Below are 52840 nucleotides of genomic sequence, written 5' to 3'. Positions count from 1 at the left end.
CGAACCGCACCGTCGGCGTACGTGACAGAGGTCAGCCGGTTGGCCGTGTCGTAGGCGTACTGGATCAGCTGGCCGTCCGGCGCCATGATGGACTTCAGCAGCCCACTCGGCGCGTACACCAACGAGAGCGTGCGGCCGAACGGATTGACCACCTGCGTCAGCTGGCCGTTGGTGTACGCATAGCTGGTCACCCAGCCGTTCCGCTGCGTGACGCTCTTGGCATACGCTGTACCCGTCCCCGTGGGCTCGAACAGGTACACGTCATCGTTTCGGGAATCCTTGATCCGCCATTGCGTGCCAGAGATCGTCAGCGTGTCGGCAGAACCCGCCGCCGCCCAGGGCGAGCTCGTGTTGGCGCGGGTGAACGTGATGACATAGCCATCGCCCAGCGTGATCACCGCCCTCGTGCTGGTGGACGCGAGCACGTGCAGCAGGCCCAGTCGCCAGCCGATGCCCATGGGCACCACGGCATCGCGAACGTTGCTCAGGTAGGTGCGCACCACGTCGGGCCCGCGCCCCGCCGGATCAACGTAGTCGACTTGGACTTTCGACTTCGCTCCCGTGCCCGGCAGGATCGGCTTGCCCACCTCCGAGCCATCCTCGGCGGGGCAGGAGTTCTGTGGTCCGTACGCCGCGCCAGGGGGCAGCGGGGGCGCCTCGCAAGCGGTACCGTTGCGCGCCACTTGATAGCCCAACGCGCAACCACAAGTCTTCGACGCAGCGTCGTACGTTGCGTTGACCGGGCACTGCGGACCAGCGAAGCAAAGGTCTGAATCCAGGTCAAAAGCCGTGCCGCTCGGACATTTCGGCGACACCGGCAGGTTGGAGAAACCGACAGAGGGATCGTGGCCGTTGCCGGTACCCGTGCACAACCAACCACTAGTACTCTTGACCGCACCTGTGAAGGTGTAGCCGTGGTTCGCGATCAACTGGGCACATGCGCCGCTCGGCGTTGATCCTTGCCAATAGCCCCCGTAAGGATCGTGGACGGTTTCCCAATACGACGGCCCCACACCCGACGTACCGCCAAACGGAGAGAAAGCGCGCGACGTCTGTTTGACCTCGCAGCCGTTGTGAGCAGCGTTCTCGCGAAACTGCGCCTTACATGTGCAGCCAGAATCCTCCAGCGCGGCATTCGCCGGACACGCTGCAGGGATGCACTTGTCTGTGATTGGATTGAAACTGGAACCGGCAGCACACTGGTCGCTGACAGGCAAGTTCGAAAAACCGACAGATGGATCGTGACCATTCCCAGTACCAGTGCACAGCCACTGCGTCCCGCTCTTCACCGCCCCCGTGAACGTATAGCCATGATTGGCAATCAGCTTGGCGCACGCGGCACTCGGTGTCGGCCCTGTTCCTTGGCCTCCATAAGGATCCCGAACCGTGATCCACGATGGGGGGTCCACCGGTGTGGTGTCGGCAGCCGGGAACGAGGCATGGGCATGCATCGACAAGAACGTCGCCAGAACGGCTAAGACCCGTACGCTCGCCGAAAGAAGACCAGCCGCCGTGAAGCGCCTGCGCTCAATCCGAATGAACAGATTCCAGCAGCGCGGCGCAGCCGCGTCCGCAGATCGACCCCGGAGGGCCTCATTCCATGTTTTCATTGTTGTTCGACCCCTCCCGACCCACGACGCATACCGTCCACCGAAACGTCGGCGTGACGAGTGGGCCTGGAGTCCTCCCTAAGTTCCGCACAAGCGGGCTATCGATTGTTCGAGCGCATGCAGCACATCGCGGAGGCACTCTAGGTGTGCGCTCGCCTGGAGGTCAATCCTGTTCATTTCGTCAATGTGTCATCGCTGCCACGAAGTGGACGAGGTCATCTGGCGTCTAGAACCGAACCCATCTAAAGTCCCGCCCCACAAATCAGGGGGGGCTCTTTTGGAAAGCGCGACCGCCAGCGTCGATGAGGACTGGCGCATCCACACGTCGAGTTCTGCGCCAGCAATGGCTCGCGACCGACGATCACATCACTCCTCGGGCTTCACCCTCCTAGAGCTCCTCGTGGTGGTTGTCATCATCGGCCTGCTCGCTGGGCTGGTGGTGCCGCGCTACTTCGATACCGTCGGCAAGTCGAAGGCCAAGATCGCCCGCGCACAGATTGACGCGTTGGAGAAGGCTGTGGAGCAGTACCGACTCGATGTGGGACGACTGCCTACTGCAGATGCAGGATTGAGCGCATTGCTCACCGCTCCGCCCGGCACGCCGAAGTGGCAAGGGCCTTACCTGAAAAAGGGGGTGCCTCTGGATCCTTGGGGGAATGCATACGTGTACACGCTTTCGCCAGACGGTCGCGAAATGGATATCTTGTCCTACGGCTCCGACGGAAAGCCGGGCGGCGATGGGGACGCCAGCGACATCTCGCTGGCGACTGCGCCGCAATAGGGCTGGCGTCCATGGATCTGAAGCGATTCCGTGTGGTGGCGATCGACGTGCGCGGGTTGGTGTGCCGACACGAGGTTCAAGGCGAAAGCGTTGAATCGGCCTGCGCTGCACTGACCGAACAGGGGTTCACGATCGTCGAAGCGGCACACCAGGATGGCCTGATGCCGAAAGCGCGCTTCTCTTGGACCGGGCCGGCGTTTCACGCAGGCGTGTTCGCGGAAGACCTGGCGATGCTGCTCGGGGCGGGCATGACCATCACCGACGCGTTGAACGTGTTGTCCATGCGTGAGCAATCCAGCGCCGGCCAACGCCTACTGGCGCAAGTGATCGAATCTCTGCGCGGGGGACAGGCATTGTCGCAGGCGCTGGGCGAGCATGAAGAAGTATTCCCCGCCCTGCTCGTCTCCACCATAGCGGCCAGTGAACAAACGGGTGATCTGGTGTCTGCGCTGGAAAGGTATGCCGCCCACCAAAGAAGCTTCCGCGCACTGCGTGATCGCGCGGTGGGTGCATGCGTCTATCCGCTCCTCCTGCTCGCCCTGGGCACCGTGATTTTCCTGTTCCTGGTGTTTGCGGTCATCCCGCGGTTCTCGCGCCTTCTCGACGGCACGACCGGCGACTTGCCTTTCCTCTCGGCGATGCTGTTGTCTTGGGGCAGGCTGCTCGATGAGAACCCCACCGTCTACGGCCTGGCCATCGCCGCGCTGTTTGCGGCCGCTGGTGCGTGCTGGACGGCTCTGCGAAGCCGCGAGACGCGCGCCAGGCTCATTGCGGGGATTCCGATCATTTCGCGCCTGGTGCGCGAGTTTCGCCATCTGCAGATGTACCGCAGCCTGTGCCTGCTGACGGGGGGGGGCATCCCGCTCGTTCACGCACTCGCGTCCAGTCGCGTGCTGCTGGACCCGCACGATCAGATCCGCCTTGCGCACGGCATGAGGGCGATCTCGAACGGCGCTTCCATCAGCTCGGCGCTCGCGGAATGCGGCCTGGCCGATCCGGTGGCAACGGGCATGCTGGCCGCCGCGGACAAGACGGGCACGCTGCCCCAAATGCTGGACCGCATTGCCGGCTTCTACGAAGCCGCGCTCACGCGCAACATCGAAGTGGCCAGCCGGCTGATCGAGCCCCTGTTGATGATCGCGATCGGCACCGTCATCGGCGGGCTGGTGCTGCTGATGTATCTGCCGATCTTCGATCTGGCGTCGCGGATCGGGTGACCCAGTGAAGCTGCGAGAAGAAGGCGTTCTGATGCCTACCGCGGGCAGCACTGCGGCAATGACATCGCTTGGGCCTATGGTCGCGGCCGGACTGCCGCCATTGGCTTTTGACGATCTGGCCTCTTTCGAGATCGACCTGACACTCTGCTCGGTGGCCGAGTGCCGCAGCCGGTACGGAATGATCGGCCGCTTCCGCGGCGCCGATACGAATCACGCCCCGGAAGGTTTGTGCGCGATCTTCCTCGACTCGCTGGACCTGCAGCGCCAGCAATGGTTCGAATTCCGGCTGGAGGCCACGCCTTTCGTGGAAAGGTACGTCGTCGAGGAACCGGTGCTGGCGCGTTACCTGGATTCCGTCGAGGAGCGTGTGCGGGTCCTCGACAGTCTCCACGTGCCAGTATCTCCACCCGGGCAGGAAGCCCGTTCGCCAGGCGTGGAGCTCTCCTTGTCAGGCATCGAGGGCGAGACCAACTCGGTCGTGCGCCTGGTCAATTCGACCCTGTACGACGCGTTGCGCTCGGAAGCTTCGGACATCCATCTGGAGCAGCACCGGGAAGGCCTGCACGTGAAGTACCGCATCGACGGCGTGCTGCATCTCGCAAAGAGCATCGAGGGCGGCCAACTGATCGCCGAGCAAGCCATCTCGCGCATCAAGGTGCTGGCGGACCTGGACATCTCCGAGCGCCGCATTCCGCAGGACGGCCGCTTCAAGATTGTCCACGGCGGGCGGGATATCGACCTTCGCGTCTCCATCATGCCCAGCCTCTTCGGCGAAGACGCGGTGCTGCGTGTATTGGACCGCAAGCACATCGCGCGCGGCGAAGGCCGTCTCACGCTGGATGCATTGGGCTTCGACGAAGCAACCAAGAGGTTCGTCCGGCGTTCAGCCAAGCTTCCGTACGGCCTGCTGTTGGTGACGGGCCCCACCGGCAGCGGCAAGACAACCACGCTGTACGCGGCGCTGTCGGAGATCTACACCGGCGAAGACAAGATCATCACGATTGAGGACCCGATCGAGTACCAGCTGTCGGGCATCCTGCAGATTCCGGTCAACGAGAAAAAGGGCCTGACTTTCGCGCGCGGCCTGCGGTCCATCTTGCGGCACGATCCCGACAAGATCATGGTGGGTGAGATCCGCGACAGCGACACGGCGCACGTCGCCGTGCAGGCGGCGCTCACCGGCCACCAGGTGCTGACGACGGTGCACGCGAACAACGTGTTCGACGTGATTGGGCGCTTCGCCAACATGGGCGTGGACACCTACAGCTTCGTCTCGGCGTTGACGGGGGTAATGGCGCAGCGCCTGGTGCGCACGCTGTGCCCGAAATGCGCCAGGCCCGCGGCAGGTGGGCAGCGCCTGGCCGTGGGATGCGAGCACTGCCGAGGGTCGGGCTACAAGGGGCGGCGCGCGCTGGCCGAAGTCCTGCCAATGGACGACGAGCTGAGGGACCTGTTGGTCAACCGTGCGTCCATCACCAGGATCAAGCAGCAGGCGGTGCGCAACGGCTTTTCAGGGCTGCGGGCGTGTGCACTGCAGTTGGTGGCGGATGGCGCCACCACGCTGGAAGAAGCCGAGCGGATCGCACCGGAGGAACTGGCGTGAGCACGGCCCTCCACCTGGACATCGGGGCATCGACGGTTCACTCATGGCTACGGCAGGACGATGGCTACTCGCGCCGGCTGCTGCGGTTGCTCGGGCGCAAAACCAATGAGGCGCCGGCCCCTCAGCCTCACGTCGCCGCATATCACCCTGAACGAAACCCGGTGGACGCAGCGGAAGCCGCATGCGACGAAGCATTGAGTCTCGCTCAAGGTCCGAGCACGGCCGTTTCAGGGCTTCACGTACAGCTTGGTTTCCGTTTCTCGCGCGTCGGGCTCATCGAGACCGGCCAGATCGACTCACGGCATCGCGTACGCGATGCCGGCGAGGCGATCGGCGGGGCGTGGCTCAAGGCAGTGCTGGGCATGGACCCGCAAGGGTGGCTGCTAAGGTGCGAGCCTTGCGGCCCCACCGGGATGCTGCTCTCGTGCGTGAAGGCCGACATCGTCGAGCGGTTGCGCACCTTGGCGGCCAAGCATCGCGTCCCGCTGAAAAGCTGCCGGCCCGCAGCTTTGGAAGGCATGCGTTTGTCCGCTGCGCACGGCGCGGTGGAAGCCGTCACCCTGTGGCAGGAAGAAGAGCCGGAGGCTCACCCGGTTTCGCAGTTTTTCGGCACCCGGCAAGGCCAGCTCGTTTCCACCTGGCGTGGCCGCCTGCCGCGGTGCGACGATCCGCTGCATCCCGCTCTGCTCAGACTCAAGACCGGGGCCGGCATCTCCAGCAACGCAGGGGTAAACATCGTGCGCTGGCCCCGCAGCGCTGCGCCCGGGGCCGTGGACACCTGATGGATTTCGCCCACCCCCGCCGCGTCGCCCCCGCCTGGCAGTGGGGCGTGCTGATGCTGTCGGCTGCCCTGCTCGCCGGAGCGTGCATGTACCTGCAGGTACAGCAAGCCGAACTGCGGCACGCGCAGCAGACCCTGGCCAGCGAACGCACTGCCTTCGCCAGTCAGGCGCGCGCGTCCACCAACCACGCCAGCGCGACCGTCGATGCCACCGCCCTGAAACGCATCAAGGCTATCTACGCGACGCTCGATCTGTCTTGGACACCGATCTTTGAATCGCTGGAGAACGCGCGCACAGGCACCAACAATCGGGTGAGGATCGCCAGCATCTCGCACGTGCTGGACGACGGTGGCGAGTTCCGGTTCCATCTTTCGGGTAGTGCAGCCGACCAGACAGCGCTGCTCCAGTACGTTCGCACCTTGGGCGAACTGGGCACCTCGAAGGCGACGCTGCTCACCCAGAAGCCGGAGCCCGGCCAGCCAGGGCTGGCGTTCACCCTCGAAGTCGCGTGGAAGCAATCGGCCGCCGACAGCCGCCGCAACTGAGATGAGCGCGATCGACTTCTCCGTGCTTCGCGGCTTGCGCGATCGGGTTATGGGTGCAGCGCCCAGGCCCATGCTGCTGAGTGCCGTCGTCGCCCTCGCGGCCGTCGTCGTGGGCGTCACCGGATGGGACACGAGGAAAGAATCTCTGGCCGTGCAGGACAAACTCGCGAAGCTGAAGGAACGGCACGCGGCGGAAGTGCGCAAGCCGCAACCCGTGGAACCCTTGGCCGCATTGGCGCCTTTCGGGTCGCACCTGGATGACCTCGACAGCCTGTTCCAGCTCGTGGCGCGGCACCACCTCACCGGCGCCACCGCCACGTATTCCAAGGAGCAACTGCGCGAAGCGCGCATCGTGCTGCGGCGGGTGGAACTGCCGCTGGACGGCAGCTACGCCGACGTGAAGGCATTCGCCGCGGACGTCCTGCGCAAATCGCGCAATGCCTACATCAGCGCCTTTCGCGTCGACCCGCCGGCCGCGCAGTCTGCGTCACCCAGGTTCGTGCTGCAGTTGACTTACGTCTATCGCGACATGGAGGCCGGGGATCCGGTGCGCTGATGGCGATGTCTCGTCAGGCCTGGTTCGTCATCTGCGGCATCGCGCTGCTGGTCGGCGCGTGGATCGCCGCGTCGAAAGATCCGGCACCCAAGCTGAGCTCATCCGCAAAAGCTCCGGCCGCAAGAGGCTCGCCTCTGCCTCCACCTGTTGAAGCATCGGCAGACGCATTCAGGCTTTCCACCACGGAGCGCCTGTCCGATGCCATCAGCGCGGACCCGTTCGCACCGCTCGAATCTGTGGCCGGCGCCAAGCAAGCCGCGGCATCCAGCCCGGCTAAGGTCAAGGTGGCCAAGAAGCCGGTACCGGCACCCGTCATCGCTGCTGCGCCGCCCCCTGCCCCACCACCGCTTCCGGCGGTCAATGTCATCGGAAGCATCAGCGGCGCCGACGTGGGCGGCGGCAAGCCGGTCGCTTTCGTGCAGTACCAAGGCTCGATCTATCCCGTGTCGGAAGGCGACGTGCTGGCCGGCGCCTACAAGGTCACGGCGTTCTCGCAAGGCCGGCTCGAGCTCCTTCATCTTTCCACCCAGCAGAAGCAGGTCGTCAACCTGCCGCCACCATGACGCCGCACCCACATTCGCCACCTCTTCGTCTCGCCCTGCTCACCGCGGCCGTGCTTCTGGCCTTGGGCGGCTGCGCGTCAGTCGAGAACGCGAAAGGCCGGGTCCAGATGAAGACCGGGCATGTGGATGAGGGAATCGAATCGCTGGAGAACGCCACACGGATGGCGCCCACCGACGCGGAGTTCAAGCTCGACTACCTGCTCGCGCGCGAACGCACAGTCCAAGAAGTGCTTGCCATCTCCGACAAGCTGCGGGCGGAAGGCAAGCTGAACGAAGCCTTGGTGGGCTACGAGCGCGCCCAGAAGATGGATCGCGGCAATGCCCGCGCCATCACTGGCGCCGCGTCTATCCGCCAGGACATTCGCAACGACAAGGCCCTTGCCAGCGGCGAAGCCTTCTTGGCACAAGGCAAGCCAGAACTGGCCCTGGACCGCGCCAGCCAGGTGCTGGAAGAGCATCCGCAGAATCGTCGCGCTCGCACCCTGCGCGACGCCGCGATGGATGCCCAAGCCGCGTCCGAACAGGAGAGATCCAAGGCCGCAGCCGCAAGGGCGATCCTGGAAAAACCCGTTACGCTGCAATTCAACGACGCGCCTTTGCGGCAGGTGTTCGAGGCATTGTCCAAGTCAACGGGCCTGAACGTGCTGATGGACCGCGACGTGAAGCCGACTTCGCGCGCGACCATCTACGTCAAGGACATCGCTGTGGGCGATGCCATCGACTTCATCTTGCTGCAGAACCAGTTGGAGAAGCGGGTGATGAACGGCAACACCATCATCGTCTACCCATCGGTTGATGCAAAAAAAGCGGAATACGAAGACCTGACCATCCGCTCGTTCCAGGTCACGAATGCCGACATCCGCTACCTCAGCAACCTGCTCAAGACCATGCTCAAGCTGCGCGAGGTGGCAGCTGACGAGCGCAGCGGAATCCTGGTGGTGCGCGACACCCCGGAGCGCATCCGCGTCGCGGCCCGGCTCATCGCAATGCACGACGTCGCCGATCCGGAGATCATGCTTGAAGTGGAGGTCCTGGAGGTCACCAGCACGAGGCGCAGCAACCTTGGTGTGGTGCCGCCAGGCGGCATCTCGGTGAGCACGCCGACCTCGGTGACGACTTTGGGCCAGCTGAAAGCGCTGGGTACCAACGATCTTCTGGTTTCGCCGCTGTCCGCCACGATCAACTTCAAGCTGGAAGACAGCGACACCAAGCTCCTGGCCAGCCCGCGCATCCGTGCTCGCAACCGCGAAAAGGCAAAGATCATGATCGGTGACCGCGTGCCGACGATCACCAACACGGTCACCCCGATCAACACCGGCTCTTCGGTGGTGACGGGCAATGTCAGCTACCAAGATGTCGGCCTGAAGCTGGAGTTTGAGCCGAACGTCTATGCGAACAACGAAGTCGGCATCCGTGTAGCACTGGAAGTCTCGAGCATCGCTGCGGAGTTCACCGACCCTCAAGGCGGCCGTGCTTATCAGATCGGCACGCGCAACGCCACGACCAACTTGCGGCTGAAGGACGGCGAGACGCAGATCCTTGGCGGCCTCATCACCGACCAGGACCGCAACGTCGCCAGCAAGATACCGGGGCTGGGGCATCTGCCCGTCGTGGGCAGGATCTTCGGCAACAACGATGGCCGGGCGGACCGCAGCGAGATCATCCTGGCGATCACGCCGCGCATCGTGCGTAACCTGCCCGCGTCCGCTGCTGCCGATCGCGCCATCTACAGCGGCAGCCTCAACGCGATCCGGGACAGGCCGATCCTCGCTGAGCCGCTCAGCGGGCTGAAGTTGGCTTCTCCAGTGCTGGAAGGAGCTGCTGCACCGGTGAACGCCGCGGCGCAACCAGCGAGTGGCGGCGTGATCTTCAATTCGGCGCCAACCGGGTCTGCGACTAGCCCCGCAGCGCCCTCAGCACCGACGACGCAAGCCCCTAACGCGGCGCAGGGTCTTCCTGTACCGCCGCCCATGTTCGTTCGCCCCTCGCCCGCCACGAAATGAAACTGCGGCCGCCATGGCAGTCAGTCACGGCATCTGCGTGCCTGGGGTACACGTTCGTCGAACTGTTGATCGTTCTAGCACTTATCGCTTTGCTGCTTGGCATTGCGTTTCCCCGCTATACGTCGGCAGTGGACGGTGCCAAGGAGCGCGCCCGCGCCCAGAACCTGGACACGTTGCGTGACGCGCTGGACAAGTTCCGCGCCGACCAGGGCCGCTACCCTGCCGAGTTGGCCGAATTGGTTCAGAAACAGTATCTGCGGAAGATCCCGCTGGACCCGGTGACTGGCACCAGCCAGTGGCGACTTGTGCCAACAGCGCAGAAGGCGGATGGAGGTATGGTGGACATACTTCCACCGGAAGATTTGTTGCCGGCGTCACCGGTCCCAGCGGAAGCTCCCACGTGATCACCCGTAAGCGAAGTGTCGGGTTCACACTGGTGGAATTGCTGGTCACGCTGGCCATCATCGCAATCGCCGCCAGCGTGATCCTTCCGCTCGCTACCGTGGTGGCACAGCGGCAGAAGGAAGCGGAGCTGAGAACAGCGCTCATCGCCATCCGCACGGCGCTGGATCGCTATAAGGCAGCGGCCGACTCCGGGCAAATCGACAAGCCGACAGGCAGCTCCGGGTACCCGCCAAATCTCGAGGTGCTGGCCATCGGTGTGCCCCGCAGCGCGGCGGCCGGCATCAACGCCACCCCGCTTGTCTTTCTGCGCCGCGTGCCGCGGGACCCCTTTCATCCCGACCGCACCGTACCAGCGGCACAGACATGGAATGTCCGCAGCTACGGCTCGCCGCCGGACGATTTCCACCCAGGCGCGGACGTATTCGACGTCAGTTCGCAATCAGAGCAGCCGGCACTGGACGGCAGCAAATTGAAGGACTGGTAAGGTGGCCCACCGCCGCAACGCCCAATCCGGTGTCGCGCTCATGGGTGCGCTGGTCTTCCTCTTGCTGCTCACGCTCCTTGGCGGCTTGATTGTCGAGAGCGCACAAACGCAGAAGCGCCGCAGTGATGAAGAGCAATTGCTGTTCGCCGGCGATCAGATCCGGCGCGCGATCCTTTCGTACTACAACACTGTGCCGACAGGACGGGGAAGAAGTCTTCCGGATTCGCTTGACAGCTTGTTGGAAGACCGCCGGTTCCCAACACCCATGCGCCACCTCCGCCGGCTCTACCCGGACCCGATGACCGGCAACGCCGACTGGGAGTTCGTACGCGAAGGCGGCGGAATCGTGGGCGTCCACAGCCGCGCCTCACAGAAGCCGTTCAAGCAGGCGGAATTCTCAACGCCGTACGAGACTTTTTCGGGAGCGACTTCATATGAGAGCTGGGTGTTCCGAATCCAACGTTGATAGCACCTGATCGCGTTCAGTGGGGATGGTGCGCGCTTGAGTCGGGAGGGCGCGATTCCTGGCTTTCGACTTGCAACCAATGTCGAGGCGCCGAAAACGCGATGGGAGCGCGCGCACGATCAAATGAAAGCACGCTCGAAGCGCGTAGCCCTGAGAGCGCCAACCGTGCGAAACACCAAGACAAGATCGCAGTCCAGGAATACCGCATCGCTGTTCTCGCGCTCATTGGGCGACAGCGTGTAGACGTACGCATTACCCAAGGCCGGGGGCACTGCCTTTTTTGACGTGCCAAGCGGCGCGGTGAGCAGTGCGTCCAATCCTGCATCAGCAGTAGGTAACGCTATAGCGATCCCAACGGTCTGCAGCTCTGCTGACGCCGTGGGGGTCATGCCCGGGCTTACCCGGACAGCGGCCACGTGAACGAAGACGCCACTGCTGCGACGGTAATACCGCAGCCCGCGCAGCAGAGCTGGCCTAAGGGTTGAGTTCCGGTGCGCGTGCCATGCACTCATTCGTTTGCATGAGTTACCCCACAGTAGCCTGGTCCTAGATTGCCACCTGTGAGGTCTAGCTTAGTGATCAGTATTCAACACCTTCGGTGTTTACTTAATAAAGATGAATTCTCTTGGGAGGAATGTGAAGAATCTTAAGTGCAGCGCCAGCCTTCTGGTCATTCTTGCAGGGCTGGGTACGGTGCCTGCGAGAGCGGAGAAGCTTTTACTGTGGTCCACAGGCTATAACGGAGATATTCCAAAGGAAGAGCGGTATCCGCGATTGGACCCGGATGAAGCATGCGAGCTATCCTATCGCTATATATTTAAGGGGTCCATTTACTCCCATAGCTACGTTGTCTCCCCCCCTCGGTGGGAAGGGGACACATGGGGGCTCCAGTGCTTTGGTACCTGGGACGGTCGACCATTTGATGATTCTGGATCCGGCCAATGGTTCGATGTCGATATTGCGGACGTTGTTCCCCCACCGAAGGCATCGTGTTCAAGTCCGCTGGTGGGCAATCCGATCGAACCACTTACAGGCGCCAAACGAGAGGAGATTGGAACTGGGCTGTCACTAGCAGGTATTCCGCTCGTTCTCACCTACGACAGCACGACGAGGTCAGGTTTACGAGCATATGCAAGACCTGCAGCCGCAGCGAAACCGTTGGTCGTTGGAGAGCTGTGGTCAAGTTCGTTCCACCAGCGCCTGATTGTTGGGGCCCAAGGGAAGGTCCTCGTAGCAAGGCCCGACGGAACGGCTGTCAGCTTTTCGGCGGATGGCGCCGGGGGATATTTGCCAAACCCTGGCCACGCTGACCGGCTGCTGAAGCTCGGCACTGGCTTCCGGTACCTGGACATGGTCAGAAGGGCGGTGGAAACGTATAACGCCGCCGGGCTGCTGCAGGAGATAGCGTTTTCTGGCGGAAAGCGATTGGCATTCGTTTACTCCACGGCATCGACTTCTGCGGACATCGCTCCCGCACCGGGCTATCTCACCGAGGTGCGGGACCAATCGGGCAGGTCATTGACGTTTTCGTACCGCCTGCCTGCCGGTGCGGCGCCTGCAACCGGCGGTCTGCTGCGGCGTGCTGCGAACAGTCAAGGCGAGGCCATCTCGCTCACGTTCGATGGAGCCGGCAACCTTACTCAGCTCACGAATCAGGATGTCTCTGTCAAGACGTTCCTCTACGAGATCAGTGCATTGCCTTGGGCTCTAACCGGCATCCAGAACGAGCTGAACGTCCGCTTTGCCACGTTTTCCTATGACGCGGCCGGCAGAGCGATCTCGACGGAACACGCCGGTGGCGTGGAGAAATACTCGGTCAGCTATCAAGTAGCACCAGAGCCCAAGAATGAGGAGCAGTACGGCAGCGCGGGATCGCGCATGCAGATCGTTGTGCAGCACAAGTGGGTAACGCCTTCCGGCATACAGATCACCGACCCGGGTGGCACGGTGCGCACCATCGGCGCCGTCGATGTGAACGGTCGGCCTCAACTCGCATCCAACAGCCAACCTGCTGGCAGCGGATGCAGCGCTGCGACCTCGGCTCAGACCTATGACAGCGACGGCAATCTGGCGAGCCGCGACGACTTTGATGGCCACCGCAGCTGCTACGTCCAAGATCCCGCTCGAGTCCTGACGCTGACAAAGGTGGAGGGTCTTGCAAGCGATCAATCGTGCTCGCAGGTGCTCGCCAGCGGAGCGGCGTTGCCTGCCGGAAGTCGAAAGATCAGCACCCAGTGGCACCCGGACTGGCCGCTGGAGCGGCAGGTCGCCGAGCCGGGCAGGATTCGCACCTTTGTCTACAACGGACAACCCGACCCAACCAACAACAACGCGATCGCGTTTTGTGCCCCCAGATCGGCGACGCTGCCTGACGGAAGGCCGATCGCGGTGTTGTGCAAGGAAGTCCATCAAGCAACGAAGGACTCCAGCGGTGCACAGGGATTTGCTGCGGAGCTTGACCAAACCATTGAGCCGCACATCACTGAGTGGACGTACGACACCAGAGGAAGCGTCAACTCCATTGCAGAAGGCGGTATCCCGCGCGCGACGTACTTCTACTACCAAGACACTTGGTATGAGTCCCCCGCCCCGGACGCCAGGGGCCACGCTGTCGGCGATCTGAACTTTGAGATCAACGGAGTGGGCCATTTCACTCAGTTCTTGGCGTATGACCATGCCGGCCGCTTGGTGAAGAGCGTTGACCCCAAGTCCTCGACCACGGAGTACGAATACACGCCGCGCGGATACGTGTCCAGTGTTGCGGTTACCCCACCCGGGGGCGACCCGCGCACCACCCTGTACAGGTACGACGCCACCGGTGCGCTCTTTCAACTTAGAGCGCCGGATGGATCATCCCGTGGCTACAGCTACGACGCAGCTGGCCGCCTGGTGGGCAGCAGCAGCTCGCAAGGCACGCGCGTGGAGTACACGCTGGACAACTTTGGCAACAGGGTAATGGAGCAGCAGCTGGGTGCCGGCGGCGAAGTCATTCGAAAGATCACCCGAACTTTCGATGCGCTGAACCGAGTCGAGAGCGTGCAAGAGGAGGCGCAAAAATGAGCAAGGCAGTTTCACTGACATTGCGCGCAATGCGCTCCGGCCTTCGCCGTCGTGGTGGGAGAAGCTCGATCGCTCGAGGGGTGCCCGCACGACCGTCAGCCCGCGTCGCGGCGGCGCTCATGTTGCTCGCCTCAGGTGTTGCCTCGGCCGAGCCTGCGATCTGGCGATACGGCTACGACCCCCTCGATCGCCCCACGACGATCGTGAGCCCTATCGGGCAGACCACACACATTTACTACGACGCGCTGGGCCGCCCGCAGCAGATGCAACAGCCGGCCAACACTGGCGAGACCACTCCTACAGTCACGGACCTGGTCTACGACTTGGGAGGTGCGCTCAAGAGCGTCAAGGATTCGCGCGGCGTCACCACAAACTACGTACGCGACGGCTTGCGGCAAACGCGCACTCAGAACAGCCCGGACAGCGGCGACACAAGCGTGACCTACGATGCCCGAGGCCGTGTTCGCACGCGCACCGATGCACGCGGGCGTACAGCCACGCTCACCTACGATGCCTTGGACCGGATTGTCAAAATCGTAGCTGGCGCTGCAGCGCCCATTTCGTTTGAGTACGACGGGGGCGACGCTCCGTACTCGGGCGCGACTGGCCAGCTCACCAAGATGACAGATGCGTCTGGCCAGACCACTTTCGACTTCGACTCGGCTGGAAGGCTCATCCGCAAAACCTCGATCATTGCGGGAAAGGCCTTCACTGTGGCGTACAGCTGGGGAGAGAGTGGCCCGGAGCTGGACAAGCTGATTGGCATCACATACCCAAGCGGCAGCCGCGTGAACTACGGTTACTCCCGCAGCGGAGTGGTCGAAGTTTCCGTTACACCGGTAAGTGCCGATGGCGCAGGCCTCAGCGCATCCAGCTTGCCGCTCTTGAGTGAGGTAAGCCAAAGTGGTGAACAAATAACCGGGTGGTCCTGGTCAGACGGAACGCGCAGAACCATCGACTACGACGGGCGTGGGTTCGTGTCTGGCTACAACCTCGGAAACCCACTCGGAACTGGGGCCGCGGCAGGCATGCAGCGCACTTTGCAGCGGGACGCGGCAGGTCGCATTCTGGGCTTCACACACACCAGCAATGGTCAGCCCTTGGTCGCACTGGATCAGTCCTTCACCTATGATGATCTGGACCGCCTGGTATCGGCCGTGCAGGGCAGCACGGCCACTCAGTACAGCTACGACAGCACCGGAAATCGCACCGCACGCACCATCGCGGGCGTCAGGTACGACAACACCATCAGTGCGAACAGCAATCGTCTTGTGCAAGTGCGCGATACCATGGGGACTGCAACGATCGCGCACGACGCCATGGGAAACATCATCGGCGACGCAAGTTCGACCTATGTTTACAACGACATGGGCCGACTGAGTAGTGCATCAGGTGCCGCAGGCACAGTAGCGTACTCCTACAACGGCTTTGGGCAACGCGTTGCAAAGAACGGACCGACCAACCTGGTGCCCACTGGATCGGGCTTCTTTGTCTACGACGAAGGCGGTAGGCTCTTGGGCGAGTACGGTGCAGATGGCACACCGCTGTATGAAACCGTCTACTTGGAGCAGATTCCTGTCGGCGTCATGAAGCTCAACGGCACCGCCGCAGGCAACAACCTGTCTGTGAGCCTGTACAACGTGTACACCGACCACATCGCCGCCCCCCGGGTCATCACCCGTCAGGATCAAAGCATCGTCTGGAGGTGGGACACAGCCGAAGCCTTCGGCTTCAGCTCTCCTGACCAGAACCCCAATGGGCTGGGAGCCTTTGTCTACAACCAGCGCTTTCCTGGGCAGGTCTTCGATGCCGAAACCGGACTCTTTCAGAACTGGTACCGGGACTATGACCCTCGGCTCGGCCGATATCGGCAAAGCGATCCCATCGGGCTCAGTGGCGGCATAAACACCTACGCCTACGCATACGGAAACCCGCTGAGATACGCGGACCCGCTCGGACTATATACGGAAGTCGTCTTTTGGCGTGGCGTAGGTGGAGGTGAGTCGCAGTTCGGCCATATCTCGACCAATATCAACGGCGAAAATTATTCATGGGCACCGCCAGGGCAATGGGACACTAAGTATCCCTCTGCATCAGATTACAACGCGCGACAACAAATGTTCCGAGATGGCAGCGGAGTGATACTGAACTTGACACCCGAGCAGGAAAAGGCGCTTGCCGCCTGCATGAAAGCGGCGAGTGGCAGCTACAACGTGATCTCAAATAACTGCGGAACATCTGTTCAAGACTGCTTGCAGAAGGTCGGTGTTCAGTTTAACAAAGCTCTTCGGCCCGTATCAATCTACGAGAGCTTGCGCGACTCTCCTTCGGCTATCGGCAATACGATTTACCCGGGGCCGGAAAGAAACGGCGAGCCTCTCGACAATCCATCTGTTTGGGGCTTCTGATGATCTGGCGAAGCCTTGTTGTCGCCACTGCCGTGTTGTCAGCTTTCGTGGCGGTCATTGTGGGCGTCTTTGGTGGGCATAGGGTGATCTTGGTCGCAAAAGGCGAAGTTGCTATCGATAACTATCCTGTCCCGGGGCCCGTACCCATCATGCGGATGATCGCCGGTCAGCGCGCGAACGTTCTTGGTTGTGATGACCTGAAGTCATATCCGGCCATACATGTGCGTCTGACTGATGGAACTGAGGGCTATGTTATTGACGGCGCATACGAGTTGAATTCGGCGCCCATCTGGCATTTCAACGGCAGCCCGGTAACGTTCTTCTGTCCATAGCCCAACTTCTCGGGATGCGTGCGCCTCCCACCGAGGACGGGCAGGTCCGCATGGTCATGCCGGCTCTCCTCTCGCCGGAGCAGGCCGTCAAAGAAGCTTCCTAGTGGTGACGACCTCGAGGCATGGAATGTTCGCAGCTACGGCTCGCCTCCGGACGATTTCCACCCAGGCGCGGACGTGTTTGACGTCAGTTCGCAATCAGAGCAGCCAGCACTGGACGGCAGCAAATTGAAGGACTGATAGGGTGGCCCACCGCCGCAACGCCCAATCCGGTGTCGCGCTCATGGGGGCACTGGTCTTCCTCTTGCTGCTCACACGGCGGCTTGGGTTGTCGAGAGCGCACAAACTCAGAAGCGCCGCAGCGACGAAGAGCAATTGCTGTTCGCCGGCGACCAGATCCGGCGCGCGATCCTCTCGTACTACAACACCGTGCCGGCAGGACGTGGAAGAAGTCTTCCGGACTCGCTGGACAGCTTGTTGGAAGACCGCCGGTTCCCAACACCCATGCGCCACCTCCGCCGGCTCTATCGAGACCCGATGACCGGCAATGCCGACTGGGAGCTCGTCCGCGATGGGGCGGAATCGTTGGCGTCCACAGTCGGTCCTCCCAGAAGCCGCTCAAGCAGGCGGAATTCACAGTGCCGTACGAAGGCTTTTCGGGGGCGACTTCGTACGAGGGCTGGGTTTTCCGAATTCAACGCTGACTGGCGTCCTCCCATAAGGCGCTGGATCACGGTGGACGATGCTGGGCCTTAAAAGACAAAAGGCCTTGATTTCTCAAGGCCTTTACTTTCGAGGATTTCGTTGGACCCGTGTGGACGGGTCCTTGGCGGAGCAGGAGGGATTCGAACCCTCGATACGGGAGACCCGTATACCGGATTTCGAGTCCGGCGCATTCGACCACTCTGCCACCGCTCCTGAATTCGGTCATCGCGTGGTGCGAAGCCTTGGATTCTAGCGCAGCTCCGGCCCCCGCTCAGGCGCCTCAGGCACCCAACCGGGCCAGTCCACCCAGGTAGGGCCGCAGCACCTCGGGCACGGTCACCGTGCCGTCGGCGTTCTGGTAGTTCTCCAGCACCGCGACCAGCGTGCGGCCCACCGCCAGGCCCGACCCGTTGAGCGTGTGGACGAGTTCGTTCTTGCCTTGCGCGTTCTTGAACCGCGCCTGTAGGCGGCGGGCCTGGAAGGCTTCGCAGTTGGAGACCGAGCTGATCTCGCGGTAGGTGTTCTGCGCGGGCAGCCAGACTTCCAGGTCGTAGGTCTTGGCGGCGCCGAAACCCATGTCGCCGGAGCAAAGCAGCATCACGCGGTAGGGCAGCGCCAGCTTCTGCAGGATGGCTTCGGCGTGCGCGATCATCTGCTCCAGCGCTTCGTAGCTCTTGTCGGGGTGCACGACCTGCACCATCTCGACCTTGTCGAACTGGTGCTGGCGGATCATGCCGCGCGTGTCGCGGCCGGCACTGCCCGCTTCGGAACGGAAGCACGGCGTGTGCGCCGTCAGCTTGATGGGCAGCTGCGATTCGGCCAGCACTTCGTCGCGCACGAAGTTGGTCAGCGTCACTTCGCTGGTGGGAATGAGGTACAGCGCCTGCTTGTCCTCTTCCGTCAGGCCTTCCTGCCCGCCCTTGCTGACCGCGAACAGGTCGGCTTCGAACTTGGGCAGCTGGCCCGTGCCGCGCAGCGTGGCCTCGTTGACGATGTAGGGCGTGTAGCACTCGGTGTAGCCGTGCTCGCGCGTCTGCGTGTCCAGCATGAACTGCGCAAGGGCACGATGCAGCGCGGCGATCTGCCCGCGCATGACGGTGAAGCGCGAACCGCTGAGCTTGATGCCGGTGTCGAAGTCCAGGCCCAGGCCCTCGCCCACGTCGACGTGATCCTTCACCGGGAAGTCGAACGTGCGCGGCGTGCCCCACGAGCGCACCAGCTGGTTGCCATGCTCGTCCGCACCCACCGGCACGCTTTCGTGCGGCAGGTTGGGGATGGCCGCCAGCATGGCGTTGAGTTCGGGCTGGATCTGCTCCAGGCGCGCGGCCGAGCGGTCCAGCTCTTCCTTGATGCTCGCCACCTCGGCCATCACCGCATCGGCGGACTCGCCCTTGGCCTTCAGCTGGCCGATCTGCTTCGACAGCTGGTTGCGCTTGGCCTGCAACTCTTCGGTGCGGCTCTGGATGCTCTTGCGCTCGGCTTCCAGCGACTTGAAGGCCGCCACGTCCAGGTAGGGCTGCGGGTTCTTGCGCGCCTGCAGGCGTGCGACGACCGCATCCAGGTCTTTTCTGAGCAGGGTGATGTCGAGCATTCGGTCGATTCTATTCGGCGCTCCCCTTAGCATCGTGGACCCAACCAACTCCCTGGGAGCAACGCCATGCAGATCGAGGCCTACCTCACTTTCGGCGGCAACTGCGAGGAAGCGCTGAACTTCTACAAGCAGTGCCTGGGCGGCGAGATCACCGCGCTGATGCGCTACGAGGGCACACCCATGGACGGCGCGCAGCTGCCGCCCGAATGGAAACAGAAGGTGCTGCACTCGGTGTTCGACGCCAAGGGTGCGCGCTTCATGGCGTCCGACGCGCCGCCCGGGCAGCCCAAGCCCGCCTATTCGGGCATCACGATGTCGGTGTACGTGCCGGGCCCCGACCATCAGCCTGCAAGCCAGGCCTTCGACGCGCTGTCGCAAGGCGGCAAGGTCACCATGCCATTCGCGCCGCCGTTCTGGGGCGGCCACTTCGGCATGCTCGTCGACAAGTTCGGCGTGCCCTGGATGGTGACGTCCGAGCACTGAGCGGGCGGCGCGCGACGGCGCCGATGCGTTGATTCGCAACGCTCCTACGCGGCCGCGCGGCGGAATCGACGCGACGTTGAAGCGCCGGCGGCCCACACTGGCAAGGAGCCGGTGAGTGCATCCGGCCCGGGGAGCTCGTCATGAAGTACCGCTGGATCGCCGCCGCGCTGCTCTCGGGCATGGGGCTGGCCGCGTGCGCCCGCATCCCGATGGCGGACGACCGCGAAGTCTGGGGCTACACCGGTGGCGCCGCTGTCGCGCTGCACGTTCCCGGCGGCCTGCCAGGCACGCTGGACTGAAGCCGCCGCCCGGCTGTCATGCAGGCGATTGCCGCCGCGGCCGCCTGCCACTAGCCTCACACGGGTTCCATCCAAGGACCCCGGAGGCATCCCATGAACGACCTTTTCTCGCTGCAGGGCCGCGTGGCCCTGGTCACCGGCGGCTCGCGCGGCATCGGCAAGATGATCGCGGCCGGCTTCCTGCGCCAGGGTGCGCGCGTCTACATCACGGCCCGCAAGGCCGAAGCCTGCGATGCGACGGCGAAGGAACTGTCGGCGCTGGGTGATTGCATCTCGCTGCCCGCGGATGTTTCCAGCGTCGAAGCCTGCCGCGCGCTGGCCGCGGAGATCGGCCGCCGCGAACCCGCGCTGCACATCCTGGTGAACAACGCCGGCGCCGCGTGGGGCGAAGCGTTCGAGACCTTCCCCGAGAAGGGCTGGGACAAGGTGATGGACGTGAACGTGAAGACGCCGTTCTTCCTCACGCAGGCGCTCTACGACAAGCTGAAGGCCGCGGCCAGCGCCGAGCGGCCGGCCAAGGTGATCAACATCGCGTCCATCGACGGCATCTCGGTCAATCCGTGGGAGACGTATTCGTACGCGGCCAGCAAGGCGGGGCTGATCCATCTGACCCGGCGCATGGCGCTGCGGCTGGCGCAGGACCACGTGGTGATGAGCGGCATCGCGCCGGGACCGTTCGCTTCCGAGATGAACAAGCAGGCTCGCGACCACGGCGATGAAGTGGCCAGGCACGTGCCGGTGGGCCGCATCGGCAACGACGAGGACATGGCCGGCGCGGCGATCTTCCTGGCCGCGCGGTCGGGGGACTTTGTGGTGGGGGAGACGCTGGTCGTGGATGGGGGTGTGACGCACGCGCGGGGGTAGGCACTGCGATAGCCCTCACCCCACCTCTCTTCCAGAGAGAGAGAGGGAGGGAGGGAGGAAGACGGGGTCAGCCGTTCCAGGCCCAGTTCTGCGGGCCGCGGCTGGCGATCTTCAGCGCGCCGACGCAGTTGCCCAGTTCGGCGCATTTCGCCAGCGGCCAGCCCTGCTCCAGCCCGTGCAGCAGCGCGCCGCGCCAGGCGTCGCCGCAGCCGGTGGGGTCCACCACTTCGGCGGCCTTCACCGGCGGCACCAGCGTCTTCTCGCCGTGGGTCCACACCTCGCAGCCTTCGTGGCCCAGCGTCACCACCAGGCCTTGCACCCGCTTCGAGATGTCGGCCGAACTCCAGCCCGTGCGCTCGCTGAGCATCTTGCCTTCGTAGTCGTTCACCGTGACCCAGGTGGACTGCTCGATGAAGCCCGCGAGTTCCTTGCCGTCGAACATCGGCAGGCCCTGGCCCGGGTCGAACACGAAGGGGACGCCGGCGGCCTTGAACTGCTCGGCGTGCTGCAGCATCGCGTCGCGGCCGTCGGGCGAGATGATGCCCAGCTTGATGTCGGGCCGCGCGGCGATCTTCGTCACGTGCGCCTGCGTCATCGCGCCCGGGTGGAAGGCGGTAATCTGGTTGTTGTCCAGGTCCGTCATGATCATCGCCTGCGCGGTGTAGTGGCCTTCCAGCTGGCGCACGAATTCCGTGCTGATGCCCAGCTGCTTCAGGCGCTGCAGGTACGTGTCACCGTCGGTGCCCAGCGTGGCCATCGGCAGCGGCGTGCCGCCCAGCAGCTTGAGGCTGTACGCGATGTTGCCGGCGCAGCCGCCGAAGTCGCGGCGCAGGCTTGGCACCAGGAACGACACGTTCAGGATGTGCAGCTGGTCCGGCAGGATCTGCTGCGCGAAGCGGCCCTCGAAATTCATGATGGTGTCGAAGGCGAGGGACCCGCAGATGACGGCGGCCATGGTGTTGCTCTCGTTGGAAAAGGAAATCAGGGATAGAAGGCCAGCAGCTTGTAGCCGGCGATGCGGCCGCCGCCGGCCGCGGCGTTCACCGCGACGGCGATGCTGGTGGACCACTCGCCCGCGGCCGCCAGCGTCTCACTCGGCGCGCCCAGCTCGCGCGGCAGCAGCACGCGCTGCAGCACCGGCTGGTCCGACGTGTCGGTCAGCGTCAGTTGCAGCGCGGGCATGGCGACCGGCTGCGCAGCCTGGTTCTTCAGCGTGAAACTCAGGCGATAGGTGTCGCCCCGCAGGCGCGTGAAGCCGCTGTTGTCGATGAGGATGGCGTCGATGCGGTGCGGCGGGCCGATGCGGCAGCCCAGCGGCTTGCACAGCTGCTCCAGCAGCGGCTGCAGGCCTGGATTGGTCGCGGCCAGGCGGTCGCGCTCGTGCACCGCGTACTGCGCGGCCAGCAGGCCGGCCAGTACCAGCGCCAGCAGTACCAGCAACGCGCGCACCAGCGGCCGCCGCCAGAAGGCCTTGCGCCGCGCGGCACGCACGAACGACACGTCCTCCAGCCCGCCCTCGGCATGGAGGGCCGAGTCGGGCACTTCCGAATCGACTTCCTCCAGGCCCGACGGCAGCGGCATGCGCCCGCTCTCGCGCACGAACTCGTACGGCGGATAACCGGAGGATGAGTCGCTGTCGGGCGGCTGCACCGACGGCGGCGCGATCGACGACGGAAACTCGGAATACGGGCTCTCGATCTCGATCACCTCGACCTGCGAGGGGCCGAAATGGCCGTGGCCGTTCGTCGCCGGCGGCGGCGCGGGCGGCAACGGCTGGGGGACGGTGGGCGGCGAAAACTCCGCCGGTACCGTCGGCGGCACCGCGGCTTCTTCGCGCGCTGCCGGCGCCAGCCCGGCTTCCGGCGTCACAAACGGCGGATCGGCCGCCAGCACCGTGGGCGCAGGCACCGGTTCGGCGGGGCGCAGGTGCGCCGTGGCATCGAACACCTCCTGGCAGTGGCCGCAGCGCACCCAGCCGTCGGAGATCTTCAGCTGGTCAGGGACCACGCGGAACATGGTTCCGCAGTTGGGGCACCCCGTGATCAGGCTCATGGGGCGGGCATTGTAGAAGGCCCGCTCAGAGGCTGGCCGTCATCAGGATCCAGCCGTCCTCGCGATCGGACACCTGGAGCTTCGCGTGCGGCGCGTACGCCTGCACCAGTTCGGCTTCCTGGCGCTCGAGGATGCCGGCCAGCACGAGCGAGCCGCCCGCCGCGACGTGGCCGCACAGCAGCGGCGCCAGCACCTTCAACGGCGTGGCCAGGATGTTGGCCAGCACGACGTCGTAGCGGCCCTGCGCGGCATCGGGCAGGCCGACCTTTCGCAGCGCGACTTTGTTCGCCGTGGCGTTGTCGTTCGTGGCGCGCACCGCGGCTTCGTCGATGTCCACCGCGTCCACGGCCGAAGCGCCGAACTTCGCGGCGCCGATGGCCAGGATGCCGGAGCCGCAGCCATAGTCCAGCACCGTCCTTCCTTGCGGCGGATGGGCGGCGATCCAGCGCAGGCACATGCGCGTGGTCGGGTGCGTGCCGGTGCCGAAAGCCAGGCCGGGGTCCAGCCGGATCACCTGCTTCGCCTGCGCGGGCGGCTCGTGCCACGTCGGCACGATCCAGAACTCGGGCGTGATGTCCACCGGCGCGAACTGCGACTGCGTGAGGCGCACCCAGTCCTGGTCGGCGACGGGCTCGATGCCCAGCACCTGCGCGCCGGCGAAGAAGTCCTGCGCCTGCAGCAGGCGCGCGGCCTCTTCGGCGGCGGGACGTTCAGGGAAGAGAGCGAGCACCCGGGAGTGCTGCCACCCTTCGCGCGGCGGCGGCAGGCCCGGTTCGCCGAACAAGGCCTGCTCGGCTTCGGTCTGCGCGTCGGCGTCCTCGACGGACACGCTCAGCGCGTCCAGCGCCTCGAGCGCCTCGCTGACGCTCTCGACCTGGTCTTCGCCGCAGAGGAGGCGCAGCTCGAACATCGCGTCAGCCCGCGTTCAGCGCTTGTGCTGCGACAGCCACTGCTCGAGGTAGTGGATGTTGGTGCCGCCGTCGCAGAACTTGGCGTCCACCATCAGCTCGCGGTGCAGAGGGATGTTGGTGTTGATGCCTTCTACCACCGTCTCCAGCAGCGCGGTGCGCATGCGCGCCAGCGCCTGCTCGCGCGTGTCGCCGTGCACGATGATCTTGCCGATCATCGAGTCGTAGTTGGGCGGCACGAAGTAGTTGTTGTAGACGTGCGAGTCCACGCGCACGCCGGGCCCGCCCGGCGCGTGCCAGGTGGTGATGCGCCCGGGCGAGGGGGTGAACTTGTACGGGTCTTCGGCGTTCACGCGGCACTCGATGGCGTGGCCGTTGAGCACGATGTCGCGCTGCGTGAACGGCAGCTTCTCGCCGGCCGCCACCTGGATCTGCGTCTTGACGATGTCGATGCCGGTGACCAGTTCGGTCACGGGGTGCTCCACCTGCACCCGCGTGTTCATCTCGATGAAATAGAACTCGCCGTCCTCGTACAGGAACTCGAAGGTGCCCGCGCCGCGATAGCCGATCTTCTTGCAGGCGGCGGCGCAGCGGTCGCCGATCTTCTCGATCAGCTTGCGCGGGATGCCGGGGGCCGGCGCTTCCTCGATGATCTTCTGGTGGCGCCGCTGCATGGAGCAGTCGCGCTCGCCCAGGTACACCGCGTTGCGGTGCTTGTCGGCCAGCACCTGGATCTCGATGTGGCGCGGGTTCTGGAGGAACTTCTCCATGTACACCGCCGGATTGCCGAAAGCGGCGCCCGCTTCGGCCTTGGTCATCTGCACCGCGTTGACCAGCGCCGCTTCGGTGTGCACCACGCGCATGCCGCGCCCGCCGCCGCCGCCGGCGGCCTTGATGATCACCGGGTAGCCGATGCTCTTGGCGATGCGGCGGATGGTGGCGGGGTCGTCGGGCAGTTCGCCTTCGGAGCCGGGCACGCAGGGCACGCCCGCCTTGATCATGGCCTGCTTGGCCGAGACCTTGTCGCCCATGATCCGGATGGATTCGGGCGTGGGGCCGATGAACTGGAAGCCGCTCTTCTCCACCCGCTCGGCGAAGTCGGCGTTCTCGGACAGGAAGCCGTAGCCGGGGTGGATGGCTTCGGCGTCGGTGACTTCGGCGGCCGAGATGATGGCCGGCATGTTGAGGTAGCTTTGCGGCGAAGGCGCCGGGCCGATGCAGACGGCTTCCTCGGCCAGCTTCACGTACTTGGCTTCGCGGTCGGCCTCGGAATAGACCATCACCGCCTTGATGCCCAGCTCACGGCAGGCTCGTTGCACCCGCAGCGCGATCTCGCCGCGGTTCGCGACCAGGATTTTCTTGAACATGGGTCGGGTGCTTACCGCGTCACTCGATCACGAAAAGCGGCTGCCCGTATTCGACTGCCTGGCCGTTCTCGCACAGGATGCGGGTGACCGTGCCGGACTTGTCGGCCTCGATCTCGTTGAGGATCTTCATCGCCTCGATGATGCAGATGGTCTCGCCTTCCTTGACCTGGCTGCCCACTTCGACGAACGACTTGGCGCCGGGGCTGGGGGCCCGGTAGAAAGTGCCCACCATCGGCGACTTGACCGAGTGGCCGGCGGGCGCTTCGGCCGGCGCAGGACCGGCGGCTTGCGGGGCTGCGGCCGGCGTGGCAGCAATGGCGGGCGCGGCCATCGTGACCGACGAAGGAGCCATCACCTGCTGCATGGCGCCGCCGCCCTTGACGATCCGCACCTTGCCTTCGGCTTCGGTGATCTCCAGTTCGGAGACGTTGGACTCCGACACCAGGTCGATGAGCGTCTTGAGTTTTCTCAGGTCCATGAGCGGCGCGTTCTTTTGAAAAGGTTCGCGAATTTACAGCAAAACGCCGCGATTTTTACGTTTCTTCGCGTATTTTTCGTCTTCAGCACGCAGCTGAAGAGCGGAGCGAACGCTGTGGAACCTAGCCGGCCGAGGCCCAGGAGTCCAGGTCGGCGGCGGAAAGCTTGCCCATTCTACGCTGCCGTACCTGGCCGTCCGGGCCCAGTACGACGGTGAACGGCAGGCCGCCGGCCAGGTTGCCCAAAGCCTTGGCCAGCTCGGTTCCGCCCAGTCCGGCCATGCCGATCGGGTAGCGGACCGGCGTCCTGGCCAGGAACTGGCGCACGGCGCTGGGCTGGTCGATCGCCAGGCCGACCACCTGCCAGCGGTTGCCGGACTTCTGCTGGAACTGGTCCAGCAGCGGCATCTCTTCCACGCACGGCGGGCACCAGGTCGCCCAGAAATTGAGCAGCATGGTGCGGCCGCGCAGGCTGGCCAGCGCCAGTTCGCCGCCTTGCGGCATGTCGAACCTGGAGTCCCAGAAACCGGCCGGCGGCGCGGAACCCGGGCCAGGCGCGCCGCTCTCCAGCCACCAGGCCAGGCCGGCGCCACCCAGTGCGGCCGCGGCGCCGACACCGCCGATCACCAGGTTGCGGCGGCGGCTGGAGGCCGGCGCGGAAGAAGCAGCTTGGCTCATGCGCCCTCCTCCACCAGCGCCTTCACGGCATTGACGTCGCCGCGCGGGACCCGGCCGCGGGCGTCCGGCTTCAGCGCGCCGCGCAGGTCGTCGTGGTCATAGATCAGCAGGTGCACGCCGACGGGCTCGCCCAATCCCGGGCACAGGCTGGACAGGCTGAGCGCCTCGACCGATCCGCCCTGGAAGCCTGTGACCGTGCGCGCTTCGTAGTCGACACCGTGGTCGATGAGCGCGATCTCGGCCGACTTCGGGTCGTCGCAGAACAGCTGCAGGTAGATGTCCGAAAGCCGCGTGGCCGTGCCGGTCCACACGGCGCCGGCCAGGTGCGGGCGGAATTCCTGCAGCCTCTCCATCCAGGTAAACGCGTGCCGGCGCAGCGCCAGCAACTCTTCCGGCTGGGTGTCGCCGCAGAACACGGCGATGTACTCGCGCACCGCGTCTTCCACCGTGTCGTTGTCCGGCAATGCCGCGCGCTGCGGCAAGCCCAGCTGCTTGACCGCGCGGCGCTTGGCGGGGCCGTACTCCAGGCCTTCCTCGACCACCATGCGCGCTGCCGTGGCGGCGATCTCCGATTGAACGCTTTCCATCACGCAGGGATCGTACCCGCCGCTTCGCGCCCATCCGCGTGCAGGGCCATCGCGATAATCCGCACCCATGCACATCCACATCCTGGGCATCTGCGGCACGTTCATGGGCGGTGTCGCGGCCCTGGCCCGCGAAGCCGGGCACAAGGTCACGGGCTGCGACGCCGGCGTGTACCCGCCGATGAGCGACCAGCTGCGCGCCCTGGGCATCGACCTCATCGAAGGTTTTTCCGCCGACCAGATCGCCACCGCGCCCGACGTCTGGGTGATCGGCAACGTGGTCTCGCGCGCGCGCCTGCCCGACGGCACGCCCAAGTACCCGCTGATGGAAGCCATCCTGGAGAAAGGCGACCGCTACACCAGCGGCCCGCAGTGGCTGGCCGAAAACCTGCTGCAGGGCCGGCACGTGCTGGCGGTCGCGGGCACGCACGGCAAGACCACCACCACGTCCATGCTCACGTGGGTGCTGGACCAGGCCGGGCAGGACCCGGGCTTCCTCGTCGGTGGCGTGCCGGTGAACTTCGGCGTTTCCGCGCGCACGGGCTCGGGGCGGGGCTTCGTGATCGAAGCCGACGAGTACGACACCGCGTTCTTCGACAAGCGCAGCAAGTTCGTCCACTACCGCCCGCGCACGGCCATCCTGAACAACCTGGAGTTCGACCACGCGGACATCTTCGACGACCTCGCGGCCATCGAACGGCAGTTCCACCACCTCGTGCGCACCGTGCCCGGCTCGGGCCGCGTGGTGGTCAATGGCCTGGAGGAAAGCCTGGCGCGCGTGCTGCACCAGGGTTGCTGGAGCGAGGTGCGCAGCTTCGGCGCGGCAGTGAGCGACTTCACCGCGGAAGGCGAGCCGCATGCGTTCGACGTGCTGCTGCGCGGGCAGCGCGTGGGCCGCGTCGAATGGGACCTGACCGGCACGCACAACCAGCTGAATGCACTGGCCTCCATCGCAGCTGCGGAGCACGTCGGCGTTTCACCCGCCGACGCGGCGCGCGCGCTGGGCTCGTTCCGCAACGTCAAGCGGCGGATGGAATTGCGCGGCGAAGTGCGCGGCATCCGCGTCTACGACGATTTCGCGCACCACCCCACCGCCATCCGCACCACGGTGGACGGCCTGCGCCGCAAGCTGGGGCCGCAGGGCGGCCGCATCCTCGCGGTGTTCGAGCCGCGCAGCAACACGATGAAGCTGGGCACCATGAAGTCGCAGCTGCCATGGAGCCTGGAGCAGGCCGACCTGGCGATCTGCCATGGCGGCGGCCTGGGCTGGGACGCGCGTGAGGCACTGGTGCCCATGGGCGCGCGGGCGCAAGTGGGCGACACCATCGACGACGTCATCGCGCTGGTCATCGCGGCGGCGAAGCCGGGCGACCACGTCGTGTGCATGAGCAACGGCGGCTTCGGCGGCATCCACGGCCGCCTGCTGGAAGCGCTGGCGCGCTAGCGTTGCTTATTTATTCGAGGGACAGCGGCGCCGGCGCCGTCATGTCCTGCGGCCGCGGGCGCAGCCCCTGCGGCGACGACTCGTGGCCGAGCAGCCCGGAGGGCGAGCTGTGCTGCAGCAGCGACTCGGGTCCCGTCTCACGCCGGAAACCGGATTGCGAAGCGCGCTTCGCGTTCGACGTGATCGCGCCCACCAGGTACAGCGCGGCCAGCGCCTGCGCCAGCTGCGCGCCGACCAGGCCGGTGCGCTGCTGCAGGTCGGCGAAGTTGCCGGGCTCCACCGACAGCTCGCGCAGCAGCAGCAGGTGCGCATCGCGCAGCATGCGCTGCGGCAGGCGCGGCGGCCGGCGGAAGTACAGGACGTCGGTGCGGTAGCGGCGCGGCAGCACGTCGCGCGTGGTGCGCACCGCGTACTGCCACATGAGTTTCGACAGCGAGCAGCGCACGAAGTGGCTGGGAATGGCGGACGCGTCGCGCGGGCGCGGCGTCCATATCGCGTTCTCGATGTCCAGCGGCGAAGCGGAAGGCAGCACGCCCACTTCGCCACGCAAGTCGACCACGGCCACCAGGCCGCCGGCCCCGCTGACGTGGTACACGCCGGCGCCGAGCGCGCTTTCCTGTTCGAGGATCTCGGACGCCAGGCAGAACTGCGCCACCAGGGGCTTGAGCCAGTTCTCCAGCCGCTCCACCACCTCGTCCACCGACTCGGGCCGGGCCAGGTCGAAGGTGAGTTCGGCTTCAAGATGGCGCGGCAGTGGCTGCGCGAAGGCGACGGGCCGGTCGACTTCGGCCAGGTTGATCTGGACGGAGCGGCCGGATGGGATGCCCGACGCGACGCGGAGCATGCCGTCGCCCAGCACCTGGGAGCGGCTGCCGTGGATCCATACAGCGTCGGATTCGCCGAAGCGGGCGAATTCCCAGGTCAGGCCGTTGGGCGAGGCCGCCGGCAGCATCTGGCCGAGCTGTTCCTGCTGCTCCAGGGAGAAGCCGGCCAGCCCAATGCGCAGAATGGGAAGTTCGAGGGACATGGAACTGCATCGCCAGCCCTTCCGTACCGCGCTGCAGGATCGGGCGCGTCCGTACTGAGCTGGTCAAGTAAGCAACCAATGTAGTAAACATGTTACTTCATGTAAAGAGAGCCGAGCGATTCCGTTATTTCGCGCGCCGGTTTTGGACGGCCTGCGACAGATCCTGGAGCAACTCCACGGACTCGGACCAGCCGAGGCAGGCGTCCGTGATGCTCTTTCCGTATTCCAGGTCCGAGATCTGGTCCTTGCCCGGAGTGAACTTCTGCGCCCCGGGCTGCAGGTGGCTTTCCACCATCACGCCGAACACACTGTGTGAGCCACCACTTATTTGCCTGGCGATGTCACGCGCCACGTCGCGCTGCTTCTCGTGCTGCTTGCTGCTGTTGGCGTGGCTGCAGTCGACCATCAGCTTGGGCGGCAGCTTGGCGGCTTCCAGGTCGCGGCAGGCCGCGGCCACGCTGTCGGCGTCGTAGTTGGGCGACTTGCCGCCGCGCAGGATGACGTGGCAGTCCTTGTTGCCGTTGGTCTGCACGATGGCCACCTGCCCGTTCTTGTGCACCGACAGGAAGTGGTGCCCGCGCGCCGCCGCCTGGATGGCGTCGGTGGCGATGCGGATGTTGCCGTCGGTGCCGTTCTTGAAGCCGATGGGCGCCGACAGGCCGGAGGCCAGTTCGCGGTGCACCTGGCTTTCGGTGGTGCGCGCGCCGATGGCGCCCCAGGCGATCAGGTCGCCGATGTACTGCGGCGAGATCACGTCCAGGAACTCGCTGCCGGCCGGTAGGCCCAGGCGGTTGATCTCGATGAGCAGCTGGCGCGCGATGCGCAGGCCTTCGTCGATGCGGTAGCTTTCGTCCAGGTACGGGTCATTGATCAGGCCCTTCCAGCCCACCGTGGTGCGCGGCTTCTCGAAGTACACGCGCATCACGATCTCCAGCGTGCCGGCGAACTTCGTGCGCACTTCCTTCAGCTTGCGCGCGTAGTCCAGCGCCGCCTGCGGATCGTGGATGGAGCACGGCCCGATGACCACCAGCAGCCGGTCGTCGTCGCCGGCCATGATGTCGTGGATGCGGCGGCGGGTCTCGGTGATCAGCTTCTCCACTTGCGTGCCGCGGATGGGGAAGAACCGGATCAGGTGTTCCGGGGGAGGCAGCACGGTGATGTCCTTGATGCGTTCGTCGTCGGTCTCGCTGGTCTTGTCGAGGGGACGCGCATACCAGGGCTCGCTGGCGTTGCTGGCGGGCTGTGCATTCATCGTGGGCTCCTGAAGGGTGCGGAAGGGAAGGGACGAAAAAAAACCGCCGGGGGTCGCCCGGCGGTTTCTGGAGTCTGTTTGCGCTTTCTTTTTTGCAGCGTCACTCAGGACTCTCGACCGCCGGGGCCGGAGAACCAGAAGTAGCCAAAAAAGAAAACGGCTTGCTTGCGCATGGGGCGGGACTCTAACACAGGGGTTCGGCGGCCCCTCAAGCGGTGCCGCCGACGGTCAGGCCGTCGATGCGCAGCGTGGGCTGGCCCACGCCCACCGGCACGCTCTGGCCTTCCTTGCCGCAGGTGCCCACGCCGGTGTCCAGCTTCATGTCGTTGCCGATCATGCTCACGCGCGTGAGCGCGTCGGGCCCGTTGCCCACGATGGTGGCGCCCTTGACCGGGTACTTCAGCTGGCCGTCTTCCACCCACCAGGCTTCGCTGGCGGAGAACACGAACTTGCCGGACGTGATGTCCACCTGCCCGCCGCCGAAGTTGCTGGCGAACAGCCCCTTCTTCACGCTGCGCAGGATTTCCTCGGCCGGCTTGTCGCCGCCCAGCATGTAGGTGTTGGTCATGCGCGGCATCGGGATGTGCGCGTAGCTTTCGCGGCGGCCGTTGCCGGTGGGCGCCACGCCCATCAGGCGCGCGTTGAGCGAATCCTGGATGTAGCCGCGCAGGATGCCGTCCTCGATCAGCACGTTGCGCTGGCTGGGGTTGCCCTCGTCGTCCACGTTCAGCGAGCCGCGGCGGTCCTGGATGGTGCCGTCGTCCAGCACCGTCACGCCCTTGGCCGCCACGCGCTGGCCGATGCGGCCGGAGAACGCGCTGCTGCCCTTGCGGTTGAAGTCGCCTTCCAGGCCGTGGCCCACCGCTTCGTGCAGCAGGATGCCAGGCCAGCCGGGGCCCAGCACCACGGTGAATTCGCCGGCGGGCGCGGGGCGCGCCTCCAGGTTGGTCAGCGCGGCCTGCACCGCGTCGTCCACGTATTCGTTGATGTGCGACTCGTCGAAGTACGCCAGGCCGAAACGGCCGCCGCCGCCGCCGGAGCCCACTTCACGCCGGCCGTTCTGCTCGGCGATGACGGTGACCGACAGGCGCACCAGCGGCCGCACGTCGGCGGCGATGGTGCCGTCGGCGCGCGCGACCATCACCACGTCCCATTCGCTGGCCAGCCCGGCCATGACCTGCACGATGCGCGGGTCCTTGGCGCGGGCGGTCTTCTCCACTTTCTCCAGCAGCTGGACCTTGGACGTGCTGTCCAGCGTGGCGATGGGGTCGAGCGCGGGGTACAGCGAGCGGCTGGACGCCACCTTCTTCGCCGGCACCTTGGCGCGGCCGTTCTTCGCGGCCGACGAGATGGAGCGCACGGTGCGCGCCGCATCCAGCAGCGAAGCTTCGGAGATGTCGTCGGAGTAGGCGAAGGCGGTCTTCTCGCCGCTGACGGCGCGCACGCCCACGCCCTGGTCGATGCTGAAGCTGCCGGTCTTCACGATGCCTTCTTCCAGGCTCCAGCCTTCGCTGCGCGTGTACTGGAAGTACAGGTCGGCATCGTCCACGCGGTGGGCCGTGATCTCGGCCAGCGCTTTCGCGAGGTGGGTTTCGTCGAGGCCGAAAGGTTCGAGCAGCAACTGCCGGGCGGTGGCCAGGCGCTCCAGGGTCGGTTCGCGGGAGATCATCGAGGCATTCTAGGGGCGGGCCGCAGCCCCTGTAGGCCGGGCGGTTACGGAAGAGGCCGGCGCACGGTGGACAGCAGCTGCCGCAACTCCAGCTCAGCCAGGAACACGTGCGCGCTGGAGAACCGGTCGTCGGGCGACTTGGCCATGAGCCGGTCCAGGATGGGCTGCAGCTTCTCGTGCGGCTGCGGCAGCCGGGGCAGCGGCGCACGCAAGTGGTTCGACAGCAGCTCGTTCAGCGTGGGGGCCCTGTACGGCCGCTCGCCGGTGAGCATCTCGTACATCATGACGCCCAGGCTGTAGAGGTCGGATGCCGGTGTGATGTTTTCGCTCGCCGAGGCCTGCTCCGGGCTCAGGTAGTAGGGCGTGCCGACCACGTCGCCATGCCCCGTCTGCGTCAGCGCCAGGTTGTCGGACAGCAGCGACTTGGCGATGCCGAAGTCGGCCAGCGCGACCGTGTCGTCGGCGCGCCGCATGATGTTCTCGGGCTTCAGGTCGCGGTGGATCACGCCCAGCCCATGGATGGCGGTGAGCGCTTGCGCGATCTGTGCCAGCACCTCCAGCACGCGCTGCTGCGCCATGCCCGCGCCGAGCTCGGACCGCAGGTCGCCGCCCGGGAAGTACTCCATCGCGATGTACGCGTGATCGTCGGTGAAGCCCTGGGCGTAGATGCGCACGACGTTCGGGTGCTCGATGCGCGACAGCAGCGCGTATTCCTGGATGAAGCGCGACAGGTGCTCGGAAGCCTTCTTGCCGCTGGCGTCCAGCACCTTCAGCACGACCGGCAGGCCGTCGGGCTCGCGCTCGGCCAGGTACACCTCGGTCATGCCGCCCACGCCGATCTTGCGGGTGAGCCGGTAGCCGCGCAGGCGCAGCGGTTCCTCGCCCGGCGCGAACTGGTGCGCCTTCAGCGCCGACAGCTTGGACTGCAGCGCGCCCTTCACCGCCCGTGCAGTGATCTCCGAATTGACCTGCACCGCGGCGCGCACGTCCTGCGCGCGCGCGGCCAGCGTGGCCATGCCCCAGACCATGCCGGCCTGCTCGGCTTCCAGGCCCAGCACCTCGGCCACTTCCACATAGCCGCCCTGCCCGCGCACCTGCAGCGAGGTCACGCCGCCGGTCTGCACGCCGGCGCCGGCCGACCGGATGACTTCGGTGCTGGCGACCACGGTCCAGCCCAGCTCCTTGCTGGCCGATTCCAGCCGCGCCGCCACGTTGACCGGCTCGCCGATGGCTCCGGTTTCGCGCGCGTCCGCCGTGCCCACACGGCACAACGTGACCTCGCCTTCGTGCAATCCCACGCCGATGGCGAAAGGCGGCAGCCCGCGCCCGGCGAACCGGTCGGCCAGCCAGGTGCGGAATTCGTGCGCGGCCAGCGCCACGCCCAGCGCCGCCGACACGGCACGGCGCGCGTTGGGCAGCGACATGCCTTCGCGGGATTCGGCAAACACAGCCATCAGCCCGTCGCCGATGAACTGGATGTGGCCGCCGCGGTGGCGCAGCACGGGTTCGCAGCAGCGCTCGAAGTACTCGGTCAGCAGCTCGGCCACTTCGGTGGAATTGAGCTTCTCGGCCAGCGCGGTGAAGTTGCGGATGTCGGCGAACAGCACTGTCGCCTGCATCGCCTGGCCGGCGACCACGCCCTGAGGCGCCTCCAGGCCGAACTTGTCGGTGAGCGTGCGCCCGCCGATGCTCTCCGTGAACGCACGTCGCAGGTGTGCCTCGCGCGCGCTGACGGCCTGCTCGATGGAATGGTCGATGCGGCCCTTCTTCTTCAAGAGGCCCTGCAGCGCCTCCAGCAGTTCCACCCGCGTGAACGGCTTGGCCAGGTAGTCGTCGGCGCCCGCCGTCATGCCGCGCCGCATGCTGGCGCGGTCGTCCAGCGCGGTGAGCAGCATCACCGGCGTGGCAGCCAGCTGGTCGTCGGCGCGGATCGCGTCCAGCATCGCGAAGCCGTCCATCTGCGGCATGCTGATGTCGGAGATGACGATGTCCGGCCGCACCTCGCGCGCGCGCTCCAGGCCCAGCGTGCCGTCGATGGCGGTCACGATGTCGTAGCCCTCCAGCTTCAGCAGCCGGGTGATGTTGTTGCGGATGGCGTCGTCGTCCTCGACGACCAGGATGGTGGTCATGCCGCGCCCGCCAGCAGCTTGAACAGCGCACCGTCGTCCAGGTGCGCCAGCCCTTCGCGGGCGGCGCGCTCGAACAGGTCGCGGGCGATGGGACCCAGCGGGCCTTCGAAGCCGGCTTCGTCCGCGGCCTGCACGGCCAGCCGCGTGTCTTTCTGCAGCAGCGTGACGTGCGCGCGCGGCTCGTAGTCGCCGGCGATGGCGCGCCGCAGACGGTCGCTGCCGATCCAGCTCTGGCCGCTGGACTGTTCGATGACGTCCAGCGTGCGCGAGAGGTCAAGGCCCAGGCGCTGCGCCATCGCCAGCGCTTCGGCCGCGCCGGCCAGGTTGATGCCGGCCAGCAGGTTGTTCACCAGCTTGGTCTTCGCGCCGTCGCCGCAGCGCGTGCCGACGCGGAACACCTTGCCGCTCAAGGCCTGCAGCAGCGGGTGGCAGGCGGCCCAGGCCTCGTCGGCGCAGGCGACCATCAGGCTTATCGTCCCGTCGCGGGCGCGCGCGGGGCCGCCGGACATGGGCGCATCGACGGGGAACAGGCCTTGATCGGACAAGCGCTGCGCCAGGCGCTGGGTGTCGGCGGGCGCGATGGTCGGGCAGAGCAGCACCGGTGTGGAAGGCGCGAGCGCCGCGGCCGCGCCGCGAGCACCGAACAGGACTTCCTCGGCTTGGTCCGCATCGACCACGCAGACGATCAGCGCAGAAGCACCTTCCGCCGCCTGCGCCGGATCCGCCGCAGCCGTCGCGCCAGCGGCCACCAGCGCAGCGACTTTTTCGCTCACCAGGTCGCAAGCCCGCACCGCCCAGCCCAGGCCCAGCAGGCGGCCGGCCATGCCGCCGCCCATGTTCCCGGTGCCGACGATGCCGACGGCCTGAGCCTGTCGAAGGGTCACGTCTGCACGAGCCGCTTGGACTTCGCGATGGACATCAGGATCCCCAGCCCGAGCCCCAGCGTCACCATGGCGGTGCCGCCGTAGCTGATGAAGGGAAGGGGCACACCCACCACGGGCAGGATACCGCTGACCATGCCCATGTTCACGAAGGCATAGGTGAAGAAGATCATGGTGATCGCGCCGGCCAGCAGGCGCGAGAACAGCGTCGAGGCTTCCAGCGCGATGGCCAGCCCGCGCAGGATCAGGAAGACGAAGCCGGCGATCAGGCACAGGTTGCCGGCCAGGCCGAATTCCTCGGAGAACGCCGCGAAGATGAAGTCGGTGGTGCGCTCGGGGATGAACTCCAGGTGCGTCTGCGTGCCCTGCATGAAGCCCTTGCCCAGCGGGCCGCCCGAGCCGATGGCGATCATCCCCTGGATGATGTGGAAGCCCTTGCCTAGCGGGTCCTTGCTGGGGTCCAGCAGCGTGCAGATGCGCTGCTGCTGGTAGTCGTGCAGGATGGGCCAGCGGAAGCCGTCGGCGCACAGCTGGTTCTCGAAGACGACGATCAGCACCAGCGCCACCAGGCCGATGACCACCGGCGGCACGATCAGCCTCCACGACAGGCCGGCGAAGAAGATCACCGACACCCCCGCGGCCATCACCAGCAGCGACGTGCCCAGGTCGGGCTGCTTCATGATCAGGCCCACCGGCGCCACCAGGATCAGGGCCGCCATCACGTAGTCCAGCGGCCGCAGCTGGCCTTCGCGCTTCTGGAACCACCAGGCCAGCATCAGCGGCATGGCGATCTTCATGATCTCGCTGGGCTGGATGACCAGGCCCACGTTGATCCAGCGCTTGGCGCCCTTCTTGGTGATGCCGAACACGGCCACCGCCACCAGCAGCGCGACGCCGACGGTGTACAGCGGCACGGCGAAGCTCATGAGCCGCTGCGGCGGGATCTGCGCCACCACGAACATGATGGTGCCGGCGATCAGCATGTTGCGGCCGTGGTCCAGGAAGCGGTTGCCGAAATCGTAGCCCGACGAATACATCGTGAGCAGGCCGGCGCACGCGAGCAGGAACACCGCGAAGGCCAGGGGCCCGTCGAAGCCCTGGATCATGGGCGCGGCGCGCTGCCACAGGGGCGGCTTCTCGAAGACGGCGGACATGGGGCCGGATTATCTCCGCTGGCATCATCCCGCCATGCTCCAGAACCCGCCTTCCGTGACGCATTTGCTGTACTTGCACGGCTTCCGTTCGTCGCCGAAATCGGCCAAGGCGCGGCAGGTCGCCGAGCGGGTGGCCCGCGATCACCCGGACGTGACCTGGTGGTGCCCGCAGCTGCCGCCTTCACCGCGCGAGGCCATGGCAATGGTGACCAACGGTATCGCGGCGTGGCCGCGCGGCCGCATGGGCGTGATCGGTTCCTCGCTCGGCGGCTTCTACGCCACCACCGTCGCCTGCGACACCGGCTGCCGCGCGGTGCTGCTCAACCCCGCCGTCAACGCGGCGCGCGACCTGGCGCGGCACATCGGCGAACAGACCGCCTGGCACGACCCGGCCGAGCACTTCTTCTTCGAGCCGCGTTTCGTCGACGAACTGAAGGCGCTGGAGCGCGGCGCCCCTCCCGACCCGTCGAAGCTTTTCGCCGTCATCGCCAAGGGCGACGAAGTGCTGGATTGGCGCGAGATGACGGGCCGCTACCCGGGGTCGCGCATCAAGCTGCTGGAAGGCGGCGACCATGCGCTGTCGGACTTCGACCGGCACATCGGCGAGGTGCTCGCCTTTTTGGGCCTCTGAGACAATCGCCGCGATGTACGCATTGTTCGAAGAGGCCGGGAAGTTCCAGGCCGGCCGCGTGCTCTCCGAGGCCGAATCGTCGGCCCAGGTCGAGCTGGACAGCGGCAAGCGCGTCAAGGTCAAGGCCGCCAACGTCCTGCTGAAGTTCGAAAAGCCCCAGCCCGCGCAGCTGGTCGCGCAGGCGCAGGCGCTGGCGCAGGACATCGAGCTGCAGCTCGCCTGGGAATTCGCGCCGGAGGAGGAGTTCGGCTTCGCCGACCTGGCGCGCGACTACTTCAGCGCCAACGCCACGCTGGAACAGCAGGCCGCGGCCCTGTTCCGCCTGCACGAGGCGCCGCACTACTTCCGCCGCGCCGGCAGGGGCCGCTTCCGCAAGGCGCCGGCCGAGATCGTGCAGCAGGCGCTGGCCGCCATCGAAAAGAAGAAGCTGGTGCAGCAGCAGATCGCGGCCTGGGCGGCCGAACTGGCCGCGGGCACCTGCCCGGCGCCGATCCGCGAGCAGCTGTACCGCATCCTCTTCAAGCCGGACAAGAACGCGCCCGAATACAAGGCGGTGGTCGAAGCCTCGCGCGCCACGCAGACCGCGCCGCTGGCGCTGCTGCAGAAGGCCGGCGCCATCGACTCGGCCTACCAGTTCCACTGGAAGCGGTTCCTGTTCGACCACTTCCCGAAGGGCACGGGCTTCCCGCCGCTGGCGGCGCCGGCCATCACGCAGGAACTGCCCGTCGCCGCGGTGCAGGCGTTCTCCATCGACGACTCGGCCACCACCGAGATCGACGACGCACTCTCCGTGCAGGGCCTGGGCACCGGCACGGTGACGGTCGGCATCCACATCGCCGCGCCGGGCCTGGCGCTGCAGCCGGGCACGCCCATCGACCAGGTGGCGCGCCAGCGGCTGTCGACGGTGTACATGCCGGGCCACAAGATCACCATGCTGCCCGACGAGGTGGTGCAGGCCTACACGCTGCAGGAAGGCCGCGATTGCCCCGCGGTGTCGCTGTACGTCGTGTTCGACGAAGCCACGCTGGCCGTGCAGTCGTCGGAAACGAAGCTGGAACGCGTGCCGATCACCGCCAACCTGCGGCACGACCAGCTGGACCAGCACGTGACCGAACACTGGCTGGAAGGCCTGCCTTCCGAAGGCGAAGTGCCGGCACCCGCCGCGGCGCTGCGTGAGCCGATGTCCTTCCTGTGGCGGCTGGCCAAGCAGCTGAAGGCGCAGCGCGAAGTGGTGCGAGGCAAGCCCGAAACATTCAACCGGCCGGACTACAACTTCCGGCTGGCGGATCACGACGGCAGCGAGCCCGATGGCTCGGAGACGGTGGAGATCACCGTGCGCCGCCGCGGCGCGCCGCTGGACCTGATCGTGGCCGAGGCCATGATCCTGGCCAACAGCACCTGGGGCCAGTGGCTGGCGGAACTGGGCGTGCCGGGCATCTACCGCAGCCAGGCCAGCCTGGCGCCCGGCGTGAAAGTGCGAATGGGCACCAAGGCGGCGCCGCACGCAGGCATCGGGGTGAAGTGCTACGCGTGGAGCACGTCGCCGCTGCGCCGCTACACCGACCTGGTGAATCAGTGGCAGATCGTGGCCGCCGCACGCCATGGGCGCACCGCGGCACTGGCCGCGCCGTTCAAGCCCAAGGACGCCGACCTCTTCTCCATCATCTCCAGCTTCGACGCGGCGTACACGGCCTACAACGCGTACCAGGCCGGCATGGAACGGTTCTGGACGCTGCGCTACGTGCGCCAGCACGGGCTGGAAACGCTGGAGGGCACGGTCTTCCGCGAAGGCCTGGTGCGCGCCGACGACCTGCCGCTGGTGCTGGCGGCGCTGGGTTCGGAGAACCTGCCGCGCGGATCGCGGGTGCGGGTGAAGCTGGGCGCCATCGACGACATCTCGCTGGACCTGGCGGGCACCGTCGTCGAGCGCCTGGATGCCGCGCCGGCCGCGGTGTCGGATGCAGACGACACCGGCGAGGACGAAGAGCCCGTGGCGGGCCCCATCGCCATTGCCGTGGACGTCGCCGAAGGGGGCGAACCCGACAATGCAGGGGATAATCTGCCCTCGTGAACCTGAAGCAATTCAGCACCCTGCAGATCGCGCTGGGCGTCTCCGTGGCGGTCCACGCCACGCTGCTGACGGTCCGTCTCGTCGACCCCGAAGGCTTCAACCGCGTGTTCCAGGACACGCCGCTGGAAGTGGTGCTGGTCAACGCACGCAGCCAGGAAAAGCCGGAGAAGGCCCAGGCCATCGCCCAGGCCTCGCTGGCCGGCGGCGGCGAAGCGGCCATGGGCCGCGCCACCTCGCCCCTGCCGCCGTCCGCGCTCACCGAGATCGGCGACGCGGCCGAGGACGCGCACCGCAAGATCGACGCGATGCAGGAGCAGCAGATGCTCATGCTGTCGCAGGTCAGGAGCGCGCTGGCGGCCATGCCGCCGCCCGACCCGAAGCAGCCGAACAACACGCCGGAGGCGCAGGCGCGCGAGGAAAAGCGCCGCCAGTTGGTGCAGCTGCTGGCCGAGATCGAGCGCCGCATCAACGAAGAGAACGCGCGGCCGAAGAAGCGCTACATCAGCCCCGCCACCCGCGAGGAGGTGTATGCCGTCTACTACGACACGCTGCGCCGCCGCATCGAGGAGCGTGGCACCACCAACTTCCCCGAGCAGGCCGGCCACAAGCTGTACGGCGAGCTGACCATGATCGTCACCGTCAACCACGACGGCCGCGTGCTCGACACCGAGATCGTCGAAAGCTCCGGCAACCTCACGCTGGACCGCCGCGCGCAAAGCATCGCCAAGGCGTCCGGCCCGTTCGGCCGCTTCAGCGACGCGATGCGCAAGCGCGCCGACCAGATCGTGGTGGTCTCGCGCTTCAAGTTCACGCGCGACGAGACGCTGGAAACCAGGCTCACCGCCCGATGACGCCCGACCGCTACTGCGTGGTCGGCAATCCGGTCGACCACAGCCGCTCGCCCTGGATCCATGCGCGGTTCGCGCGCATGACGGGCCAGCCCGTGGAATACGGCAAGCTGCCCGCGCCGCTGGACGGGTTCGCGGCCACGGTGCGCGCTTTCCGCGATGGCGGCGGCCGCGGCTGCAACGTCACTCTGCCTTTCAAGTTCGAAGCGGCGACGTTCGCCGACAAGCTGAGCGAGCGAGCGCAACTGGCCGGCGCGGTGAACACCCTGCGCTTCGACGGCACCCAGGTGTTCGGCGACAACACCGATGGCGCCGGCCTGGTGCGCGACATCCAGGTACAGGCGGGCGTCCAGCTTGCCGGCCGCCACTTGCTGCTGGTCGGCGCCGGCGGGGGCGCTTCCGGCGTGCTGGGTCCGCTGCTCGACGCGCGGCCCGCGCGCGTGGTGGTTGCCAACCGCACGCTGGACAAGGCCCAGGTCCTGGTCGACAAGCACGCGGCGCTCGCGCGCGAAACCGGTACCGAGCTGCTGGCATGCGGCCTCGCTGAAGTGCGCGGCGCCTTCGACGTCGTGGTGAACGCCACCGCCAGCAGCATCGCCGGCGGCGGCGTGCCGGTGGCGGGCTCGGTGCTCAAGCCCGGCGCGCTGGCCTGCGACATGATGTACGGCGCCGCCGCGCAGGCCTTCCTCGACTGGGCGCGCGAGAACGGCGGCACCGGCCGCGACGGCCTGGGCATGCTGGTGGAACAGGCCGCCGAAGCCTTCCACGTCTGGCGCGGCGTGCGGCCCGACGCCACGCCCGTGCTGGCAGAGTTGCGGGCGCTGGTCGCCGCGGGCTGAGCATGAAAGGCCTGCTGCGCGCGGCGCTGCTGGTCGTGGTGGCCGGCATCCTGCTCGAGCTGTTCTTCGTTCTTCGCATCGCGGCGGCGGCAGTCATCGATCCGCAGTCCACGACGTTCCAGCGTTCCGAAGCGTGGCGCATCGCCACCGAAAAAGACCCTTCGACGCCGCTCAGGACAGGCAAGCTGCGCTGGCGCCAGCAATGGGTGCCATACGAGCGCATCTCCGACAACCTGAAGCGCGCGGTGATCGCTTCCGAGGACGACGGCTTCGTCAACCACGAAGGCGTGGACTGGGAAGCGCTGGAAAAAGCCTGGGAGAAGAACGCCAAGGCCGAGGAGCAGGCCGCGCGCCGCGCCAACCGTCCCAGTGCCACCTCGCAGCTGCGCCCCGCGCCGGCGCCCAAGGTGGTCGGCGGTTCCACGATCACGCAGCAGCTGGCCAAGAACCTGCTGCTGTCCGGCGAGCGCACGCTGCTGCGCAAGGGGCAGGAGTTCGTGCTGACGATGACGCTGGAGGCGACGCTGTCCAAGCGCCGCATCCTGGAGATCTACCTGAACAGCGTCGAGTGGGGCGACGGCGTCTTCGGCGCCGAAGCGGCCGCACAGCATTACTGGCACAAACCGGCGTCGCAACTCAGTGCATATGAAGCTGCGCGCCTGGCCGTCATGCTGCCGCGTCCCAAGTACTTCGAGACGCGATCGCAGTCGGGTTACCTGGCCAGCCGTGCGCAGCTGATCGTCGGGCGCATGCGCAGCGCCGAACTTCCCTAGCGCTTGCCGAAGGTCTGGGCCCAGTAGATGCCGCCTTCGCTGGTCTTGTTGACCGCATAAGCGACGCCCATTTCCTTGAACCCGGGCGCCATGATGTTGGCGCAATGCTCGGGGCTGCGCACCCAGTCGCGCACCACCTGCTCCGGCGTCGTCTGCCCCGAAGCGATGTTCTCGCCGATGCTGCGCCATGCGTAGCCGGTGCGGCCGATGCGGCCGGCCGGCGAACTGCCGTCGCGGCCCTGGTGCTCCAGGTAGCTGTAGCGGGCCATGGACTCCGCATGGGCCTGCGCGGCCTGCGTGAGCTGCGCGTTCAGCGACAGCGGCCCGGCCGCGCCGAACGATTCGCTGCCGCAACGCCGCGGCTGCGCCCTCGCCTGATTCACCAGCGCCAGCACTTGCTCCGCGACGCTGCCCGCCGACGCGGTGGGCGGCGGATCGAAGGGCACCGCCGCGACGATCCAGTACGAAGTGCCGCTGCGCATCACGCCGACTTCGCGCAGGTCCGCTTCCGCCAAGGCGCGGCATTGCGCGCCCAACGCCCGGCCCACCGCCTGCGCGGACCGGTAGCCGCCGAAATTCCACTGGTAGCTGCGCTTGGCGCGGTACCCCGCGGCCTGCAGCGCCTGCTGCAGCGGCGCGCCTTGCGACAACCGCCGCGCCGCGTCGTTCAGCTGCGCGTTGGGCTGCAGCGGACCGGCCGCGCCGCACTGCCGCCGGGCTTGCGCGACGGCCGCGACCAGGTCGTCGTCCTGCGCCGCGGCAGGGCCGCAGGCCACGACCGCTGCCGCCATCACCCCAACCCAGGACGCCATGCGCATCGGTCCAGCATAGCGGCCGGGCGGCGGCGCCCTGTCGGACCGTGCCGCAACCCGTGCAATCGCGGGGGCCGCTGCCCGACCGTGCCCGTATCATCGCGCCCCATGCTTGCCAAGGCGATGAGCCTCTTCCTCCTCGGCCTCGTCCGGCTGCTGACCGGCGCGCAGGCCCGCTGGTACGGCTGCCCGCCCAAGGCCGAACAGCGCATCTACTTCGCCAACCACCAGAGCCACGCCGACCTGGTGATGATCTGGGCGGCGCTGCCGCAGGAGCTGCGCAGCATCACGCGCCCCATCGCGGCGAAGGACTACTGGACCGCGTCGAAATTGAAGCGCTGGATCACCACCGAGGTGTTCAACGCCGTGTACGTGGACCGCGCGCACACCGCCGAGCAGGACCCGCTGGAACCGCTGGTGCAGGCGCTCGAGAGCGGCGACTCCATCATCATCTTCCCCGAAGGCACGCGGGGCTTCGCCGAGGAGCCGCAGCCCTTCAAGGCCGGCCTCTACAACTTGGCGCTGCGCTTCCCGGGCGTGGTGCTGGTGCCGGCGTGGATCGCCAACGTGCAGCGCGTCATGCCCAAGGGCGAGGTGGTACCGGTGCCCATCCTGTGCTCGGTCACCTTCGGCAAGCCCGTCGAGCTGCAGCCCGGCGAGGACCGCCACGACTTCCTGGCCCGCGCCCGCCAGGCCGTCATCGCGCTGCGCGACGTATGAGATCGCTGAACGAGTTCCTGCGCGGCCTGTCCGCCACCGAACAGGTGGGCCTGCTGTTCATCGCGGTGTTCGGCATCCTGGTGCTGGTGAGCGTGGCCGCCTTCCTGCTCACCTTCCGCGGCACGCACGACGCCGAAGACGAGGCGCGCCAGGCCGAGCTGAAGGACTTCCGCCAGCTGCTGTCCACGTCGTGGTTCATGGTCATCGTGTTCTGGATCGGCTGGGCGATGGGCAACACGATGGCGACGGTGCTGTTCGCGCTGATCGCCTTCTTCGCGCTGCGCGAGTTCATCACGCTGTCGCCCACGCGCCGCGCCGACCACCGCAGCCTGGTGCTGGCGTTCTTCGTCGTGCTGCCCGTGCAGTTCTGGCTGGCGGCCACCCGGCACTTCGACCTGTTCACCGTGTTCATCCCGGTGTACGTGTTCCTGGCCATTCCGCTGGCCAGCGCGCTGGGCGGCGACACCAAGGGCTTCCTGGAGCGCAACGCCAAGCTGCAGTGGGGCATCATGGTGTGCGTCTACGGCATGAGCCACGTGCCGGCGCTGCTGCTGCTGGACTTCCGCCAGCCCGGCTACGTGGGCAAGGGCGCGTTCCTGGTCTTCTTCCTGGTGTTCGTGGTGCAGACCTGCATGCTGGTGCAGCACCTGCTGACGCGGCGGCTGCGCAAGCCGCCCAGCCTGCCCGAGGTGAGCAAGAGCTTCAGCTGGTCCACCTGGGCGCTGGGCATGGTGGTGGGCAGCCTGCTGGGCGGGCTGCTGTCGTTCATCACGCCGTTCAAGGCCGGACAGGCGCTGGCCATGGCGTTCATCGCCTGCGCCGCGGGTTCACTGGGCCACCTGGTGATGAAGGCGCTCAAGCGCGATCGCGGCGTGCCCGCGTGGGGACACCGCGCTTCGGTCACCGGCGCCAACGGCCTGCTCGACCGGGTGGACGCGCTCTGCTTCGGCGCGCCGATCTTCTTCCACTCGGTGCGGTGGTACTTCGGGGTTTAAGCGATGACGAGATGACTTCGCTGCTGCGCAGCTCAATGACAAATGGCAATGAGGTCATTCGTCATCGAGCCGCAGGCGATGTCATGCGCGCGCAGCGCGCGTCATTGGCGATCAGCCCGTGATCACCAGCTGGTTGTCGACCGACTTCACGCCTTCGATGTTGCGCGCCAGCTCCGCCGCGCGGCGCCACTGGGCCAGGTTCTTCACTTCGCCCTTCAGGCGCACGTTGCCCTGGGTGGTGTCCACGTTGATCTTCAGCGCGCTCAGCTCCTTGTCGGCCACGATGGCGGCCTTCAGCTTGGTGCCGATGGTCACGTCGTCGATGGCCTGGCCGGCGGTACGCGTGCCGGTCGTGGTGTCGCCGGATCCCAGGCCGCTGGCGCAGCCTGCCAGGGCGAGGGCCAGCATGCCGGCGGTGAGGAGGGCTTTCGTCGGGTTGTGGTTCATCGTGTTCTCCTTCGGTACGTGGTGCCGACGCCACTGTGCCGCGCCATGGCTCCTGTCCTTGTAGGACGACGCCCAACAGGACCGCGGCCATCGGGTGGAACCCGCGTTGTTCAGCCAGGAGGCCGCTGTTAGGCTGGTAACCAGCGTTACCAATCGGGGAGGCCCTGCATGCAAGCCCTCTACACCCCACCCGCCGCTTCCGAAGCCCGCGTGCTGGTGTTCGACATGGCGCAGTGCGCCTGGCAACCCACGGACGACCGCGGCCTGTGGCTCAAGCCCGTGCGGCACGACAACGCGCGCGGCCTGTTCCTGGGCCAGGTGCGGTTCGAAGCCGGCACGCGCAGCGGCCTGCACCAGCACCAGGGCGTGGCCACCAGCTTCGTCATCGACGGCGGACTGACCGACTACCACGGCGCCATCGCCATCCACGAGACGGGCATCAACCTCAAGGGTTCGACGCACGACGCCATCGCGTACCGGCACACGGTGCTGGTGTCGCGCCTGGAAGCGCCCGTCACCTACCCGCACGAAAGCGAGTTCAGCGGCGTGCATGCCGGTTCACACCACGCATCCGTGCTCAACGAAAAGCCGGACGTGCCGCCCGAGGTCAACGTGCCGGTGGACCAGATGCGGCACGAAGACACGCTGGTGCGCGGCGTGCGGCGCCAGCTGATCTTCGACTACGCCGGCACGGGCACCGACCGGCGCATGGTCCAGCTGACGATGAAACCCGGCGTGGACTTCCACTTCCAGGCCGGCGACGTCACCGAGTTCTGGGTGCGCGGCGGCCTGTTGTCGGTCAACGGCGAAGAAGCGCACGGCGACTGCTTCATCGTGTGCGAACCCGGCGCGCGCGTGCACTTCCGCTCGCCCTACGGCGCGCTGCTCCTGGGCTGGGCCGAAGGCCGCGAAGCCAGCCAGGGCAACCTGTTCGGCTTCTAGCGCAAGCCGCGCACGGCGGCCACCAGCTTGTCCGCGGTGGCGCCGAACCTTTCCAGCTCTTCGGCGGAGATGCCGTTGAACAACTCGGCCTCGCGCTTTTTCGCGGTGCGCCCCACCTTCGTGAACAGGCGCTGCCCTTCCGCCGACAGGTAGAGCCGGCTGCGGCGCTGGTCGCCCGGGTCTTCCTTCTTCACCAGCCGGCCCGTCTTGTCCAGGCCGGCGATGGCGCGGCTGACGGCCATCTTGTCCAGGCCGGTGGATTCCGCGATGTCGGCCGCCGCCACGCCCGGGTGCGAGGCCAGCACCACCATCGCCCGCCATTCGTTGAGCGTGAGGTGGTTGGCCTTGCCCACGGTGTCGTGGAACGGGCGGGCGGTGAGGTTCACCACCCGCACCAGCTTGAAGAACAGCGAGCTGTCGACGGGCAGGGATTCAGCCATGGTTCTCGCGCGTCAAGCCTTGCGGGTCTTGGCGACCACTTCTTCCACCTTGCCGATGAAGGTGGGCTGGATCTGCGCCTTCCAGCGCGCGTAGGTGCGGCGGGTGGCGACCTGCCACTCCTGCATCTCGGCCGGCGTGGGCTGGTGCACGTTCACGCCCAGCGCGCTGACGGCCTGCACGTCTTCGGCGAACAGCTTGCGCACCAGCGTGATCTGCTGCCTGGCCGCGTCCTGTGCCGCCTCGCGCACGATCTTCTGGTCGGCCGGCGTCCAGCTGGACCACACCGGCGCGGCGATGGCGTACAGCAGGATGTCGTTGGAGTAGTTCCACTTGGTAACGTACTTCTGGCCCAGCGTGTTGATCTTCGCGGCCAGGAACACTTCCAGCGGATTCTCCTGCGCGTCCACCGCGCCCGAAGCCAGCGCGGGCTGCGCATCGGCCCAGCTCATGAAAGTGGGGTTGGCGCCCATGCTGCTCATGATCTCGCCATACATCGGGCTGCCGACCACGCGCACCTTGATGCCCTTCAGGTCGTCGGGCTTGAGGATCGGCCGCTTGCTGTTGCTGATCTGGCGGTAGCCGGTCTCGCCCACGGCCAGCGGCTCGGCGCCGGCCTTGCGCACCATGTCGAAGTACTCGTTCATCAGCGCGGTGTTGCCGATCACCGCGTCGTACGCCTTGTGGTCGGGCAGCAGGAAAGGCAGCGTGAACGCCGACAGCTCGCGCACCGTGCCGCTCCAGTTGATGGGCGCGCCGCAAAGCACGTCGATCACGCCCTGGCGCATGGCGGAGAACTCGCGGTCCTGCTGGCCCTGCACCAGCGAGGCGCCGGGGTACTGCTTGATGTTGATGCGGCCACTGGTTCGCTCGCGCACGAGGTTGGCGAAGATCTCGCCGCCCTTGCCCCAGGCGAAAGCCGGCGGCACGACCGTGCTCATCTTGTACTCGGCCTTGTAGGCGCCCTGCGCCCACGCGAAGCGGGGCAGCGCGACGGCCGCGGCGGCGCCGGCGGCAAGCGGAAGGAGTTGGCGACGTTGCATGGCGGTGTCTCCTGTCGTCGGCTGCGGGATCAATAACCCAGCTGGCGCGGCAGCCAAAGCGCCAGCTCGGGGTAGAAGAACACGGCCGCGATCATGACGAGGAAACTGACGATGAACCAGAGCACCCACGGCACGGTGCTTTCGATCGGCACGCCGGCCATGCGGCAGCTGACCATCAGGTTCACCGCCAGCGGCGGCGTGAACTGCGCCTTCGCCACCACCAGCGTGAGCAGCACGCCGAACCACACCAGGTTCCACTGGAAGGCCTGGGCGATGGGGTACAGCAGCGGCACGAAGACCAGGAAGATCGATACGCCGTCGATGAACATCGACAGCACCAGCAGGGCCACCAGCACCAGCGCCAGCGTGCCGCTGCTGCCCATGCCGGCGGCTTTCACCCACACGGCCAGCGGGTCGGCCACGCCCAGTGTGTTGATGGCGTACGCGAACACGCCCGCGCCGGCCAGGATCAGCATGATGACGGCGGAGATTTCGGCCGCCTCGCGGAAGATGCCGTATAGATCGCGCCAGCCGATGGTGCGGTGGATGGCCATGCCGACGAACAGGCCGTAACCCACGGCGACGGCCGCCGCTTCGGTCGGCGTGAACCAGCCCACGCGCATGCCGCCCAGGATCAGCACCGGCGCGGCCAGGCCCCAGGCCGCTTCGCGCAGCGAGCGCCAGAACGGCGGCCGGGGCAGTTTCGCTTCCTCCTGGCCGAAGCCGTGCTTGCGTGACAACCAGATCGCCGGCGCGATGAGCGCCACACCGGCCAGCACGCCGGGGATCATGCCGGCGGCGAACAACGCCGGCACCGACGCGCCCGGTACCAGCACGCTGTAGACCACGAACGCGATGGAAGGCGGGATGAGGATGTCGGTGGCCGCCGCGGCGCCGACGACGGTGGCGGAGAACGGCGCCGGGTAACCGGCCTTGGCCATCGCCGCGATCATCACGCCGCCCACGGCCGCGGCGTTGGCCGGCCCCGAGCCGCTGATGCCGCCCAGCACCATCGCCACGATGATGGCCACCGTCGGCAGCATGCCGGGACCGCGGCCCACGCACGCGATGGCGAACGTGACCATGCGCTGCGCCACGCCGGAACGGTCGAAGATGGAGCCCACCAGCACGAACATCGGCAGCGCCAGCAGCGGGTACTTGGCGACGGCGGAATAGAAGTTCTGCGGCGCGGCCATCAGGCCGAAGTACTGCGTGTCGAGGTTCGCGGCGACGATGCACAGCGCGGCGCTGAGCACCAGCCCCACCGCGATGGGCACGCCCAGCAGCAGCAGCGTGACGAAGGAGACGAGCAGCAGGGTGGCGATCACTGCGCGCCCTCCCCTCGCCACGCCTTGCGGAACTCCATCGCGGCGCGCGCGGCGATGGCCACGCACAGCGGCGGGATGAAGATGCCGTACCACCACAGCGGCACGCCCAGGCCCATCGACGTCTCGGCGTACTTCAGCTGGTCGGCGACCCAGCGGCCGAACAGCACGGCCAGCAGCAGGAAGGTGAACGTGGTGGCGGCCGTGCCCAGCAGCTTCAGGCCGCGGCGCGGCACTTCCCCGCCTTCCGGCGTGCGGCGGTTGGCGAAGAACTCGATGCGGATGTGGCGGTCGCCCCGCCCCACCGCCGCGGCGCCCGCGAGCGTCACCACGACCATCAGGAACACCGAGATCTCCTCGGTCCAGGCGAACGATTCGTCGGTGAAGTAGCGCGTCACCACGTTGGCGAGCGTGATCACCAGCAGCAGCGCGAGGCCGAAGACGGCGATGCGCTCCTCCCAGGGCGGGCGTTGCGGCTTCATGTGCGACCGCCTCGCACCAGCGCGATGGCGGCATCGACGATGACCGGCGGCGCTATGCGCGATTGCGCTTCCAGCACCGGCGCGTAACCCACCGGGATGCGCGGCGCGCCGAGGCGCCGCACGCGGCAGCCGGTGTGCTCGGCCGCGGTGGCGGCGATCTCCGCGCCGAATCCCGCGACCTGCACCGCCTCGTGCACGACGAGCAACCGGCCCGTGCGTGCGCAAGAGGCCAGCACCGCTTCGCGGTCCCACGGCCACAGCGTGCGAAGGTCGATGAGATCCACCTGCACGCCTTGCGCGGCGAGCGTTTCGCAAGCCTGCTCGCACAGGTGCACCTGCCGGCTCCAGCTGACCAGGGTGAGATCACCACCGGCGCGCACCGTGCGGGCCTTGCCCAGCGGCGACGCTTGCGACGGGTCAACCGGACCCTGCACGCCCCACAGCGTCTTGTGTTCCATGAACACCACCGGGTCTTCGGCATCGATGGCAGTGCGCAGCAGCCCATAGGCGTCCTGCGGCGTCGACGGACAACACACCACCAGGCCGGGCACGTGCGCGAACCACGCTTCCAGCGATTGCGAGTGCTGCGCGGCGGAAGAATCCCAGATGCCGATGGGCATGCGCATCACCACCGGCACGCGGCCCTGGCCGCCGAACATGAAGCGGTTTTTGGCAGCCTGGTTGACCACTTCGTCCATGGCGCAGAGCGCGAAGTCCACCACGCGCATCTCGACCACCGGGCGCATACCAGCCAGTGCCATGCCCACGCCGGCGCCCAGGATGGTGGCTTCGGAGATCGGCGTGTCGATCACGCGTGCAGCGCCGAAGCGCTGCTGCAACCCCGCGTACTGGCCGAAGATGCCGCCGCGGCCCACGTCCTCGCCCAGCACCACCACGCGAGAGTCGGCTTCCATCGCATGCTGCACGGCCAGCGCGGCGGCTTGCGCGCAGCCGAGGTCGGCGCTCAGAACCATGTGCCGGCTCCCGTGGTCTGCACTTCGGTGAAGGCGGCGGCCGCATCGGGCCAGGGCGCATCGCCGGCCGCTTTCACCGCGGCGAAGATTTCGTCGCGGGCTTCGGTTTCCAGCGTGCGCACGTCCTGTTCGCTGCCGCCCGCGGCGCGATACGTGGCGATGGCATGCACCAGCGGATCGTCGCGCAGCGCGGCTTCCACTTCCGCCGGGTCGCGGTACTTCGCCGGATCGACCGACACGTGGCCCTTCAATCGGTACGTCGTCGCGTGCAGCAGGCGCGGGCCCGAGCCGGCGCGAATCTGCGCCACGAGCTCGCCCGCGGCGCGCCACACGGCGGCCACGTCGTTGCCGTCCACCGGCGTCGCGGGCACGTCGAGCGACCGCGCACGCGCCGAAGCGCCCTCGCCCGCCGTCATCGGCGCCGTCGCGGTGGTGGCGCTCCAGCGGTTGTCTTCGCAGACGAACAGCACCGGCAGCGAATGGATGCGGGCCCAGTTCAGCGCTTCGAGGAAAGGGCCGCGGTTGATGGCGCCATCGCCGAAGAAGCAGCAGGTGATGGCGTCGCCGCCGGCCAGCTTCTGCGCGTGCGCCGCGCCCACCGCGATGGGCAGGCCCGCCGCCACCACGCCGTTGGCGCCCAGCATGCCCACCGAGAAATCGGCGATGTGCATGGAGCCGCCGCGGCCGCCGTTGCAGCCCGTGGCCTTGCCGAACAGCTCGGCCATCATGCGCGCGGGATCGGCGCCCTTGGCCAGCGTGTGGCCGTGGCCGCGGTGCGTGGAGGTGAGGTAGTCATCGCGCCGCAGGTGGGCGCACACGCCGGCGGCGACGGCTTCCTGCCCGGTGGACAGGTGCAGCGGCCCCCGCACGCGCGCCTTGCCGTCGGAGGACTGGCCGTAGGCGCTGACGCCGCCCTGACTGGCTTCTTCGGCGGCGTCTTCGAACGCGCGGATGCGCAGCATGGTTCGCAGGAGGCCGCGCAGGACGGGCGGCTCGGGCATCGCGGGGCTGGTGGGCATCCGGTGAAGCTGCGTGGGTCTCGCCGGATCGTATCTGCCGCTGCGAATCGCGCCCGAAAGGGTTTTCCCCGGTCGCGGCGACCGCCAGGAAAGCCACAGGCCTGGCCGCATTCGCGCGGCTAGACTCGGGGCACCCATGCGCATCCTCGGCATCGATCCCGGCTTGCAGACCACCGGCTTCGGCGTGGTCGACGTGGACGGCCACGCGCTGCAGTACGTCGCCAGCGGCACCATCACCACGGGCCACATCGAGCGCGGCGACCTGCCCGCGCGGCTGAAGGTGCTGTTCGACGGCATCACCGAGGTGCGCGACCGCTACCAGCCCGACGCGGCTTCGGTGGAGATCGTCTTCGTCAACGTCAACCCGCAGGCCACGCTGCTGCTGGGCCAGGCGCGCGGCGCCTGCGTCACCGCGCTGGTGGCTTGCGCGCTGCCCGTCGCGGAATACACCGCGCTGCAGATGAAGCAGGCGGTGGCGGGCTATGGCCGGGCGGGTAAGGCGGAAGTGCAGGAGATGGTGAAGCGGCTGCTGAAATTGCCGGGCGTGCCGGGCAAGGACGCGGCGGATGCGTTGGGCTTGGCGATCACGCATGCGCATGTGGGGGCGTCGATTTCGCGCATCGCCGGTGCCACGGCTACTACGAAGAAGACCACGGGCGCTTATCGCGCTGGTCGGGCGTACTGATTCAAGTTCGCGCGAACTGGCCGGCCCGGGCTGGGGGAGGTCTCTTGCACGAATGTCCTCCTGATCGCGGCTTACCGCCGCTCGGTCATTCCCCCTGATCTTTCGTGCAAGAGACCTCCCCCAGCCCGGGCCTGCATCGTGGCGACTCAGCACCTCGGCATCCCGCGCAGACGATGCAAGTGCGCCCTTCGTGGCAAGTCTTGGCCGACCAAGTGACGGTAGCGAGAGAACGCAAGGCACTAAGTGCCTGCTTGTGAGTGGTTTGCTTGCATGGCATTTCGGTCTGCGTATAGTCGCACCTAAATGACCGCGGGGAGCTAAGAAGCCGTGCCAGATCAGACACTTGCGCTCGCCGTAACGGCGAGTTTATTCGGCACGTGCGGGTTTGCAGGTTCCGAAACGCGCTCCAAATTACGTTAGACGTCACACAAACATCGAGGAGACATAAGTGACCTACTACGCACAGCATGGGTTCGCCACTAACGAGGTGGTTGGCGCCGTGGCGGCGGCATTGCTCCACGACCTGCACGTGAACAACTTCGTCTTCGCCGGCTTCCCTGCGGTGTCAGTGATGCAGAAGGATGAGTCGTTCGAAATTCGGCTCGCTCTTGATGGCATGGAAAGCGAGGCTCTGGTCATTCCGTTCAAGACTGGGAAGGAGTTTGCCCGCACGTTCCAGAAGAAGCAGCAGATCGGTTCGGAGTGGATGCGAAAGATCCAAGACTTGGTGGTGCAGATCGAGCGCCAGTCGTCCGAGAGGAACGACGCACGGCGGAGGGTTGCGGCCGGTGACGTCTAACAGGTCGGCCGACTCGGACACGTTGCGGCAAGGGGCCGGTCACCTTTACGTTAGAGCGCAGGGAGACGCTCATGGAACTCGACGATCGCTTTGTTCGCTGGCAAGGCCAGGCAATCACCCAACTTTCCTTTACAGTCAACCTGTTCGCGGGCTTTTCCGTCGGCGCGCTTGCATATGTCCTTTCTTACCTTCGTGAGCCCACATTCACCCCACAGGGCTGCTACGCAATCCTCTACATCGCGTCTCTTGTCCTTCTCCTCGTCTCCGTCGTGCTCGCTGTAGGCATGGTCATTTCGCGTGTTATCGACTTCCGAGCAACGGCCCAGGTTGTGCGAAGCCGACAGGAGTCTGCAACGCCGCAAGCAATCGCAGAGTTGTCGAATACTGCGAATCTTCTTGGCAAAGCAACTTGGCGGTTCTTCTGGGGCATGCTTGGAACGTTTGGTCTCGGAATTGCCACATTCACAGCAAGTTTGGTAAGCGTGTATGCGTCTCGCATTCTTCAAGGCGCCGCGCTCTAACAGGTTGTTCGACATGGACGCGGAGCTTGCCTCGTTTTCGTTGACACTCTTACCTAACGGAGAGAGTGGTCAATGGCAAAGAGAAACGGGCCAGCCAA

Annotated in this window: 53 protein-coding genes and 1 tRNA gene; 29 read left to right on the top strand and 25 right to left on the bottom strand. The window is 66.5% G+C overall.

Going from position 1 to position 52840, the window contains the following annotated elements:
* Positions 1-587, bottom strand: a 587-nt coding sequence (locus EZ216_RS21580; protein WP_167773011.1) for an RHS repeat domain-containing protein, incomplete at its 3' end; no start/stop codon positions are given.
* A 1366-nt stretch (positions 588-1953) separates the two neighbouring features.
* Here EZ216_RS21580 and gspG point away from each other — a divergent pair.
* The 11 genes from gspG (at position 1954) to EZ216_RS20705 (ending at position 11015) form a co-directional block, all read left to right on the top strand.
* On the top strand, positions 1954-2391 hold the full coding sequence (gspG, locus tag EZ216_RS20755) for a type II secretion system major pseudopilin GspG (protein WP_135251715.1): 438 nt from the start codon (positions 1954-1956) through the stop codon (positions 2389-2391).
* Between the two features lie 11 nt (positions 2392-2402).
* Positions 2403-3608 (top strand): type II secretion system F family protein, encoded by a 1206-nt coding sequence (locus tag EZ216_RS20750; RefSeq protein ID WP_135251708.1) that lies wholly within the window; start codon positions 2403-2405, stop codon positions 3606-3608.
* Between the two features lie 178 nt (positions 3609-3786).
* Positions 3787-5211, top strand: coding sequence for a GspE/PulE family protein (locus EZ216_RS20745; protein WP_439126751.1), 1425 nt, complete (start codon positions 3787-3789; stop codon positions 5209-5211).
* Positions 5208-5993 carry a hypothetical protein gene (locus tag EZ216_RS20740; protein ID WP_135251706.1) on the top strand — a complete coding sequence of 262 codons (786 nt, stop codon included), beginning with the start codon at positions 5208-5210 and terminating at the stop codon, positions 5991-5993. Before EZ216_RS20745 ends, EZ216_RS20740 begins: the two co-directional genes overlap by 4 nt.
* Positions 5993-6538, top strand: coding sequence for a hypothetical protein (locus EZ216_RS20735; protein WP_135251705.1), 546 nt, complete (start codon positions 5993-5995; stop codon positions 6536-6538). Before EZ216_RS20740 ends, EZ216_RS20735 begins: the two co-directional genes overlap by 1 nt.
* Before the next feature lie 70 nt (positions 6539-6608).
* Positions 6609-7094: a hypothetical protein gene (locus EZ216_RS20730; protein ID WP_135251704.1), complete on the top strand. Its 486-nt coding sequence runs from the start codon at positions 6609-6611 to the stop codon at positions 7092-7094.
* Positions 7094-7657, top strand: coding sequence for a hypothetical protein (locus tag EZ216_RS20725; RefSeq protein WP_135251703.1), 564 nt, complete (start codon positions 7094-7096; stop codon positions 7655-7657). Before EZ216_RS20730 ends, EZ216_RS20725 begins: the two co-directional genes overlap by 1 nt.
* Positions 7654-9660 carry a secretin GspD/PilQ domain-containing protein gene (locus tag EZ216_RS20720; RefSeq protein ID WP_135251702.1) on the top strand — a complete coding sequence of 669 codons (2007 nt, stop codon included), beginning with the start codon at positions 7654-7656 and terminating at the stop codon, positions 9658-9660. The genes EZ216_RS20725 and EZ216_RS20720 overlap by 4 nt, the downstream gene beginning before the upstream one ends.
* Positions 9657-10064 carry a prepilin-type N-terminal cleavage/methylation domain-containing protein gene (locus EZ216_RS20715; RefSeq protein WP_135251701.1) on the top strand — a complete coding sequence of 136 codons (408 nt, stop codon included), beginning with the start codon at positions 9657-9659 and terminating at the stop codon, positions 10062-10064. The genes EZ216_RS20720 and EZ216_RS20715 overlap by 4 nt, the downstream gene beginning before the upstream one ends.
* Entirely contained in the window at positions 10061-10549 is a 489-nt protein-coding gene (locus tag EZ216_RS20710; protein WP_205959727.1) for a type II secretion system protein, read from the top strand. The genes EZ216_RS20715 and EZ216_RS20710 overlap by 4 nt, the downstream gene beginning before the upstream one ends.
* A gap of 1 nt (position 10550) precedes the next feature.
* Entirely contained in the window at positions 10551-11015 is a 465-nt protein-coding gene (locus EZ216_RS20705) for a type II secretion system protein (RefSeq protein ID WP_135251700.1), read from the top strand.
* A gap of 119 nt (positions 11016-11134) precedes the next feature.
* On the opposite strand, the gene EZ216_RS20700 is transcribed toward EZ216_RS20705, so the two are convergent.
* Entirely contained in the window at positions 11135-11332 is a 198-nt protein-coding gene (locus EZ216_RS20700; protein ID WP_135251699.1) for a hypothetical protein, read from the bottom strand.
* 1048 nt (positions 11333-12380) lie between these two features.
* Here EZ216_RS20700 and EZ216_RS20695 point away from each other — a divergent pair.
* From EZ216_RS20695 to EZ216_RS20685, 3 genes are all read left to right on the top strand, one after another.
* Positions 12381-14075 carry an RHS repeat domain-containing protein gene (locus tag EZ216_RS20695; RefSeq protein ID WP_167773010.1) on the top strand — a complete coding sequence of 565 codons (1695 nt, stop codon included), beginning with the start codon at positions 12381-12383 and terminating at the stop codon, positions 14073-14075.
* Between the two features lie 119 nt (positions 14076-14194).
* Positions 14195-16483 carry an RHS repeat-associated core domain-containing protein gene (locus EZ216_RS20690; protein ID WP_167773009.1) on the top strand — a complete coding sequence of 763 codons (2289 nt, stop codon included), beginning with the start codon at positions 14195-14197 and terminating at the stop codon, positions 16481-16483.
* Positions 16483-16815 (top strand): hypothetical protein, encoded by a 333-nt coding sequence (locus EZ216_RS20685; protein WP_135251696.1) that lies wholly within the window; start codon positions 16483-16485, stop codon positions 16813-16815. Before EZ216_RS20690 ends, EZ216_RS20685 begins: the two co-directional genes overlap by 1 nt.
* A gap of 827 nt (positions 16816-17642) precedes the next feature.
* Here the strand turns inward: EZ216_RS20685 and EZ216_RS20680 are convergent.
* Together EZ216_RS20680 and serS are read right to left on the bottom strand one after the other, a co-directional pair.
* Positions 17643-17733 (bottom strand) — tRNA-Ser (locus EZ216_RS20680).
* Positions 17734-17800: 67 nt separating this feature from the next.
* Positions 17801-19111, bottom strand: a complete 1311-nt coding sequence (gene serS / locus EZ216_RS20675) for a serine--tRNA ligase (RefSeq protein ID WP_135251695.1) — start codon at positions 19109-19111, stop codon at positions 17801-17803.
* 66 nt (positions 19112-19177) lie between these two features.
* Here serS and EZ216_RS20670 point away from each other — a divergent pair, with 66 nt between their 5' ends.
* From EZ216_RS20670 to EZ216_RS20665, 3 genes are all read left to right on the top strand, one after another.
* The gene (locus tag EZ216_RS20670; protein ID WP_239024468.1) at positions 19178-19594 is read left to right on the top strand and encodes a VOC family protein; all 417 of its coding nucleotides are present in this window, start codon (positions 19178-19180) and stop codon (positions 19592-19594) included.
* A gap of 140 nt (positions 19595-19734) precedes the next feature.
* Positions 19735-19893: a hypothetical protein gene (locus tag EZ216_RS21575; protein ID WP_167773008.1), complete on the top strand. Its 159-nt coding sequence runs from the start codon at positions 19735-19737 to the stop codon at positions 19891-19893.
* A gap of 93 nt (positions 19894-19986) precedes the next feature.
* Entirely contained in the window at positions 19987-20757 is a 771-nt protein-coding gene (locus EZ216_RS20665) for an SDR family oxidoreductase (protein ID WP_135251694.1), read from the top strand.
* A gap of 67 nt (positions 20758-20824) precedes the next feature.
* On the opposite strand, the gene EZ216_RS20660 is transcribed toward EZ216_RS20665, so the two are convergent.
* From EZ216_RS20660 to EZ216_RS20630, 7 genes are all read right to left on the bottom strand, one after another.
* A complete protein-coding gene (locus tag EZ216_RS20660; protein ID WP_135251693.1) occupies positions 20825-21712 on the bottom strand; it encodes a carbohydrate kinase family protein in 888 nt (295 codons plus the stop codon).
* 26 nt (positions 21713-21738) lie between these two features.
* Positions 21739-22809 (bottom strand): DUF3426 domain-containing protein, encoded by a 1071-nt coding sequence (locus EZ216_RS20655; RefSeq protein ID WP_135251692.1) that lies wholly within the window; start codon positions 22807-22809, stop codon positions 21739-21741.
* 25 nt (positions 22810-22834) lie between these two features.
* The gene (gene prmA / locus EZ216_RS20650; protein ID WP_135251691.1) at positions 22835-23719 is read right to left on the bottom strand and encodes a 50S ribosomal protein L11 methyltransferase; all 885 of its coding nucleotides are present in this window, start codon (positions 23717-23719) and stop codon (positions 22835-22837) included.
* A 15-nt stretch (positions 23720-23734) separates the two neighbouring features.
* Positions 23735-25084, bottom strand: coding sequence for an acetyl-CoA carboxylase biotin carboxylase subunit (gene accC, locus EZ216_RS20645; protein WP_135251690.1), 1350 nt, complete (start codon positions 25082-25084; stop codon positions 23735-23737).
* 19 nt (positions 25085-25103) lie between these two features.
* A complete protein-coding gene (gene accB, locus EZ216_RS20640; RefSeq protein WP_135251689.1) occupies positions 25104-25562 on the bottom strand; it encodes an acetyl-CoA carboxylase biotin carboxyl carrier protein in 459 nt (152 codons plus the stop codon).
* Positions 25563-25683: 121 nt separating this feature from the next.
* Positions 25684-26238: a TlpA family protein disulfide reductase gene (locus EZ216_RS20635; protein ID WP_135251688.1), complete on the bottom strand. Its 555-nt coding sequence runs from the start codon at positions 26236-26238 to the stop codon at positions 25684-25686.
* Positions 26235-26825 carry a hypothetical protein gene (locus EZ216_RS20630; protein WP_205959726.1) on the bottom strand — a complete coding sequence of 197 codons (591 nt, stop codon included), beginning with the start codon at positions 26823-26825 and terminating at the stop codon, positions 26235-26237. The genes EZ216_RS20635 and EZ216_RS20630 overlap by 4 nt, the downstream gene beginning before the upstream one ends.
* A gap of 67 nt (positions 26826-26892) precedes the next feature.
* Here EZ216_RS20630 and mpl point away from each other — a divergent pair, with 67 nt between their 5' ends.
* Positions 26893-28266, top strand: a complete 1374-nt coding sequence (gene mpl, locus EZ216_RS20625; protein ID WP_135251686.1) for a UDP-N-acetylmuramate:L-alanyl-gamma-D-glutamyl-meso-diaminopimelate ligase — start codon at positions 26893-26895, stop codon at positions 28264-28266.
* A 10-nt stretch (positions 28267-28276) separates the two neighbouring features.
* On the opposite strand, the gene EZ216_RS20620 is transcribed toward mpl, so the two are convergent.
* The 6 genes from EZ216_RS20620 to rodA form a co-directional block, all read right to left on the bottom strand.
* Positions 28277-29293 carry a hypothetical protein gene (locus tag EZ216_RS20620; protein WP_135251685.1) on the bottom strand — a complete coding sequence of 339 codons (1017 nt, stop codon included), beginning with the start codon at positions 29291-29293 and terminating at the stop codon, positions 28277-28279.
* Positions 29294-29417: 124 nt separating this feature from the next.
* A complete protein-coding gene (locus tag EZ216_RS20615) occupies positions 29418-30545 on the bottom strand; it encodes a 3-deoxy-7-phosphoheptulonate synthase (protein WP_135251684.1) in 1128 nt (375 codons plus the stop codon).
* 208 nt (positions 30546-30753) lie between these two features.
* Positions 30754-32214: a metalloprotease TldD gene (tldD, locus tag EZ216_RS20610; RefSeq protein ID WP_135251683.1), complete on the bottom strand. Its 1461-nt coding sequence runs from the start codon at positions 32212-32214 to the stop codon at positions 30754-30756.
* Between the two features lie 44 nt (positions 32215-32258).
* Complete coding sequence (locus EZ216_RS20605) at positions 32259-34343, bottom strand: protein kinase domain-containing protein (RefSeq protein ID WP_135251682.1); 2085 nt, start codon at positions 34341-34343, stop codon at positions 32259-32261.
* On the bottom strand, positions 34340-35227 hold the full coding sequence (locus tag EZ216_RS20600) for an NAD(P)-dependent oxidoreductase (protein WP_239024467.1): 888 nt from the start codon (positions 35225-35227) through the stop codon (positions 34340-34342). The genes EZ216_RS20605 and EZ216_RS20600 overlap by 4 nt, the downstream gene beginning before the upstream one ends.
* Positions 35224-36378, bottom strand: a complete 1155-nt coding sequence (rodA, locus tag EZ216_RS20595) for a rod shape-determining protein RodA (protein WP_135251681.1) — start codon at positions 36376-36378, stop codon at positions 35224-35226. The genes EZ216_RS20600 and rodA overlap by 4 nt, the downstream gene beginning before the upstream one ends.
* Before the next feature lie 34 nt (positions 36379-36412).
* Between rodA and EZ216_RS20590 the strand changes: the two genes are divergently transcribed.
* The 5 genes from EZ216_RS20590 to EZ216_RS20570 are packed head-to-tail and all read left to right on the top strand — an operon-like array spanning position 36413 to position 41540.
* Positions 36413-37009: a YqiA/YcfP family alpha/beta fold hydrolase gene (locus EZ216_RS20590; RefSeq protein WP_135251680.1), complete on the top strand. Its 597-nt coding sequence runs from the start codon at positions 36413-36415 to the stop codon at positions 37007-37009.
* 13 nt (positions 37010-37022) lie between these two features.
* Positions 37023-39080: a ribonuclease catalytic domain-containing protein gene (locus EZ216_RS20585; RefSeq protein WP_135251679.1), complete on the top strand. Its 2058-nt coding sequence runs from the start codon at positions 37023-37025 to the stop codon at positions 39078-39080.
* A 2-nt stretch (positions 39081-39082) separates the two neighbouring features.
* Complete coding sequence (locus EZ216_RS20580) at positions 39083-39931, top strand: energy transducer TonB (protein WP_135251711.1); 849 nt, start codon at positions 39083-39085, stop codon at positions 39929-39931.
* On the top strand, positions 39928-40767 hold the full coding sequence (aroE, locus tag EZ216_RS20575; protein ID WP_135251678.1) for a shikimate dehydrogenase: 840 nt from the start codon (positions 39928-39930) through the stop codon (positions 40765-40767). The genes EZ216_RS20580 and aroE overlap by 4 nt, the downstream gene beginning before the upstream one ends.
* 2 nt (positions 40768-40769) lie before the next feature.
* Positions 40770-41540 carry a transglycosylase domain-containing protein gene (locus tag EZ216_RS20570; protein WP_135251677.1) on the top strand — a complete coding sequence of 257 codons (771 nt, stop codon included), beginning with the start codon at positions 40770-40772 and terminating at the stop codon, positions 41538-41540.
* Here EZ216_RS20570 and EZ216_RS20565 read toward each other — a convergent pair.
* On the bottom strand, positions 41537-42352 hold the full coding sequence (locus EZ216_RS20565) for a CAP domain-containing protein (RefSeq protein WP_167773007.1): 816 nt from the start codon (positions 42350-42352) through the stop codon (positions 41537-41539). The genes EZ216_RS20570 and EZ216_RS20565 overlap by 4 nt on opposite strands.
* 108 nt (positions 42353-42460) lie before the next feature.
* Between EZ216_RS20565 and EZ216_RS20560 the strand changes: the two genes are divergently transcribed.
* Together EZ216_RS20560 and EZ216_RS20555 are read left to right on the top strand one after the other, a co-directional pair.
* Positions 42461-43072, top strand: coding sequence for a lysophospholipid acyltransferase family protein (locus tag EZ216_RS20560; RefSeq protein WP_135251675.1), 612 nt, complete (start codon positions 42461-42463; stop codon positions 43070-43072).
* Between the two features lie 5 nt (positions 43073-43077).
* Positions 43078-44067: a phosphatidate cytidylyltransferase gene (locus EZ216_RS20555; RefSeq protein WP_135251710.1), complete on the top strand. Its 990-nt coding sequence runs from the start codon at positions 43078-43080 to the stop codon at positions 44065-44067.
* Between the two features lie 111 nt (positions 44068-44178).
* Here the strand turns inward: EZ216_RS20555 and EZ216_RS20550 are convergent, their stop codons facing one another.
* Positions 44179-44514 carry a BON domain-containing protein gene (locus EZ216_RS20550; protein WP_135251674.1) on the bottom strand — a complete coding sequence of 112 codons (336 nt, stop codon included), beginning with the start codon at positions 44512-44514 and terminating at the stop codon, positions 44179-44181.
* A gap of 168 nt (positions 44515-44682) precedes the next feature.
* Here EZ216_RS20550 and EZ216_RS20545 point away from each other — a divergent pair, with 168 nt between their 5' ends.
* Positions 44683-45456, top strand: coding sequence for a cupin domain-containing protein (locus tag EZ216_RS20545; protein ID WP_135251673.1), 774 nt, complete (start codon positions 44683-44685; stop codon positions 45454-45456).
* Here the strand turns inward: EZ216_RS20545 and EZ216_RS20540 are convergent.
* The 6 genes from EZ216_RS20540 to EZ216_RS20515 are packed head-to-tail and all read right to left on the bottom strand — an operon-like array spanning position 45453 to position 50737.
* The gene (locus EZ216_RS20540) at positions 45453-45896 is read right to left on the bottom strand and encodes a MarR family winged helix-turn-helix transcriptional regulator (RefSeq protein WP_135251672.1); all 444 of its coding nucleotides are present in this window, start codon (positions 45894-45896) and stop codon (positions 45453-45455) included. The two genes, EZ216_RS20545 and EZ216_RS20540, sit on opposite strands and share 4 nt — an antisense overlap.
* Positions 45897-45908: 12 nt before the next feature.
* Entirely contained in the window at positions 45909-46937 is a 1029-nt protein-coding gene (gene dctP, locus EZ216_RS20535; protein WP_135251671.1) for a TRAP transporter substrate-binding protein DctP, read from the bottom strand.
* Positions 46938-46966: 29 nt separating this feature from the next.
* Entirely contained in the window at positions 46967-48265 is a 1299-nt protein-coding gene (locus EZ216_RS20530) for a TRAP transporter large permease (protein WP_135251670.1), read from the bottom strand.
* Positions 48262-48744 carry a TRAP transporter small permease gene (locus tag EZ216_RS20525; protein WP_135251669.1) on the bottom strand — a complete coding sequence of 161 codons (483 nt, stop codon included), beginning with the start codon at positions 48742-48744 and terminating at the stop codon, positions 48262-48264. The genes EZ216_RS20530 and EZ216_RS20525 overlap by 4 nt, the downstream gene beginning before the upstream one ends.
* Positions 48741-49718: an alpha-ketoacid dehydrogenase subunit beta gene (locus EZ216_RS20520; RefSeq protein WP_135251668.1), complete on the bottom strand. Its 978-nt coding sequence runs from the start codon at positions 49716-49718 to the stop codon at positions 48741-48743. Before EZ216_RS20520 ends, EZ216_RS20525 begins: the two co-directional genes overlap by 4 nt.
* Positions 49709-50737 (bottom strand): thiamine pyrophosphate-dependent dehydrogenase E1 component subunit alpha, encoded by a 1029-nt coding sequence (locus EZ216_RS20515; RefSeq protein WP_239024466.1) that lies wholly within the window; start codon positions 50735-50737, stop codon positions 49709-49711. The genes EZ216_RS20520 and EZ216_RS20515 overlap by 10 nt, the downstream gene beginning before the upstream one ends.
* A gap of 136 nt (positions 50738-50873) precedes the next feature.
* Here EZ216_RS20515 and ruvC point away from each other — a divergent pair, with 136 nt between their 5' ends.
* The 3 genes from ruvC (at position 50874) to EZ216_RS20500 (ending at position 52742) form a co-directional block, all read left to right on the top strand.
* Positions 50874-51422 carry a crossover junction endodeoxyribonuclease RuvC gene (gene ruvC, locus EZ216_RS20510; protein ID WP_135251667.1) on the top strand — a complete coding sequence of 183 codons (549 nt, stop codon included), beginning with the start codon at positions 50874-50876 and terminating at the stop codon, positions 51420-51422.
* A 448-nt stretch (positions 51423-51870) separates the two neighbouring features.
* Positions 51871-52221, top strand: coding sequence for a hypothetical protein (locus tag EZ216_RS20505; RefSeq protein ID WP_135251666.1), 351 nt, complete (start codon positions 51871-51873; stop codon positions 52219-52221).
* A 71-nt stretch (positions 52222-52292) separates the two neighbouring features.
* Positions 52293-52742 (top strand): hypothetical protein, encoded by a 450-nt coding sequence (locus EZ216_RS20500; protein WP_135251665.1) that lies wholly within the window; start codon positions 52293-52295, stop codon positions 52740-52742.
* Positions 52743-52840 lie beyond the last annotated feature (98 nt).

The sequence above is a fragment of the Ramlibacter humi genome (assembly GCF_004681975.1).
Taxonomy (GTDB): domain Bacteria; phylum Pseudomonadota; class Gammaproteobacteria; order Burkholderiales; family Burkholderiaceae_C; genus Ramlibacter; species Ramlibacter humi.
The sequence above is the reverse complement of the archived record's forward strand: the minus strand, read 5'-3'. Positions and strand labels throughout refer to the sequence as shown.

Coding starts and splice junctions, on each gene's coding strand:
- gspG (WP_135251715.1), top strand. CDS start 1,954: ATGGCTCGCGACCGACGATCACATCACTCCTCGGGCTTCACCCTCCTA.
- EZ216_RS20750 (WP_135251708.1), top strand. CDS start 2,403: ATGGATCTGAAGCGATTCCGTGTGGTGGCGATCGACGTGCGCGGGTTG.
- EZ216_RS20745 (WP_439126751.1), top strand. CDS start 3,787: ATGATCGGCCGCTTCCGCGGCGCCGATACGAATCACGCCCCGGAAGGT.
- EZ216_RS20735 (WP_135251705.1), top strand. CDS start 5,993: ATGGATTTCGCCCACCCCCGCCGCGTCGCCCCCGCCTGGCAGTGGGGC.
- EZ216_RS20730 (WP_135251704.1), top strand. CDS start 6,609: ATGCTGCTGAGTGCCGTCGTCGCCCTCGCGGCCGTCGTCGTGGGCGTC.
- EZ216_RS20725 (WP_135251703.1), top strand. CDS start 7,094: ATGGCGATGTCTCGTCAGGCCTGGTTCGTCATCTGCGGCATCGCGCTG.
- EZ216_RS20720 (WP_135251702.1), top strand. CDS start 7,654: ATGACGCCGCACCCACATTCGCCACCTCTTCGTCTCGCCCTGCTCACC.
- EZ216_RS20715 (WP_135251701.1), top strand. CDS start 9,657: ATGAAACTGCGGCCGCCATGGCAGTCAGTCACGGCATCTGCGTGCCTG.
- EZ216_RS20690 (WP_167773009.1), top strand. CDS start 14,195: ATGTTGCTCGCCTCAGGTGTTGCCTCGGCCGAGCCTGCGATCTGGCGA.
- EZ216_RS20685 (WP_135251696.1), top strand. CDS start 16,483: ATGATCTGGCGAAGCCTTGTTGTCGCCACTGCCGTGTTGTCAGCTTTC.
- serS (WP_135251695.1), bottom strand. CDS start 19,111: ATGCTCGACATCACCCTGCTCAGAAAAGACCTGGATGCGGTCGTCGCA.
- EZ216_RS20670 (WP_239024468.1), top strand. CDS start 19,178: ATGCAGATCGAGGCCTACCTCACTTTCGGCGGCAACTGCGAGGAAGCG.
- EZ216_RS21575 (WP_167773008.1), top strand. CDS start 19,735: ATGAAGTACCGCTGGATCGCCGCCGCGCTGCTCTCGGGCATGGGGCTG.
- EZ216_RS20665 (WP_135251694.1), top strand. CDS start 19,987: ATGAACGACCTTTTCTCGCTGCAGGGCCGCGTGGCCCTGGTCACCGGC.
- EZ216_RS20660 (WP_135251693.1), bottom strand. CDS start 21,712: ATGGCCGCCGTCATCTGCGGGTCCCTCGCCTTCGACACCATCATGAAT.
- EZ216_RS20655 (WP_135251692.1), bottom strand. CDS start 22,809: ATGAGCCTGATCACGGGGTGCCCCAACTGCGGAACCATGTTCCGCGTG.
- prmA (WP_135251691.1), bottom strand. CDS start 23,719: ATGTTCGAGCTGCGCCTCCTCTGCGGCGAAGACCAGGTCGAGAGCGTC.
- accC (WP_135251690.1), bottom strand. CDS start 25,084: ATGTTCAAGAAAATCCTGGTCGCGAACCGCGGCGAGATCGCGCTGCGG.
- accB (WP_135251689.1), bottom strand. CDS start 25,562: ATGGACCTGAGAAAACTCAAGACGCTCATCGACCTGGTGTCGGAGTCC.
- EZ216_RS20635 (WP_135251688.1), bottom strand. CDS start 26,238: ATGAGCCAAGCTGCTTCTTCCGCGCCGGCCTCCAGCCGCCGCCGCAAC.
- EZ216_RS20630 (WP_205959726.1), bottom strand. CDS start 26,825: ATGGAAAGCGTTCAATCGGAGATCGCCGCCACGGCAGCGCGCATGGTG.
- mpl (WP_135251686.1), top strand. CDS start 26,893: ATGCACATCCACATCCTGGGCATCTGCGGCACGTTCATGGGCGGTGTC.
- EZ216_RS20620 (WP_135251685.1), bottom strand. CDS start 29,293: ATGTCCCTCGAACTTCCCATTCTGCGCATTGGGCTGGCCGGCTTCTCC.
- EZ216_RS20615 (WP_135251684.1), bottom strand. CDS start 30,545: ATGAATGCACAGCCCGCCAGCAACGCCAGCGAGCCCTGGTATGCGCGT.
- tldD (WP_135251683.1), bottom strand. CDS start 32,214: ATGATCTCCCGCGAACCGACCCTGGAGCGCCTGGCCACCGCCCGGCAG.
- EZ216_RS20605 (WP_135251682.1), bottom strand. CDS start 34,343: ATGACCACCATCCTGGTCGTCGAGGACGACGACGCCATCCGCAACAAC.
- rodA (WP_135251681.1), bottom strand. CDS start 36,378: ATGTCCGCCGTCTTCGAGAAGCCGCCCCTGTGGCAGCGCGCCGCGCCC.
- EZ216_RS20590 (WP_135251680.1), top strand. CDS start 36,413: ATGCTCCAGAACCCGCCTTCCGTGACGCATTTGCTGTACTTGCACGGC.
- EZ216_RS20585 (WP_135251679.1), top strand. CDS start 37,023: ATGTACGCATTGTTCGAAGAGGCCGGGAAGTTCCAGGCCGGCCGCGTG.
- aroE (WP_135251678.1), top strand. CDS start 39,928: ATGACGCCCGACCGCTACTGCGTGGTCGGCAATCCGGTCGACCACAGC.
- EZ216_RS20570 (WP_135251677.1), top strand. CDS start 40,770: ATGAAAGGCCTGCTGCGCGCGGCGCTGCTGGTCGTGGTGGCCGGCATC.
- EZ216_RS20565 (WP_167773007.1), bottom strand. CDS start 42,352: ATGGCGTCCTGGGTTGGGGTGATGGCGGCAGCGGTCGTGGCCTGCGGC.
- EZ216_RS20560 (WP_135251675.1), top strand. CDS start 42,461: ATGCTTGCCAAGGCGATGAGCCTCTTCCTCCTCGGCCTCGTCCGGCTG.
- EZ216_RS20550 (WP_135251674.1), bottom strand. CDS start 44,514: ATGAACCACAACCCGACGAAAGCCCTCCTCACCGCCGGCATGCTGGCC.
- EZ216_RS20545 (WP_135251673.1), top strand. CDS start 44,683: ATGCAAGCCCTCTACACCCCACCCGCCGCTTCCGAAGCCCGCGTGCTG.
- EZ216_RS20540 (WP_135251672.1), bottom strand. CDS start 45,896: ATGGCTGAATCCCTGCCCGTCGACAGCTCGCTGTTCTTCAAGCTGGTG.
- dctP (WP_135251671.1), bottom strand. CDS start 46,937: ATGCAACGTCGCCAACTCCTTCCGCTTGCCGCCGGCGCCGCCGCGGCC.
- EZ216_RS20525 (WP_135251669.1), bottom strand. CDS start 48,744: ATGAAGCCGCAACGCCCGCCCTGGGAGGAGCGCATCGCCGTCTTCGGC.
- EZ216_RS20520 (WP_135251668.1), bottom strand. CDS start 49,718: ATGGTTCTGAGCGCCGACCTCGGCTGCGCGCAAGCCGCCGCGCTGGCC.
- EZ216_RS20515 (WP_239024466.1), bottom strand. CDS start 50,737: ATGCCCACCAGCCCCGCGATGCCCGAGCCGCCCGTCCTGCGCGGCCTC.
- ruvC (WP_135251667.1), top strand. CDS start 50,874: ATGCGCATCCTCGGCATCGATCCCGGCTTGCAGACCACCGGCTTCGGC.
- EZ216_RS20500 (WP_135251665.1), top strand. CDS start 52,293: ATGGAACTCGACGATCGCTTTGTTCGCTGGCAAGGCCAGGCAATCACC.